Here is a 56,430-nt window from a genome sequence, read left to right as displayed (position 1 = left end):
AACTCGGCCTCGACGTCTCCCGCGAGTTCCCCACCAAGCTGACCACCGACGACGTGGCTGCCAGCGATGTGGTCATCACCATGGGATGCGGAGACGCCTGCCCGGTGTTTCCGGGCAAGCGCTACCTCGACTGGCAGCTCGACGACCCGGCGGGAAGAACCGCCGAGCAGATCCGCCCCATCCGCGACGACATCGAGGCCCGCGTGCGGCGGCTGTTGGCCGAACTCGTGTGAGGGACCGGAGCCACGCCCGGTCACCGGTCGCGGAGTCACTCCGGTGGTGTGCTCCCCGGAGACGGTGGTTTTCGGAGACGGTGGTTTTCGGAGACGGTGGTTTTCGGAGGACGGTCAGCCGACGGCGTTTCGGGGCGGGACCACCAGCGAGTAGATCACCAGCACGCACAACCCGATCGACACCAGTTCCCAGAACGGGAAGGCGGCGAGGAAGGCCAGGTGAGCGATCGCGGCCAGTCCGGCGAGAGCGACACCGGTGATCCGGGCCCACATCTGACCGGCCAGACAACCTGCCCCTGCCGCCACCTGCAGCACGCCGAACGCGAGCCAGATCCAGCCCCAGGCGCCGAAGCCGAAGATCAGCAGGTCACCACCGGCGACAACGTAGTACTCGGGTTGCAGCAGCGCTGTGAGACCGGCGATGACGTTGAAGACGCCGACCAGCGCGAGCATCCACCCCCCGAAAGCCAACCATCCGGACATCCCGGAGGTCGGCTGGGCAGCCGTCATCGCCCAGCTGCCCCGGCTCTCGGGCGCTCTGCGTTCGGTGCCTTCCCCGGCACCGGGTGTGGATTGCGGTCCTGTCTGCGGAGTAGACATCGGAACGCCTCCCTACGGGATGGGATGTAACGCTTACCAGCGTCCTCCGGTTCGCACACTCGCGCAGCGCATCGGCGTGCTCGCCGTTCTGGGTGGGCATCCGTGTCGTGAACCGGTGGATCTCCGTGGTCCGTCCCGGGTGTGTATCGCCGGGCGAGAGGCGCAAGGTGGTCTTGACCATTATTCCGTCGAGCCTTAAATTACAGCGTAATTTAAGTCATTCTGCGCTGGGAGTGCCGGCCACACCCACGAAGGAGTCGGGACATGCCATCGCCCACCGGTTCGTCGTCCGGTGGTTTTCCGTGCACCCGTCCTTCTCGACTCGCGCAGTTAATTCAAAAATTGAATTAAAGGGATAGCGGAGAGGGCGACATGACCATTACCGAGCTGGAGTCCCGTGTCGAGACCGTGATCGCCTGTCTGGACCTGCCGAGCAAAGTAGCCCTGTTGACCGGATCGGACTCGTCCGGCCTGGCGCGGAACACGTCGATCGGGTTGTCCCCACTGTGCTTCTCGGACGGCACGAACGAGCCGGGCGGGCGGGAACACAACGACGGCGGAACCACTTCGCTGCTGCCCAACGCCACACTGCTCGCCCAGCACTGGGACAGCACGGTAGCGGGTGAGGCCGGGGCACTGCTGGCCGAGGAGGCCATCTCCCGAGGCGTGCACGTGCTGCTGGGCCCTTCGGTCAACCTGCACCGAACCCCGCTGGGAGGCCGCGTATTCGACTGCTTCAGCGAGGACCCGCTGCTGACCGGGGCGTTGGCGACCGAGTACGTGCGAGCCCTGCAGCGCAGGGGAGTCGCTGCTTGCCCGAAGCGCTTCCTGGCCAACGAGTCCGAATTCGAACGCACCACTGTGGATTCCGTGGTCGACGAGAAGACTCTGCGGGAGGTGTATCTGCTGCCGTTCGAGATGCTCGTGCACGACGCATCCCCCTGGAGCGTGCTGACCTCCCCGAACAGAATCAACGGGATCAACGCCACCGAACACCTCCAGCTCATCGAGCGACTGCTCAAGAGGGAGTGGCACTACGACGGTGCGGTCGTATCGGACCCGTCCGCCGCGAGATCGAGCGCTGCCGGTACCAACCCGGGACCGGACCTGGTCATGCCGGGTCCGGCCGGGCCGTGGGGTGCGGGCCTGCTCGCGGCGGTGCGTACCGGCGAGGTGGCCGAGTCCACCATCGACGAACACCTCCGGCGGGTACTGCGACTGGCCGAACGAACCGGCGCTCTCGACGGTGAGCCCGATCTCTTCGGGACTGTCCGTTCCGGAACGCGGCCCCGCCACCGACATCCTGCCGCCGACGCTCCGGCACGCCGTCGTCGGCTGCGCGCGCTGGCCGCGGGCGGTATGACGGTGTTGACCAATCCGGCCGGTGTGCTGCCGCTCTCCGGCACGGAGTCCCTGGCCGTCATCGGACGGCACGCCGTGGACACCGTGGCGCGGGGAGGTGGGGCGGCCCGGCTGCGTTCGCCGCACGTGGTCTCCATCGCCGACGGTCTCGTCGCGGCTTTCGGACACGACCGGGTCTCGGTGGTCGACGGTGTCGACGTGCGCAGTGGCCCGTCGGTTCGGCCGGAGTCGACGCGTGGCCCCGCGACGGGGGGTATCCCCGGGCAGGCGGTGCGGCAGGCTCACGCGACCACCGGTGAGATCAACGAACGGGTGGCCCGAGCAGCGGGAGAGGTCGACGTGGCCGTGGTGGTCGTGGGGTTGACCACGGAGCAGGAGACCGAGGGCAAGGACAAGTCCACCCTCGCGCTACCGGGACAGCAGGACGCCATGGTCGCCGCGGTGGCCGCCGCGGCCCGGCGCACCGTCGTCGTGGTCAACGCGGCCACCCCGGTGCTGATGCCGTGGCTGGATCTGGTGGACGCGGTGCTGTGGGTCGGACTACCCGGCCAAGAGGCCGGAGCGGCGGTGGCGGCGGCACTCACCAACGAGATCGAGCCCGCCGGGAGGCTGGTCACCACGTTCCCCGCACGCGACGGCGACGGTCTCGCCTGGTCCACCTGTCCCGTCAACGGGACACTGGTCTACGAGGAGGGCACCGCTGTCGGCTATCGGGGTTGGCATCGACACGCCGACACGGAGCCGCTGTTCTGGTTCGGCCACGGTCTCGGCTACACCACCTGGCACTACGAGTCCCCCGCACTGGTCAGGGATCTCAACGCGGTGCGCAGTGTCACGGTCGACGTCGCGAACACCGGTCCGCGGGCAGGCACGGAGACCGTCCAGGTCTATCTGTTGCCGGCGGCGAAAACCGAACCGGTGCGGCTGATCGGCTGGACCAGGGTTCACCTCGAGACCGGACGGCGGGCCCGTGTCCGGGTGCCTTGCGACCTCCGGGCGCAGCGGGTGCGCGACGTTTCGTCCGGAAGCTGGCGTTTCCTGCGCGGCGGGCGAATCATGATCGGGCGAGGCCTCGGTGACGTGCGCACCACACTGTGGTGGGGCCCGGAATCGGACTGACAGCGAGCGGCCGGACGGGGACCGGAGTCGAGCACACTACTAGGCTCGCCTCGAATCGCCGGTCGGCGACCGCCGGTATCGGAAGGAGCGACATGGGGGATCGGTACGGGCGGACGGTGCGCGATCTGCGGCGTGGCAACCGTGCCGCGGTGCTACGTCGACTGTACTTCGGCGGACCACTGAGTAGGCACCAGCTGGGGCCCGCCACCGGCCTCAGCCCCGGCTCGGTGAGCAATGTGGTCGGTGAGCTGGTGGCCGACGGTCTGCTGGAGGAGGCGGGCTCGGTCGAGTCCGACGGAGGACGCCCCCGTACGCTGCTGCGTGTCTCGCCCGAGAGCGGGCGCGTGGTGGGCATCGACATCGGGGAGACGCGGGTCCGGGTGGAACTGTTCGACGTTGCCCTGACCGAGATCGCCCGCGCCGAAAAACCCCTCGACGTCGGCAGACGCGACCCAGACCACGTGATCGCGCGGCTGGCCGAGGCGTTCGACCGGGTGATGATCGATGGATGCGCCTCCCCCGAGTGGTTGCTCGGCGTGGGAGTCGGGGTGCCCGGCATCGTGACCTCGGACGAGGTTCACGGGGCCCTGGTGCACGGGCAGACCATCGGCTGGGTCGGGGTCGCCGTCGAGCGGTTGGTCCGCTCCGCCGCTCACCTGCCCGAACACGTGCCGGTCCTGGTCGACAACGGTGCCGAGACCCTGGGACAGGCCGAGATGTGGTTCGGCCACGGTCGCGGTGAGCGGGACGTGGCGGTGGTGCTGCTCGGCTCCGGCGTAGGCGTCTCGGTGTTCGCGGGCGGAAGCTCGGCGGGCATCGGCGAGTGGGGGCACAGCACGCTGCGCGTGCGTGGACGGCGCTGCCGGTGCGGTGGGCACGGCTGTCTGGAGGCCTACACCGGTGCCGAGGCGATGGTGCGTCGCTGGCGGCGCACCGGAGGAGAGATCAGCCCCGAGGCGGACGGTGAGCACGCTTTCGGTGCCTTGCTGGCCGCCGCCTCCCGCGAGGGGAACACGATCTCCGACGTCGCGGCGTCCACCGTGGTCTCGGAGGCCGTGGAGTATCTCGGGGCCGGTATCGCGAGCCTGGTGAACCTCTTCCTGCCCACCCGAGTGCTCATCGGTGGCTGGGCGGGGCTGCTGCTCGGCCGACACCGGCTGGAGCTGGTGCAGGACAGCGTCGCCCGGTACGCGCTGCGCTACCCCGCCGGCCGAGTCTCGGTGGCCGAAGGCAGACTCGGTCCCGACGCGGTCACCGTCGGTGCCGCCACGTTGCCGGTCGCGCGTTTCCTCGACGAGGGCGGGCGCTGCACCGAGACCGCTCGCGCGGCGCACGGTGGGTGAGCGGAGACCGCACACGGAGCCCACCCCGAAGCTCGAACTGGGCCGTGCGCTGACCTTTTCGTTCTGCGGCCCTTCCCGAAAGGTGTGACACTCGACGGATGGTGGAGCATTCCGGGCACGCCGAGCGCCCCACCTCCGGGGGAGAGTCCCCCGAAGAGGAATCTGTTCGGCAATCGGGCTGGAGGTCCGTGCGAGGCGAGAACCTCGTGAACGAACACACGCACGATTTCGAGGCCGCCGCCCCCGGAACCGAACGTTCGCACGAGATCACCTTCACCCGGGGGCCGGAGTGCGGCTCGCGGCCTCCCGCGACGAGCGCCGCGTGCCGGGAGGACACCCCGCTGGCCGGGTTGCGGGTCGTGGTCGCCGACCACGACATCGGGTTGCGGCGACGCACGGCCGAACTGCTGCGCGAGTACGGTGCGCTGGAGGTCGTCGAGACCGAAGAGCGCGAGAGGTTCCGCACCGTGCTGCGAACCCGTCCGCGTGCCGACCGCGGCTGGCACGTCGCGCTGTGGGACGGGGAGCTGGAACCGGAACCGGGTGGGCTCGCCGAGTTCCTGAACTCCTGCGGGCGCGAGTTCCCCGGCACGGCGTTCGTGCTCACCACCGACGAGGTGGCGGCCACAGCGGCGGTGGCGGCGCCGCGCGGACGCACCTCCGAGCTGGTCACCCGCCAAGCCGCCGGCTCCGAACTGGCCGAGACCGTGCTGCGCGCCTTCCGGGCTCGTCGGCAGGATCTCGAGGAGAACCGGGCGGACCGTGAGGCGAACGGGGCGGACCGGAAGCCGTTCCGGATGCTGGTGGTCGGCGCCCACCCCGACGACGCCGAGATCGGCGCGGGCGGAACCATCCACCGCCGCGTCCAGGCGGGGTGGGAAGTCACCGTGCTGATTATGTCGCACGGCACGCTCGGCGGTGATCCGGACGAGCGCCTCGGCGAGGCCCATGCCGCGGTCAACTCACTGGGCGCGGCTCTGCTCCTGGAACACCTGCCCGACGGCCGCATCCTCGACGACGTCGAGACGGTGCGTCGGATCGAACGAGTAGTGCAGCGGGTCCGGCCCGACGTGGTGCTGGTCCATTCCGAGAACGACACCCACCCGGACCATCGCGCCGTCCACCGGGCCACCGCCTCCGCCGCGCGTGGCGTGGAGCGGTTCGCCTGCTACCAGTCGCCCTCCGCCACGGTGGACTTCGCGCCGAACCGGTTCGCCGGGCTGCGTGATACGGATCTGGAAGCCAAACTCGCCTCCCTCCACACCCACGGTTCGCGGGACGAAGCACGGGTCCACTCGCAGGAGGACCTGCTGCGAGTCACCGCGCGCTACTGGAGTCGTTTCACCCGGGATTACTACGCCGAACCGTTGGAGCTGCTCGTCAGCGGTACCCCTGGTACGGGAGTCCTCGAACGGTGAGACAGCCGGTTCCGGTGTGCTCCGGATCCGCACCTACGTGAAACGCGGCCCCAGCGGGTGTGAGACTCAGCGGGGGTGAGACTCAGCGGGGGTGAGACTCAGCGGGCGGAGTCGCTCCGTAACGAGCACACTGGATACGTCAGGAGCTCGTCGGGAGATAGGGGAACTCCGCTGAAGGGGCTGCTTTCGCTGCTGGCGGTGGCTTTGTTGGTGTGGTGGATCAAGGAATCACCCGCCGAAGCCGCCTCGGCGGTTCGACAGGGTCTGGTAATGCTGCGACAGGCGGCCGAGTCGGTGAAGACCTTCCTCGAGGCGCTGCCGTCGCTGTCCTCGTTGACTTCCTCGTAGCCGGAGGGCCCGGCCCGGTGATCGCCGCGACGCGCCCGGAGGCGGGAGACCGGGAGCGCCCGGTGGAAGTCGGTATCTCAGTCCGGGTAGAGCGCCTCGGCGATCAGGGCGAGGCGGTTGGACAGCACGAACTCGCGCAGCGGTGCGGGGCGCAGATCGAGCGTGGCCAGCGTTTCGGCGCGCATGTCGAACCGCTCCGCGCGGTACTCGCCGCGGGTCGGGTCGTCGAATTCCGGGCCGTGCCGGGTGGATTCGTCCATCGAGGTCAGTCGTGCCACGAAGAAGTGCTGCACGGTGATGCCGCCGGAGCGGGCGGCGCTGCTCAGGAACACGCTTTTCGCGCCGCTTGCCGTGGCGCCCATCTCCTCGGCGATCTCGCGGTGCATGGCAGCCTCCAGCGACTCGTCGTCGTGTTCCAGCCCGCCGCCGGGAGTGGTCCAGTAGGGCGCCATGCCCGGTTTCGTGCGGCGCAGCAGCACCAGGCGTTCCTCGTCGTCGATCAGGATGGCCCGTGCGGACCGGCGCTGGATTCGAACCGCCGGTTGGTGGGTGCGCTGTTGGGTCATGCCGAACAAGCCTACGTGCGGTGCCGTGCCTCGTAGAGCGCGCCGGGCCCGCTCGTCACGCTTCACACCGTGATTACGCCTCGTGTCGTTCCATCCGGTGTCGAAACGCGCGAAGCGGCGAACTGCTTTCGTATTCACGTCGCTGTTCGGCCGCCGCGACGCCGCGCTCCGACTGATCTCGGCGGTAACGGGAAGATGTTCGCATGATCACGAAGCGGTGACTTCGTGAGGTGGATCTCCTGTGAAGCGGCCGATCGCTCGTTTTTACTCTTCCGAACATCCCAATTCGGCGTGCGCAAAGTGAGCATTGTTCGTATTCCTGTTCGACTCGATGCTGTGTGCTGGTTTGTCTTGATCCGCCCGTCATTGGCGAGGCGGAGTAGCACGTTGGAGGTAATCGAGTGCGCACGTCCCACAAGGGACGCCTGTTCAGATCACTGGGGGTAACTCTCCTGGTGTTCGCGGTACTGGGGTCTCCGTTGAGCCAGTCGATCGGCGCCACCACCCGCGCCGCCACGGCCGAGCCGGTCGCCACAACGAGGCCAGCGGCTGTGCACGGCGCAAATCTGTTGGTGGATCAGATCGCCCCCGGTTCGGCACCAATGGTTTCCTCACCGTTGTATCAGGCGGACAACAGTTGGCACGGAGGCACGGATGTGCGCGGTGAATTCATATTTGGCGCGGCCGGAGTCGCCGATGTCGACCACTATTTCTACGGATTTCAGGATCCGCCCTCGACAAGAGTGGACGCTAATACAGCAGGAGGAGAAGTCACCGTCACGCTGACTCCCCCACCGACGGTGCGGTGACCTTGTACGTGCAAAGCGCCGACGCGGCCGGAAACCGTAGCCCGGTTGCTACGCACCACTTCTACGTTCGCTCGGGTGACGGGCCGACGTCGCACTGGCGGCTCGACGGCGATATCACCGACGAAGTCCAGCTCGGTGGTCGCGACGGCACTACGCACGATGAAGTCTCGTGGCAGCCTGGTGCTTTGGGCAAGGCGGTGAAGCTGGATGGTTCGGCGGAGCACGTAACCGCACCCAACGCGCTCCCCACCAACGCGAGTTTCGCGGTCGCGGCGTGGCTGAAACCCGCGGCGGTCGACGGCACCGCGCACACGGCGGTCTCCCAGGGCGGTGAAGTGGTCAGCGGTTTTCGACTACAGGTCACCGCCGATGGAAACTGGTGCTTTCGGATGGCCGGCTCGGATGTGGCAGGTGGCGGAAGCGAGCAGGCTTCCGCTCTCTCGGACTCGACCGTTGCCACACGGCAGTGGACGCACGTGGTCGGTGTGCACGACGAGAGGGCGAAAGAAATCAAGCTCTACGTCAATGGCTCGCTGGTTTCGACCCGACCTTATAACGGTGGTGTCGATACCGATGGTGAATTGGCGATCGGACGTGCCAAGAATGACGGTACCGACTCACAGCATTGGGCAGGCACGATCGACGAGGTGAGGGTCTACGATCGCGTTCTTACCGAGGCCGAGATCCGTTCCCGGGTCGAATCGGACGACGTACGCACCGGACACTGGAGGTTCGAAACGAAGGATAATACCACAAGCGTTCCGAACACGGTTCCCGGTGGTCAGCCTGCCACTGTGCACGGCGGTGCTGACTACACCGACGGAGCAGTGGGGACCGCCTTGCGATTGGACGGCACCGACGATCACGTGGTCGCCGCGGAGCAGGTGGCACGCACTGATCTATCGTACTCCGTTTCCACCTGGGTACGGCTGGATGAGAGAACACCTGAGCCCATAGCTTTGGCCAGCCAGAATAGTTCGAGCGAAGCGGTATTCCAACTAGGTTACTCGGGGCGGACCGGGACAGCTGGGATTGGACGCTGCATGGTTCGGACGACGAAACCGGTTTCCGGACTGTCACAGTCTCCTCCGAACGGGCGCCCAGACTCGGGGTGTGGGCCCATCTGATCGGAGTCCACGACGTGCACAGTGGCGAGATCAAGTTGTACATAAACGGTTCCTCCGCTGGCACCACAGCGTACACAGCTACCTCGAATACTGTTGGCGAAACTGCGATCGGACGCGGATTACCAGAGGGTGAGCAGACGGGCTTCTGGCAGGGCGCCGTCGACGATGTGAGCCTCTACAGTCGGAAGCTTTTCGCGGGAGAGCCAGAGCTCATCGCGGCGCTCGATCCGGATCTGGCCCACAAGTTGCGACTGAATGAGTCCGAAGGGGAAACTGCGTTCGATTCGATCAGTGGGCGAAGTGCTGCTTTACGAGGCGAGGCGAACTTTGCACCAGGGCGTGTCGGTAATTCGATCTCGCTGGACGGTGACGATGACTACGCTTCGACTTCGGCGGTGGATCTGCGTACCGACGAGAGTTTCACGATTTCGGCCTGGGTGTATCTCTCCAGCCAAGAGGCGGGCAGATCTACCGCGGTGAGTCCGGACGGAGCTAACACCAGCAAGTTTCGGTTGGGGTACTTTCGGGACACCAATAGACCACTCGGTGCGTGGTTCTTCGCGATGCCCGAGTCGGACACCGAATCGGCTCGGGTGACGGCTGCCGCCGAGTCTGCTCGATCACCCGAAATCGAAACCTGGACTCACTTGACCGGGGTGTACAACGCCGCGGAAGGGAGGATATGGCTCTACGTCGACGGCAACCGGATAGATGACGGAACAGTGAGCAACACTTGGCAGGCAACTGGTGGTCTGCAGCTCGGCCGCGCCAAGAAGTTCGGAGCGTACGAGCAGGAGTGGACGGGAAAGGTGGATGACGTCCGACTCTACTCCGCCAAGCTGCCAGATGATCGCATTAGTTCGCTGTACGATTCCTATGGGGCGAATTGATTTCTGATCCCGGGTGCTGAAACCACAAAGCATCGACGTCCGGGGATCGCTTTCCGGCTCCAATTCCGATTCGGCGTCCCGCCGGACGTTCGTTGCTCTCTTGTGTCCGCGCTTCGTATACGGGGCACTTTCGCGTTCCAATGATTCCGGTCATTGCTGAACGCTCCGATTCGCGGTGTTCGGCAGAGACTTGTGTTAGTGCCTATTATGCTTGTCCAATGCATGATCGATGAGTCATTTCGTGGTGTGAGGTACGATAGAATCAACTTCAGCCATCAGTGCGAAATGGCAGGAGTTCTATGCAGTGGGCGGCGAGTGATGACATTGATCTTACCATTGTTAGGGAGGCTGTTCGCGGTCAGGTTCTGAAGTCTGTTCGTTACGCGGTGCTGCGTGGTGCGGACCGGCCGGACGGTCATTGGGCTGAACGCGCGCATGAAGTGGACATGGACGTTGAGTTGGTCCTGGGAAGCGGCAGTGTGGTGATGCTCTCGTGGGTGATAAATGGTCTTGAAGAAAGGTTGGCGATCGAGATCAAGGACACCGCAGCGGTCGGCCGCGACTTGTCGGGAGATCCTGTCGACGTCAGTGACCTCCCGGATTGGGATCCGTTTCTCGGATCGGTGATCACCGATATCGTTGCCGCCTGGCATGTACCCAACGAGGGGTCTTCAGCGATGCCCTGGTCGTTTCGGTTCGAGTTCGACGTGGGATCGAGTGTGGTCGTAGCGTTGGGTGAGGCAGCGGGGAGGGGGTTCAGCTACTTACCCGATGAGCTTGTCGTAATCTTCGACGGTGACCTCGCGGATGCCTACGTGAATCCGGGGAGCCGCCACTCGCAGGAATGAGGACCGCACCGACCACTGGCTGTGTCAGGCGACGTTGCTGCGCAGCCCACAGTTGGCTGTTTCTCGAAGCATGGTGGCAGCGCGACTGTGCGGTCGTGCTGTCCGACAGGGAGGGGCAGGGTTGATCACAGTAGAATTCGGTTGCTTCATGGTATGTTCCGCAGGAAAATCGGGCTGTCGATTGACGTAGTCGAGTCCGAATGCTGAACCATTGGAATGATCATGATCGAGTGCTACGAGATTCACCCCCGTACGAAGCCGCCGGATATTGTTGATGTGCTGAATGTGCTTCCGGACAACGATTTGGATTGGAGGCTGCTTGAACTGGAGGGGCCGGGTGGCCCTTTTCAGGGGAAGTATATCGATGAGATCGCTGATTCGGCACTGAATCTTTCTTCCGGTCTCGGACTCCCGTGGTGTGACGTGTGGGAGCTGTCCGCCACTATGGTGCAGGCCGTCGATATGTTGCTGGTAGCTGTCGAACCCCGTGATTCTTCGAGGCTCGATTCGAAAATAGCGTCCGGTCGATACGATGAGTGCCAGTTCATGGCCGAGGTCTTCGACAGTGGTTTCTTGCGGATCGGGGTAAATCAATGTCGTGATGACCGCTCGAAGGTTGTCGCGAATTTTATCAATCTTGGTGTTTGACGAAGTGTCAGTTTTTGGTTCTTCTACGGACTTGTACGCAAAATTTTGGGATTGGATCGGTGTTGTAGGTGCTGTCACGTCGGGATAGGGTTCTCGTGTCGTTATTTCGAGTGTCCGAAATGATTCGATCAAATGGAAGGTACAGGGAGGGGACCTATCCCTGTCCCTGCTGCGGTTACCTGGTGCATGATTCCCCTCCGGGATCGTACGACATCTGCCAAGTATGCTTCTGGGAGGACGATCCGGTCCAACTCCGTTGGCCGTGGTACAGCGGCGGAGCGAACAGTGAATCTCTTGTCGAGGCGCAGAGTGAGTACCGCACGGATATTCGTGTCGGTCGCTCGCGTCTCTCCAAGTGGTTCGCGAAGAAGGGGCCTTCGAAGGAATCGGGGTTTCGTCCTATTGATCCGGAGATCGACAACTTCGATTCCTCGGACGACATGAATGATGAATGGCCGGAAGATAATACGCTTCTTTACTGGTGGCGCTCGAGCTTTTGGAAAAGTAGGTGAGTGCTCTTGACGCTCCCGCATGGGACCGGCTAGCCGGTAAGATAAGCAGGCTGGGGAACTGGGAGTTCGAGGGGTGCTCTGGTTAGCTCTCCGTCGCTTGTAGCACTGATCGTCAGCACGGACGAAAGTCGAGTCGATAGGATATTCGAGGGAACTCGACTGACAGTAACCTTCCTCTGGATAACGAGTTCGATCTGGTTAACCACGTGAAGATCGTCGTTCCGCTGGAGCAGGACGAGGACGGCTATCCACCCATCGCCGCGGAGTCACTGTGGGCGGTGCCGGTGCGGGAGGGCGAGGGGTACTCGGTCGAGAACATACCGTTCTTCGCGCCGCGGCTCAGTCTCGAGGACATCGTCAAGACCGCTACCGACGCCGAGGGAAACCTCGTCTTCGACCGAGTGGTCAGCGGTAGCGGTCACTCCACAGTGCGTGTCATCGTCTTCGACGATGCCGTAATTCCGGAGTTCAAGTCACGCATCCGCAGCTTCGGATGTGTCTACGAGGTGGGTCACAAGGACACGTTCCTGGCGATAGATGTTCCCCCGCAAGTTTCCGACCGCGATGTGATCGATTATACAACGCAGAAGTTTCACGAGGGCGTTCGCGATCTGCAGGAGTCGAGCATTCAGCACGACTGAGCCAGTGCGGAATCCTTCGTTCGGCGACCTCCTCGAAAATCGTTTGCCGGTTGTTCCGGAGCTGTGGTCGTGTTCGTGTCATGGTTTATTTTCACGAGAACGACGTGGTGACGCAGCTGCTCTTCGACGTCGACGCCGACTCACTGGTCGACGCGCTCGACAGGTCGACCAGGGTGGCCGAAACAGTGGGATTCCCGGCGCTTCGAGTAGAGTTGAATGATCCGTACAATCCCGAACGCGGTCCGAGATACGCCTCCCGCGCGTACTCCGCCGTGGCTCCGGACCCAGGACACACGCAGCAGGAAGCGTTGCTCGCGTCCGCCTACCCCGTGCTCGAAACGTACGACTTCGCTGCCGACCGCTACCACATGGACGACGAGGACGGCGTACAGTCCGCGCTGCTCTTCACCGAACACCGTTTTCTGCCCAGCCAGGGAGTAACGATCATCTCGATGTCGGGAGGTTTCGGTGTGCGAGCCGTCGAGGAGTTCCATGCCGCCGACCTCCCGCGCTGCGTTCCCAGCCCGGAGGAAGCAGAACGCGTTCACACGACCTTCGAACATTCCGGAGACGATCCCGAACAGGCGATGGTCCGCCTGCACCTGTGGCTTCCTGCGGGGGACCTGAGCACCGCCATCGGCCTGGTCCGGGAGCCGGTCCGCCGTCACGACGTGGCATTCGTCGAGCTGCTGCCCGCGGGCAAACGACCGGAAGACGGTTATCACGCGGCACTGCTGTACCCCGCGCCGGAAGTCGCGAACGACGATCGGCCGCATACCCTGCGCACCGCTGCTACAGCCGCAGCCCGACACCTTGGGCTTCATGTGGAAGAAGTGAGTGTCGAGCAGTGCGGCGGTGAGTCGATCGCTTCCGTCGCACGCCCCTTGGCCGATAGCCATCTCGCGGAACCGCGAGCGGTGGTGGCTGTCCACGTTCGCCTCGGTGGTGATCCGCTAGCGCTCGCGGGACAGGACGAGCAGGACGAGGAAGATGACGAGCCGGACGTCGAACTTGACCCGACCTCCCGGAGCGAGAAGGAAAGTGCCGAGTTCCACCAAGCACTGCAAGAGCTCTTCGAATGGGATCGGGTCTGGATCGTCGCCGACGCCGAGGTGCGCTGTACGGACGGTGCCACCGCCGAGGGCGTGCTCTGGCGATGCGCCGATGAAGACCTCTCGCGGGTTTCCGAGGAGGATATTCAGGGCCACCCCGAAGGATCCAGTGTCCTCGCCAACGGGAACCACAGCGCTCGGTTGTCGATACGCACCTTCGAGGACGACCCCGACGGTGTGCTGGAGAACCTGCTTACCGTGCTCCCCACCGGCACGTGGCAGAGCGAAACCCGTCCCTGGCGAACGGAACGGAACAAGGAAGTGGTGCTTCGTTGGTCACCACGTCGCGACGAACGTACGGCCGTCATCGCCCAGCTGCGGGTGCGTGTCAGCCGCGGCGTGCCGTCCCATCTCCTGTGAGAGCCGGTTTCCCAACGGCCGCGACCGGAAAAACCGCCGACGCTACCGCGTCGCCACACCATCCAGCAGCACCTTCCGGAACTCCGCCACCAGCGGGCGCAGGTCGATGTGGTGCCAGGCCGCCCACAGCCGTACCGAGGAGTCGCACCAGGGCAGCTCCCGCAGCACCACGTTCGGGGGAGTGCCGCGCAGCGCACTGCGCTGCAGCAGCGCCATGCCCAGCCCGGAGCCCACCAGCCCCAACGCCGCCAACGGCTCGGGCGCCACCGTGCGGATGTTCGGGGTGAACCCGTCCGTGGCGCACGAGGTGAGGAACTCCCGGAACTCCTCGCCGACGTCCTTGCGGCCGATGGCGATCCAGGGCTGATTGTCCAGATCGGATGGTTCGACGACCTCGCGGCTCGCCAACGGATGATCGGCGGGCAACGCGAGCACCAACGGATCCGCCAGCACCAGCTCGGACTCCAGCACGGGATCGTCCTCGTCCGGCGGTGCGTCCACCAGCGCGATGTCCAGGCTCCGCCTCCGCAGCGCCTCCAGTTGTTCGGCTCCGGTCTGGTTGTACAGCGAGACGTGCACTTCCGGCCGGTCCCGACGCAACGAACGCAGCGCACCGGGCAGCACGTCGGCGTGGATGGCGTGTTCCACGTACCCCAGGCACAACCCGCCCGTCTCGCCCCGTCCGAGTCGCTGCCCGAGTGATTCGACGCGTTCGGCGTGCCGCAGCAGCGCCCGCGCCTCGGTCAGGAACACCTCGCCGTCCGGGGTCAGCCGGACGCGTTGTTTGCTGCGTTCGAACAGCACCAGCCCCAGTCGCTTCTCCAGATCGGCGATCCGGCGGCTCAGCGGGGACTGCGAAATGCGCAGCCGCTCGGCCGCCCGTCCCACGTGCTCCGTCTCGGCCACGGCCACGAAGTACTCCAGCTGACGTAGCTCCACCATGTCAGACCCTCACCGCATAAACATTCGCCAATTGAGTCTTAGACAGCTGTAACAGTCGAGCCTAGCGTCGTTGGGGAGGGGCCGGAAACCGGCCCGCACCACGCACGATGAGGAGTACACGTGAGCATCCGATCGTTGTTGTCCGGTCAGACCCTCGGTTTCGGCGCGGCCCCGGTGGGCAACATGTTCCGTCCGGTACCGGAGGAGGACGCGGCCGCCACGATCCAAGCCGCCTGGGACAACGGCATCCGCTACTACGACACCGCCCCGATCTACGGGGCCGGACTGTCCGAGATCCGGCTCGGCGAGGTGCTGTCGCGGTACGAGCGCTCCGAGTACGTGCTCAGCACCAAGGTCGGCCGCGTGATCGAGCACGAGACGGAGCAGCCAGCCGACCCGGACGAGCAGGGCGGCATCTTCGCACACGGACGCCCCAACAAGGTTCGCAACGACTACGGCTACGACGGCACCATGCGCTCGATCGAGCAGAGCCTGCGACGGTTGGGCACCGACCACATCGACATCGCCTGGGTGCACGACATCTCCCCGGACTTCCACGGCGACGACTGGATCGACGCATTCGCGGCCTCCCGCACCGGCGCGTTCCGCGCGTTGACCAGCCTGCGCGAGCAGGGCGTCGTCGGTGCCTGGGGGATCGGGGTCAACACCGTGGAGCCCTGCGAGCTGACCCTGGGACTGGACGAGCACACCCCGGACGCCTTCCTGCTGGCGGGCCGCTACACCCTGTTCGATCACTCCTACGCGCTGCAGCGCCTGCTGCCGCGCTGCGCCGAACGCGACGTGGAGCTGGTGGTGGGCGGCCCGTTCAACTCGGGCGTGCTGGCCGGTGGGAAGCACTTCGAATACCAGGAGGCCTCGCAGCGGGTGCTCGACGACGTCGACCGGCTGCGAAAGATCGCGGAGCGGCACGGCACCGACATCCGGGCCGCGGCCCTGCGGTTCCCGCTGGCGCACTCCGCCGTGGCGGCGACGATCCCGGGCATGTCGCGTCCGGAGCGCGTGAGCCAGAACCTGGAGCTCTCGCGCACCCCGGTCCCGACCGAGTTCTGGCAGCAGCTGCGTGCCGAGGAGCTGGTCGACCCAGCCGCGCCGCTGCCGGACAACGTCTGATCCACCCAGCGTCCGATCCCCACCCAGGTTTCCACTTCCCGTAACCGGTCACGGTGGGGAACGTGGCGCGGGGCCCGCTCACTGCGGGCGGGCACCGCGCCACGTATTACCGCCGTCTCCCGAGGGCGGTACTCAGGCCCCCGAACGGTGCCGGGCCTCCCGCAGCACCTCCACCAGGCTGTTCGCGACGCCCCGTCGTGTCAGCAGCGGCCCCTCGTTCTTTCCGTCGGTCTCGTCGACGTGCATCACCCGTACGGCGGTCCCGTTGCGTTCGATCACTCTGGTCAGTCCGGTTTCCTCGAACGTCTCGTCGGTGGCGAGCAGTACTCTGGCGACCGCCTTCGGATGCGGTGCCGCCGCGCGCAGCGCCGTTCCGGCGGCACCGCTCGCCGCGACCAGTTGCAACCTTGTGCCCGCGTCGAGCTGTCGTTCCAGCAGGGCACGCACCTGTAGTAGATCATCGTCTACTGTGGATAACGAAAACCAGTGCAGCGGCACGGTCTTGGCGAGGCCGGACCACGGGCCGGGCGGGCACCCCGCGCCACGTCCCTCCGGGTCGAGTACCAACACCGCTGTCGTCGTCGGATTCGAGTCCGCCGAATCGGCACTGTCCATGCGGACCTCCTTTCCGCTGTGGCCCGGATACCCGGAACAGCGAGGTTTCATGCCGGGCGGCGCCGTCCCACGACTGTCCCACCTGGGCAGGCGTACCGAAAGTGCCGAGAGCCCGACCAGCACCAGGTTTTTCGAATCAGTGCGAGTCCCTGCCCAGCAACCACGCCTGCCTGCGCCGGTTCGCTTCGAAGCATTTCCTGCCGAGTCGGCTCGTGTGCCGGCCCACCGGGGTGTGCACGCGCTCTCGGGCGTGGCTCGGCTCCGTGTCACGGGCGGGGCTGGTTGTCCTGGCCTGCTCGTGACGTCGCTGCTCGTTCATCGCGGTGACCTCCTGTTTGCCCTCGTGCCTGCTTGGAGCGCACGGGTAGTTTATATAGACAGGTCTGTCTAGTCAATTGGGGTGCCAACTTGCCTTCACTCGGGTCCTACCCGGGGAGCCGTGCGCGTACCGCTCCGCACGTTTCGGTGCGTGGCCCGGCCGACTACCGTGAAGTGCGATCACAACGCGGTGAGGAGGAAGTCGTGTCCTCGATTCCCGACAGTGAAGTTTCCGGTGGCGAAGTTCCCGAGAACGGGGTTTCCGATGCCGGGATCGCTCATCCGATCTCGCTGGGCAGTGCGGAGTTCACCGCCGATCCGCCCGCGCACTTCGCGTGGCTGCGTGCCAACGCACCGGTCTACCGGGGAAGAGTTGCCTCCTGGGTGGACCAGGACGTGTGGTTGCTGTCTCGCTACGAGGACTGCAAGGCGCTGCTTACCGACGAGCGGTTCCCGCGTTCTCCGGAGGGCGGTTCGGCCATGACCGAGGAGATGCCCGAGCATCTGCGGCTGTTCACCAGCGCCTCACTGCTCTACACCGACGACCCCGAGCACCGCCGACTGCGTAAACTGGTCGCCAAACCGTTCACCCTCAGGGCCATCGAGCGGCTCGGCGAGCGCGTCGGGGAACTGGCCGATGAACTGCTGGACGAGCTGGAGGCTCGCGGCCGGGCAGAGTTGCGGCGGGAGTTCGCGTTGCCGCTACCGATGACGATCATCAGCGAGATGGTCGGGGTGCCCGCCTCGCAGCGGAAGCGGTTCCACCACGGCATCGAGGCGTTGTTCGGCGGGCCCGCCGAGAACGGCCAACAGGCCTGGGAGGATGAGGTCAAGGCGCTGGTGGACCTGGTCCGTGAGCTGATCGAACAGCGGCGGAACTCGCCGGGCGAGGACATCCTCACCGGTCTGATCCAGGCCGAGGAGGATGGTGACCGGCTGGAGGGGGAAGAGCTGACGGCGATGGTCTTCACCCTGGTCACCGCGGGTTACGAGACCACCTACAACCTGATCACCAACGCCGTGGTCACTCTGCTGGACCACCCCGAGCAGCTCGCCCGGCTGCGGGACGATCCCGGCTTGCTGCCCGGAGCGATCGAGGAGATCCTGCGCTACGCCGGTCCGGTGCAAGGCACCGAGGCACTCACCGCCGCCGAGGACGTCACCTGGCACGGTCGCACCATCCCCGCCGGTTCACTCGTGCTGCCGTTGCTGGGATCGGCCAACCGGGATCCGGACGCCTTCGAGGACCCCGAGGCGTTCGACGTCAGCCGGGAGCCGAACCGTCATCTGGGCTTCGGGCACGGTGCGCATTTCTGCCTCGGTGCCAACCTGGCTCGGTTGGAGACCCGGATCGCGCTGGAGAAACTGCTGCGGCGCAATCCCGGGCTCGCACTGGACGTCGAGCGCGACGAGCTCGTGGTCGAACAGGTGCCGCTGTTCGTCCGGTACCGCGAGCTGCCCGTTCGGCTCGGGCACTGAAAGCCACGCGGCTCGGCACACGCCCCGTTCGGCTGTCCCGTGTCACCCGAGCGTACCGCCAGGACTCACCCTGTGGTGTGCTGTGACCGACGGGAACCGAACTTCCGAAAGGTGGCCGTGAACACGCCATGTCAGGGTCCAGCAACGAAACCAGGCGCTGGCCGAGCCGGGTGTACGGCGAAGGGTCCGAACCGGATGCCCGCTTCTCGCTGGCGAACGAGCGGACCTTTCTGGCGTGGTTGCGCACCGCCATGGCGCTGATGGCCGCCGGTGTCGGTATCGAGACGGTCAACGCCGCCACTTCGCGGTCCCAGAATCCACTGGTCACCTGGTTGGCGCTGTTGTTGCTGGCTGGCGGGGTGCTCATCAGCGCCACCTCGTTCACCAGGTGGGCGGCCACCGAGCGGGCGCTGCGAACCGGCAGGCCGTTGCCCGCGCCCAGGATGGGTGCCGTGCTCGGTTACGGCCTCGCCGCCGTGGGAGTGGGAATCGCCGTGCTGCTCGTGGTCGTGGGGATCTGAGGTGCCCGACCACGACAGGGGCGACGACGGAGCCCGCGCACCGGTCGATCCCGGGTTGCAGATCGAGCGCACCACGTTGGCCTGGTTGCGCACCGGACTGTCCTTCGCGGTCGGTTCGCTGGTGCTGACCAGGCTCATCGCCCACACCAGGCCGCTGGTCGCCCTCGGCTGCGTGCTGGCGCTGCTGCCGGTCGCGGTGCTGGTGGGGGTGTTGGCGGTGCGCCGCTACCGTGCCGACAGCGCCCTGCCGCAACATCGGCAACCGTTGACGGGCGGTGCGTTGCCCGCGGGCGTCGCGCTGCTGGCCGTGCTGGTCGGAGCGGTGGGGATGGTTTACACCGTGCTGTTGTGAGTCGGGGTGTGCCGCTCGTCCGGCCAGGGTCGAGTGGCGGAACCTCTCGCACGGCTCTCGCTGCGGGTCCGGCGACATCGGGTAGCGGCCTACACAACGTCTCCGGCGTCCTCGCGAGAGCCGCACGGGAGAACCCGCGGCGGCGCCGACTGCGAGCGGGGTAGGAGTTCGGCTTCGCGTCGGAGCTGCGTGGCGATTTCGCGGGTGTGTTCTGAGGGTGGGTGGCGCCGTCCGGGCGGGGGCCGGTATTCCGAATCGGACCGTACGAGCTCGGTCAGGGGTGGGCGTTGTGGTCCAGATCGGCCAGCACCGCTTCGGCGGCGCGTCTGCCCGAGACGAGCGCACCCTGGATCGAGCTGGTGTCGCGGTGATCACCGCACACGTACAGCCCGGCGTGCAGCCGCACCCGGCGTCGGAACGGATGTGGTGCGGGCATGGCCGGCAGTGCTCGTGGCAGCGGATACGTGGCCAACCATTCCCATTCCCGGGTGCCGCTGCCGAACAGGCGGGCCAGATGCTCCCGGATCTCCGGTTCCACCCCGCGAGGGTCGGGGACCGCTCCGAGAACCGAGGTACTGATCAGGCTGCTCCCGTCGGGCGTGTAGGACGGTGCCACGTCGCTGAGGACAGTGGTGTTGAGCACCGCCCGTCGTGCGTCGGTGACGATCGTGCCGCCGCCTACCGGACTGTGCCGGGCGCGGTGGTAGAAGGTCGTCACGGCGTTCCACGCGGGAACCCGCAGCCCGGGAAGCAGCTCGCCGGCGGTGCTCGCGTCGGTGGCCACTACCACGGCGCGACCACTCACCGTCGCGCCGTCGCGCAGCCGGACCTTCCCGGGATCGACCTCGGCGACCGGCTGGTCGTACCGGATGCTCGCCGGTGGCAGTCGCGCGGCCAGCTGTCGCGGCAGCGCGGCCATCCCGGTGCGGGGCAGCACCGGCGCGGCACGGGCGAAGCAGCGCCATACGTGGTGGAAGAACCGCGAGGAGGTGGCCAGCTCGTCCTCCAGGAAAATTCCGGAGAGGAACGGCCGGAACAGCTCCTCGACCGTTCGCGTCGACAGCCCCCGGCGTGCCAGATCCACCCGGGTGGAGCGTTCCGGTGCGGCGGTGATGTGCCTGCCCGGCAGCAACGCGTCGCGGGCGGTGAACAGGCCGAGCACCATTCCGTCCCCAACGGACAGTCCACTCCGCACGAGCTCACCGATACCGGCCGGATCCGTGCGCGGATCGGCCAGCCGTACCACGCGGCCGTCGCGTCGCACGTGTCGTATTCCCCGGCTGAACCGCTGCGGCTCAAGGGCGCGCACGTCGACGCGGTTCCGCACTTCGGGATAGGCGGGTGCCAGCACCTGGAACCCTCGATCCAACCGAAAACCGTCCACCTCGTCGGTGCGAACCCGTCCGCCGGGCTCGTCGGCGGCTTCCAGCATCAGCACTTCCACGCCGCGCGAGACCAGCTGCTCGGCGGCGCTCAACCCGGCGAGGCCGGCGCCCACGACGATCACTTCCGATGTCACGCGGCGAACCTAGTAACCGCGCTCTCACCGCGCCACTCGGCGAGCGGTTGTCATCCGCTCGAGGGAGTAAGCTCGCGATGGAGGGATGTACCGCCGAAACGCCGGTCGTGCGGGGCGGGGTCCGCCGGAGCGATCGAGTAGCCTCGTGCGACGTGACCGCCCCCGCCATTCTCTGGTTCCGCCGTGACCTGCGGCTCTACGACCACGCGGCCCTGTTGACCGCCGGGCGCAGATCCGAATCCGTGCTGGCGGTGTTCGTGTTCGACGACAACCTGCTGCGTCCGGCCGGGGCCACTCGACGGGACTTCCTCTACGGGTGTCTGCGTGAGCTGGACGAGCGCCTCGGGCACAGGTTGCTGCTCAGGCACGGCGAGCCCGCCGACGTACTGCCGGAACTGGCTGAGCGTATCGGTGCGGCAAGCGTGCACGTCTCCGCCGACACCAACCCTTATGGCAGTCGCCGCGACGAGCGCGTACGTGAGGCGTTGCGGGAGCGGGGAATCGACTGGGAGGTCACGGGGTCGCCCTACGCGGTGACACCGGGACGGATCACCAAGGCCGATGGCAACCCGTACAAGGTGTTCGCCCCGTTCCGGCGCGCCTGGTCCGAACACGGCTGGCCACCACCCGCCGAGACCGGTGTGGACACCGCGGACTGGATGAGCCCCGCGGGGTTGGACGGACTCTCCGTTCCCGAGGGCGAGCAGGAAGCCGCTCCCGATCCGCCACCGCCGGGCGAGACGAACGCGCTGCGTCGCTGGCACGAGTTCGTCGAATCGGGCCTGCCGGAGTACGACCAGCAGCGCGACCGACCGGACATCGCCGGGACCAGCAGAATGTCGGCCTACCTCCACTTGGGGTGCGTGCACCCGCGCACGATGCTGCGCGATCTGTCCCAACTGGACCACGCCGGAGCAGGGAGCTACCGCAACGAACTGGCCTTCCGCGAGTTCTACGCCGACGTGCTGTGGAACTGGCCGGACAGCGCCCGGTACAACTTCGACACCCGCTTCGACCGGATGCCGCTGGACACCGGCAGCGAGGCGAACACGCTGTTCGACATCTGGTGCGCGGGACGGACCGGCTTCCCGATCGTGGACGCGGGGATGCGTCAACTGCTGCAGGAGGGGTGGATGCACAACCGCGTGCGGATGATCGTGGCCAGTTTCCTGGTCAAGGATCTGCATCTGCCCTGGTGGTGGGGAGCGCGCCATTTCATGCTGCACCTGGCCGACGGTGATCTGGCATCCAACCAGCACGGCTGGCAGTGGGCCGCGGGCAGCGGCACCGACGCCGCGCCCTACTTCCGCATCTTCAACCCGACCACTCAGGGTGAGAGGTTCGACCCATCGGGGGAGTACGTGCGCCGGTACGTCTCGGAACTGCGTGGCGTCAGCGGGAAACGGGTGCACCAGCCGTGGAAGCTCGACGGCGCGCAGGCGCCGGACTACCCCGCGCCGGTGATCGAGCACTCGCACGAGCGGCAGGAGGCGCTGGCCCGTTACGGCCGTATCAAGAACTCGTAGCGGCATGTTCCTTCCACTGCCGTGAGCTCTTCCGCCGGTCCGCCGTGAGCGCCCGGCTCTCCGGTGATAGGCGCGTCATCCCCGCGCGGTGTGTTCCCGCTGGGAGGGGCGCTCCTGCCTGGACGGCGCGGTCATCACCCAGCGGATGCCCGCCGTGACGGTCTGCCCGCTCAGTCGCACCAGCGTCGCCTCGGTCACCGGCAGGTACGGCAGTCGCAACGGCAGCCGCGCCCAGCGGGGCAGCAGTGCCACCGCGGCCGCCGCCAGTCCCGCGTAAGGAGCACGGGCCGCCAGCGGCAGTGGTGGTTCCAGCAGCAGGAAACGGGCGGTGGAGCGCGCCTCCGGGGTTCCCGCCAGCTCGGGACGGTACTGGCGGATCTGCTCGTCCAGTTCGGCCTCGCTTTCCGGCGGATCGGTCACGCCGAGCTCACGTGCGACGCGGGCGGTGTCGGCGACGTAACCGTCGCGGCCCTTGGCATCCAGAGGCCGTTCGCCGTAGCGCTGGTGCGCCCGCAGGAAACTGTCGATCTCGGCGATGTGCACCCAGCGCAGCAGCCGCGGATCGGTGGCCGTGTAGGCACGCCCGTCCGGGGTGGTGCCCGAGACGTGCTGGTGCACCGCACGGATCCGGCGGACGGTCTCCTCAGCGTCCTCGGCGGTGCCGAACGTGGTGACCGCCAGGAAGTAGCTGGTTCGTTGCAGCCGTCCCCACGGATCACCGCGGTAGCCGGAGTGCGCGTTGACCCCGGCCATCGCCAGCGGGTGCAGCGACTGCAGCAGCAGCGCCCGCAACCCGCCGACGAACATCGAGGCGTCCGCGTGCACCCGGCGGATCGGCCGGTCCTCCTCGAACCAGCGCGGTCCCGGGGCGGAGTGGATGCGTTCCCGACGTTCCGGTCCCTCCGAACCCGCCACGTGTTCGAATACGCTCGCTCCCAACCGGGAGCGCAGCCACGATACGGTCATACCGCCATCGTGCTCGCCTCCGTGCCGCGCGCGCCACGGTGCGAGGCGCTCACAGTTCCAGTGGGATCCGGTTACCCGCCGCCCCGAGCATCGCGGCGACCGCGTCGGCGATGTCCGGGGTGTGATCGCGATTCTCGGCGTGCGCCACGCGCAGATTGACCGAGTGACGTTCCGCGTCGTGCCACTCGGGCCAACCCCGCCGCGCCAGGTCCTCCAGGGTGGCGAAGTCGGGCAGCGCCTCGGTGGTGCTGTCGAGCAGCCATCGCAGGTACTCGCGCTGCTGGGTGAGTACGGACTCGTCGCGGGTGCTCACCGGGCCGTGTCCGGGGACCAGCGTGTCCGCCTCGAAACCCTCCAGCCAGTCCAGGGCCTCGAGCCAGCCACCGATGCTGCCGTGCAGCGCCAGGGGAGTCACCCCGTTGAACAGCAGATCGCCGGTGAACAGCACACCGTCGTCGGGGTGGTGGATCACCAGGTCCCCGTCGGTGTGCGCCCGGGTGGGTACAGGGTGGATCTCGGCGTGGGTGTCGCCCAGCTCGATAGTGGTTGGCCCCGTTACCGGGGTGATGTGGTCCGGCGGGTCGATCGAACCCCAGTCGGCGTACTCGAACAACTCCGGATAGGTGTGTGGCCCTTCGTGGATCTCCTCGACCGCGGAGTTCGCCGCGTGGACCACACCGCCTTGTTCGACCACCCGGCGCGCTCCGTGCGAATGGTCGCCGTGGGCGTGGGTGAGCACGGCGGTCAACGCCGTTCCCGGATCGGGACCTCGCGCCGCTTCCAGCAGGGCACGACTTCGGCTCTCGGTGGCGCAGGTGTCGACGAGCAGGGTCCGGCGCTCGCCGGTGATCCAGCCCGCGTTGTTGTGGAACCAACCGCCCGGCAGCTGCAGGTAGGCGGTGCTGTGCTTACCGGTACGAGTGATCGCGGTGGCCGTCACTGCGTGGGGTCCCCTTCCGGAAACGAAGATCACGGATGTCGTTGGGCCATGCTATGCCGCACGACTGCCACGCGGCGCATGCCACTGTCCGAGCTCGACGGATTCGGCGTGTCGTTCCCGCCTGCTTCCGTCCTCGGACGACGATGTCGGGCCGGTGCCGTGCCACGGGATGCCGTTCTTACCCAGTAATGCATTTGAAATTTCAGTGCTGAACGAAATGAACCGTTCACGCCGTCGAAAACCGGTCGGTGCCGATCGACGACTTCACGCCACGCGGCACTCGAAACCGCCGGTAGCATGACGGCCATGCGTCACCCCGTGACACCGGACGGGCGTTATTTCGTGGCGCGTGGCAGGCTGTGGCGTCGCACGAATCCGGAGCTCGATCCGGACCGCCGGGACGAACTCGTGCGCGAGCTGATGGCAGCTCGTAGGAGAAAGCAGAGCGCGATGCGGCGGGAGGACGCCGCGGCGCGAGAGGCCGCGCGGACCGAGGTCGACGCGGCGAAGCGTGCCCTCGGGGAGCGCGGTCCGGTGTGGTGGACCGACGGAGCCCCGGATCTCACCGGGCGCGCGGTCGGCAACACGCCCTATGCGGACTGGTTCGCGGGTCTGGGGGAGCACCACGATTCCTCCGGAGAGTGAGCTCGGACCATGGTGGCTCGCCACGTACACGGTGCGGAATGTCCCGGTCCTCAGCGCGAGTAACGGCAGGCCGGGCAGCGGATGTGCTCCTGCCGGTCCGCTCCGGATCTCCGGGCGACTCGTCACACGATCATCTCGCCCGGCCGGGTGACCAGCCGGGTGAACAGTAGTCTCTACGGGGGATTCCGGTGCCGTCACATCCCGGTTTTGTCACTCGAACGAGTAAAATTCTTCTTTTCCGATGAGAGGGACGAAGGACCCAGTTAAGTGAAAATTGTTCTTGTAATGGCTCTCCCCTTCGAAAAAGGTCCTAAAGTCCCTACTTTCAGGTGTGGTTGGCGCGCACAGCGGCGCGTTACCGTGGCCGGTGTCCCCTCGGGCTCGCGCACCAGCGCCGAGGCCGTTCGAAACAACAACCCGTTGTGAATTCCGTGGTTCGGCCGCCGTTGCCACGATTCGGCCCACCCGAACGATCGGCCGAATCCGCCGAGCTCGCGGTCTTGTCTCCGTAATAATCCCGGAAGGGATACGACGATGAGCAGTTCGACTACACCCCCCGGAAACGGGCACTATGCCGACGTTTCCGCACAACCGGTCTCACCGACCGGACGCTACGTCCTGGTGCTCAGCGACGAGACGTTCGCCCGCGAGGCCGACCAGGTCGAAACGCTGCGTTCGGTGGCAGGCGCGGCCAACGTGGCCAGCACCTCCGACTACGAATGGCGTGCGCTGGACGTGGGGCAGGCCTCGTCGGCCGATGCCACGGTCTTCGCCGACCTCGGTATCGGCACTGTGACGGCCGATCCGGACAGCGCGGCCTCGATCATGGCCGCCGCTGCCGACGACCCTCGCGTGACGGCCGTCGAGCCCGAACAGTTCATGTACGCCCTGAGCGGACCGGAGGGCACCCGAACCGAACCGTCCACGGTCCGGACGCCGATGGCCGACACCGGCTGGTCCGCCGTTCGGGCCGCCCCCGTCGAATTCAACGACACCTCCGAGGCGACCTGGGGGCTACAGGCCACCGGAGTGCTCGACTCCGCCGCGACCGGCCAGGGAATCCGGGTGGCCGTGCTGGACACGGGGCTTGACCTCGGTCATCCGGACTTCGCCGAGCGCGAGATATCGGCACGTTCCTTCGTGACCGATGAACCAGCCCAGGACGGCAACGGTCACGGCACACACTGCGTGGGCACCTCCTGCGGGCCGGAGAACCCACCGGAACCACCCGGCAGCCGCCGCTACGGTGTGGCGACCCGAGCCGAGATCCTGGTGGGCAAAGTGCTCGGTGACGGGGGGTCCGGTACCGACACCAACATCCTCGCCGCGATCAACTGGGCCATCGGCAACGACTGCCGGGTGATCTCCATGTCGCTCGGTGCCGATACCCGTGCCGTCTCGCGGCGTTACGAGACCGTGGGGCAGCGGGCACTGAATCGTGGTTCGCTGATCGTGGCGGCCGCGGGCAACAATGCCGACCGCGATTCCGGGAATCCCGGTTTCGTGGGTGTTCCGGCCAACAGCCCGTCGATCATGGCGGTCGCCGCGTTGGACTCCAGACTCGGCATCGCCGACTTCTCGGCACGCAGCAACCCGGTCGACGGTGGCCAGATCGACATCGCGGCACCGGGGGTGGACGTGTACTCCACCTGGCCCATGGAGCGCCGGTATCGCACGATCTCCGGTACGAGCATGGCCACCCCGCACGTCTCGGGCATCGCCGCGCTGTGGGCGCAGCGTACCGACGCGGCAGGGGAGGCACTGTGGTCCACTCTGATCCGTGGTGCTCAACGGCTCGAACTTCCCGGCGTCGACGTCGGAGCCGGAATCGCCAAGGCACCCTCGTGAAGCGCGGACGGAGACCATGGCCGAGGAAGTGGTGGTCACCGTGCGCGATGAGTGGCTCGACCACATCGACACCGTGGTGCGGCGCTTGCGCCGAATCGGGATGCGCGTGGACCGGGTGCTCGAACTCGTGGGGATGATCACCGGCTTGCTGGAGAGCGAGCACTTCGATGCCGCCCGCGCTGTTCCGGGCGTGGCCGCGGTGGAGCGTGGCGAGACCCTGCGAATCCCACCCGGTGAGAACCAGTAGGAGTCCCTTCACCCCGGCTCGCCGGGGTGAAGGGACTCCTCTCGGGACAACGTTTCGGCGAGTGCTGTTCCAGCGACTCCCCGAGGCTTCACTGCCCTCGGCGTTGTCCCGGGTACCACCAGTCCGACGGCGGATTCGGCTCCGCGTCACCCCGCCCGGCTTCACCGTTCGGTGAGGTTCCCAGGCGGGGCGCGGTGGTGCCCGGCATCCGCTCGGCGATGATCCGGTTGATCTCGGTGGCGGGCACCAGCCCCTCCATTCGCCCCTGGTCCAGCACCAGGATGGAATTCCGGGGGTCGTCGTAACGGGCGAGCACACTGGTCACCGACTCCCCACGACTCGCGGTGGTGAACCGGGAAAGCGGGTCGGCCAGTTCGCGCAGTGTGCTCCGGTTTCGCTCGGTGACCGGCACCTCGTGCAGCCCGCGAGGGCTGAGCACTCCTCGCAGCGTGCCGTCACGATCCACCACCGCGAACACCGAACCGTCGCTGCCGAGCGGCGAGTCCAGCACGTCACGGGCCGACAGGTCCGACCACAGCGGGGTCGCGCCGATCGTGACGAGCTCACCTATCCGGGTGTCGCCCAACGCCATGCCCAGCTTTGCCTGCTGGCGTTCGGCAGCGGCGGCCTGCAGCACGAAAAGGCCGACCAGCATCGCCCAGATTCCCTCGATGCCGCGTGTGACCACACTTACGAAGCCGCCCGCGATGAGCAGGAACCCCAGGCCCGCACCCGTGCGGGTTGCCCACAGGGCGGCTTTGAAGCGTTGCCCGGTACGGGCCCAGATCACCGCGCGCAGGATTCGACCGCCGTCCAGCGGAGCGGCCGGAAGCAGGTTGAACACCATGATCGCGAGATTCAACATCCCCAGGTAGGCAGCCACGATGATCGCCAGCTGGCCGGCCTGCAGGAGGACCAGCGCCCATGTCGCCAGCGCGAACACTCCCGCCACCGCGCCGCTCACCAGAGGTCCGACCCCGGAGATGAACAGCTCCGCCCTGGGGGTGGGTGCCTCACCGCGTAACCGGGCGACCCCGCCGAGCAGCCACAGGGTGACCCGGTCGACGCTCAGACCGTGGCGTACGGCCACGAGCGCGTGAGCCAGTTCGTGCAGCAGCACCGAGACGATCAGCAGCAGCGCGGCCGCGGTGCTCGCGATCCAGTAGAAAACCGTGGCGTGCCCGGGCAGGGTGGTGGGCAGCCAGTAGGCACCCAGCATGAAGACGATCAGACCGATGATGCCCGCCACGCTCCAGTGCAGCTGCAGGCGAATCCCGGCCACCCGGCCCAGCGGAATCGTTCCCGTCATCACCGTTCACCGCCCTTCGGCGGGGTGTTGCCGACCGTGGGCTACGAGGTGTGCCCACTGTGCGGTCATCCCGGGCTCCAGCGTAGTCGTTCTCCGGGGCGGCTAGCGAACAACCGTGCGTGCCCGAGCTTCCGGGAACGCCGGGTCGCCCCGGTATCCTCCGGACCTCGTGGTGTCGCGAGTACCGTCGATTTCGCGACCGGTGGAGGGAAGAGCTGCTGATGAGTACCGGCACGGCGACACGAGGATCACGGCCGCGTGGTTCCGCGCGCGAGCGGCTGCTGGAGGCCGCCTCCGAACTGTTCTACCGGCACGGTATCCGTGCCGTGGGTATCGACACGGTCATCGAGCGTGCCGGGGTCGCCAAGATGAGTCTGTACAACCACTTCAGCTCCAAGGACGAGCTGGTGGCCGCCTATCTCGAACGTCGGGAGCAGCGCTGGGGCGCGTTCTTCGACAGCGAGCTGCAACGGATCGGCGGCACGGTCGCGGACCGGGTGCTGGCGGCGTTCGACATTCTGGCGAGCTGGCTCGAACGGGAGTGTCCCCGTGGATGTGCGTTCGGCAACGCCGAGGCCGAGCTCGCCGATCCGACGCATCCCGCGCAGGAGGTGATCGAGGCGGACAAGGCGCGGCTGCGCGAATGGCTGACCGAACTGGTCGCCGCCTCCGGTTCGGCCGATCCGGAGCTGGTCGCCGAGCAGCTCTTCCTGTTGTGGGAGGGGGTGCTGGTCACCTCGGGCACCGGGCGGGTCCGTGACCCGGTCGCCGCGGCTAAACAGGCCGCCGCTCGGTTGCTGGGGTGATCCCTACATACCCCTCGGGGGTGGTTCGTCGTGCTCCGTCCGGCGGGGCAGTGGTTCGTACGGGTGGGGTTACGGGTAGGGGGTATTCTGGGGGTGGTTTGTCCGTGTCGGTGAGGGAGGTCGAATGCGCGGGTATGCCCAGGACAAAGAGGAGTACCTCAAGCGGCTGCGGCGCGTTGAGGGCCAGGTGCGCGGTCTGGCACGCATGGTCGAGAACGACGAGTACTGCATCGACGTGCTGACCCAGGTCTCGGCGGTGACCAAGGGGTTGCAGGCGGTGTCGCTGGGGCTGCTGGACGAGCATCTCAAGCACTGCGTGGCCGAGGCCGTCTCCGAGGGCGGTGAGGACGCCGAGGCCAAGATCCAGGAGGCCAGCGACGCCATCGCTCGTCTCGTCCGTTCCTGAATCGGTCCTTTTCAGGCGCTCTGCCCGGCGGAGCGCGGGGGCGGGTTCGTTCCCGGGTGAGTTCTGGGGTTCGTGCTCGTCCTCGGTAGCCCGGCGGCGGGAGCGCGCGTTCAACTCGTTGACACGGTACCCCCGTAGGGTATAAAGCTGGGTTCGGTACACGACATCGAACGCGGGCGGTTACGACTCGCCCCGGCGAACTCCGCCGCGATGCCGCGGAACGCTCCCGGGAGTATCGAGAGGGGAACCAACGATGACCACCGGCCCGCCGCAGGAGACGCTCCCATCGGAGCAGGCGATCGACACCGAACTGTCGGTCGGCGGAATGACCTGCGCCTCCTGCGCCTCCCGGATCGAGCGCAAGCTCAACAAACTCGACGGGGTCAGTGCCACCGTCAACTACGCCACCGAGAAGGTCAGGGTGAGTCACTCACCCGATGCCGCTACCGAGCGGCTCGTCGGCACCATCGAGGCGGCGGGCTACAGCGCCACCCCCACCGCCTCCCACGGTTCCGGCAGCCCCGCCGGCTCCGAGCGAACGGCGGCGGGGAGCGATGACACCGCGAAAACCGCCGGGGGCGAGGGGAACGGGGAGCTGCTGCTCCGACAGCGGTTGATCGTCTCGGCGCTGCTCTCGGTCCCCGTCATCGCCATGGCCATGGTTCCCGTACTGCAGTTCACCTACTGGCAGTGGATCTCGTTGACCCTGGCCGCTCCGGTGCTGGTGTGGGGTGCGTTGCCGTTCCACCGCGCCACCTGGACGAACCTGCGCCACGGCGCCGTCACGATGGACACCCTGATATCGCTGGGTACCTCGGCCGCCTTCGGTTGGTCGCTGTACGCCCTGCTGTTCGGCGGTGCCGGGGTACCCGGCATGACCCACTCCTTCGAGCTCTCGGTGCGACACGTCGACGGGGGAAGCTCGATCTATCTCGAAGTCGCCGCCGGAGTGACCACCTTCATCCTGGCGGGCAGGTACTTCGAGGCCCGCTCCAAGCGGCGGTCCGGAGCGGCGCTACGTGCGCTGCTGCGACTCGGCGCCAAAGAAGTCGCGGTGCTGCGCGAGGGCAGGGAGTCGCTCGTCGCGGTTGAACAGCTGCGCGTCGGCGACCTGTTCGTGGTGCGCCCCGGCGAGAAGATCGCCACCGACGGAGTGGTGACCGAGGGCAGCTCGGCCGTGGACACGAGCATGCTCACCGGCGAATCCGTGCCCGTCGAGGTCGAGCCCGGCGAGACCGTGGTCGGGGCCACGGTCAACGCGGGCGGCCGGTTGGTCGTGCGCGCCACGCGGATCGGCTCCGACACCCAGCTGGCCCGGATGGCCAAGCTGGTCGAGGACGCCCAAGCGGGCAAGACGGGGGTGCAGCGTCTCGCCGACCGCGTCTCGGCGGTGTTCGTACCGATCGTGATCGTCCTCGCGCTCGGTACGCTGCTGTACTGGCTGGTCACCGGTGGGGGAGTCACCACAGCCTTCACCGCGGCCGTCGCCGTGCTGATCATCGCCTGTCCCTGTGCCCTGGGGCTGGCCACCCCCACGGCACTGCTGGTCGGTACCGGCAGAGGAGCTCAGCTGGGGATCCTGATCAAGGGGCCCGAGGTGCTGGAATCCACTCGTCGCGTGGACACCGTCGTGCTGGACAAGACCGGGACGATCACCACGGGCGAGATGGAGCTGCTTTCGGTTCACACCACCGAGGACGGCTCGGACTCCGAGGCGTTGACGTTGGCCGGAGCACTGGAGAGCGGTTCGGAGCACCCCATCGCTCGAGCCATCGCTCGTGGTGCCGCTGAGCGGGTGGGTACGCTGCCCTCGATCGAGGAATTCGGAAACGTCGAGGGACTCGGGGTACGTGGAACCGTCGACGGCCACACCGTGCTCGTGGGGCGTGCGCGGCTGCTCGAGCAATGGGGCGTTACGTTGCCCGAGTCGCTCCTCGAAGCCGCACGGACGGCCGAACAGGACGGCTCGACCGCGGTGGTGGTGGCCCGCGACGGCGAGGCCCGCGCCGTGCTGGTCGTCGCCGACACCGTCAAACCAACCAGCGCACGAGCTGTGCGGGGCATGCGCGAACTGGGACTCACTCCGGTGCTGTTGACCGGCGACAACGACACGGTCGCTCGCTCCATCGCTGCTCGCGTCGGTATCGAGCAGGTCTGGTCCGAGGTGATGCCCGAGGACAAGGTCGAGGTCATCGGGCGTATCCAGGACCGGGGCGGCGTGGTCGCCATGGTCGGTGACGGAGTCAACGACGCCGCGGCGCTCGTACGTGCCGACCTGGGACTGGCGATGGGCACCGGTACCGACGTGGCGATCGAGGCCAGTGATCTCACGCTGGTGCGCGGCGATCCGCGCGCGGCGGTGGACGCGCTCCGGCTGTCCAGGCGCACGCTGCGGACCATCAAGGGCAATCTGTGCTGGGCGTTCGGTTACAACGTGGCCGCGTTGCCGCTGGCGGCGGCGGGACTGCTCAACCCCATGATCGCGGGAGCGGCCATGGCGTTCAGCTCGGTGTTCGTCGTCGGCAACAGTCTTCGACTGCGCGGTTTCCGCGGGGTCGAAGACCTGGACTCCGCGAGCACCCCGTTCGGGGCCGGCGGCGACCCCGTGCGTGCGGAAACCACTCCGGCCGCTCGGTAGAAATCCGACCGGCGAAACTCACTCGCCGGTTCCGGACGAAGCCGCCACCGGTCCCACCGAGTCGTCGACCCTGCCGAACAGCGCCTCCGAGCGCAGTGCGGCATAACCGGGTTTGATCACCTCGTTGATCAGCGCGAGCCGCTGGTTGAACGGCAGGAACGCCGACTTCATCGCGTTGACCGTGAACCACTGCAGATCGTCCAGTGTGTAGCCGAAGGTGTCGATGAGTTCGCGGAACTCTCCGCTCATGCTCGTCTGACTCATCAGCCTGTTGTCGGTGTTGACCGTCACGCGGAAGTGTAGTCCCCGCAACAGGGCGATGGGGTGTTCCGGCAGGGAGTTCACCGTCCCGGTGTGTACGTTCGAGCGCGGGCACATCTCGAGCGGAATCCGCCGGTCCCGCACGAAGGAGGCGAGTCGCCCCAGGTGGGCTGTTCCGTGCTCGTCGAACGTGATGTCGTCGAGGATCCGAACTCCGTGACCCAGGCGCGCCGCGCCGCAGTACTGGATCGCTTCCCAGATGGAGGGAAGTCCGAAACCCTCGCCCGCGTGAATGGTGAAGTGGAAGTTCTCGCGACGCAGGTATTCGAACGCCTCCAACGACTGGGTGGGGGGATGGCCGGCTTCCGGGCCCGCGATGTCGAACCCGACCACGCCCTCGTCGCGGTAACGCACCGCCAGCCTGGCGATCTCGGAGGAACGGGAGGCCTGCCGCATCGCGCACAGCAGCAGCCCGATCCTGATTCGCCTGCCGTGCCGCGCCGCACGGTTCGCCCCCTCGGCGAATCCGGCCAGGACGGCCTCGACCACCTGGTCCAACTCCAGGCCGCCCTGGGTGCTCAATTCGGGAGCATAACGAATCTCGGCGTATACCACCCCGTCGGCGGCGAGATCTTCGGCGCACTCCGCCGCGACTCGGTGCAGTGCCTCCGAAGTCTGCAGCACCCCGACCGTGTGGGCGAAACGTTCCAGGTATTCCTCCAGTGAACCGGCCTCGGCCGCCGCCGCGAACCAGCTCTCCAACTCGTCGGGATCCGTGCTCGGCAGTTGCTCGTAGCCATTCCGCACGGCGAGTTCGGCGACCGTCCGCGGACGCAGGCCGCCATCCAGGTGATCGTGCAGCAGTACCTTCGGTGCCTGCACGAGCTGTTCGTCGGTGGGGCCGGTGGTCATCCCTCGCATCAGCGCTCCTTCTGGATTGCGAGATGTTGTCAGACAAGTTTGATTGGTCGAGTGTTTACACCGCATGTTGCTTTCGTGTCAAACTTTGCTCACAATCGGCGTTTCGCTTGATTGTTCGATTGCTCTCCCGGCTCAGCTCGGCTCGCTCGATTGACCGGAGTGACCCTTCGGAACTAACTTGTCTGACAAAGTTCCGAATGAGGTGAAGTGTGCCGGGCAGTCGTGGATCACAGCGCAGACCGTCGGTGGAGCTCTACGAGCGGATCGTGGATGCCATCCGCCAAGGACGCTACCCACCCGGCTCGGCACTGCCGTCTGAACCCGAACTCGCCGGTGAGCTGGGGGTGAGTCGTCCGGCGCTGCGGGAGGCGCTGATCCTGCTGCAGGAGGACGGGGTGATCACGGTTCGTCGGGGGGTCGGGCGTACGGTCAGCACCGGAACCCCGCATCGGGGTTTCGAACGCCTGAGCTCCGTGGAGAAGTTGTTGGGAGTCGGTACGACAGGTGTTCGTGCACTGGTCCGCTCCACCGAGGAACCGACCGACCTGGTGCTACAACATCTGCCGGTACCCGCGGCCAGTGAGATCCGGTTCTGGGAGAGCATCGTCGACGTCGACGGTTCCCCTGCCTGCCTGGTCCAGGAATGGGTTCTGCCGGACGAGCTCCTCGTCGAGCTGGATCCTGAACTGCCGGAAGCGTTGCGTGCCGCCTCGGAGCAGTCGAGGACCATGCTGGACGTGTTGACCTCGCGCTCTCCCGGGCTTTCGCTGCGTGGTTCGAGCGGGATCACCGCGACAGTGCTGGGAGGGCAACGCGGTGCTGCCTTCCAGCGTCCGGCCGACACGCCGGTGGTGTTGATCACCCAGGTGGTCCGCGAGGACAGCACCCCGCTGATGGTCGGCAAGTACATGCTGCCCAGCGGGGCTCCCGCTGTGGCGTTGTCGCAGAGCAGATAAGCAGTACACGCGGCATCCCGCCCCTCGGTGGGAGCGGAACGAACGTACGGCGGCATGGTGTGGCCTCCCGCGGCATTCCTTTCGCCGGTGGCACGCCCTGCGGCACCCGAGCGATGCGGGGGGACTCGTCCGCCGATTCGGTACGTGGCTACGCCGAATCGGCGGTTCCGGAGACCACTGAAAAGACGCTGTAGCTCAGGTTGTGTTGACCGTCACGCCGCCTCGTCCTAAGTTGTCCGAACAGTGTTCGGCTTTTCGAACAGTCGGTTTCGGGATGATCGACTACCGCGTTCGGGTGGCTCACCTTGCCCGGTCGAGTGGATCAGTGTGTCTCGGGCGGTCAAGTGAACGCGTGATTCCTAGGGTGCCGAGCACGGACAACCTTTGAGGAGCCCATGTTCACCAAACGAATTCCGCTTCGAACAGCGGGTGTGATCGCCGCTGTGCTGATGAGTCTCGGAATTGTCGCTCCCGCTGCCACCGCGGCGGACTACCCGATGCCCGGCGTCGTGACCGGTGATATCGCCGCGCACGATCCATCCATGGTGCGTACGGATTCCGGCTACCGATTGTTTTCCACCGGCGGTGGGATACAGCAGCGCCTTTCCAGCGACAGAATCGATTTCGAACGTACCGGTTCGGCGTTCACCGGTCTCCCGTCCTGGATTTACGACTACAATTCCCAGGGCGACATCTGGGCCCCGGACGTCTCCCACCACAACGGCAGGTACTGGCTGTACTACTCCGCCTCGTCGTTCGGATCCAACCACTCGGCGATCGGTCTGGCCACCAGCACGACCGCGGCGCCCGGTGACTGGCAGGACCAGGGCATCGTCTACAGCACGACCACCAGTGACAACCACAACGCCATCGACCCGAACCTGTTCGTCGACAGTTCCGGAAAGTGGTGGTTGACCTTCGGCTCCTTCTGGAGCGGGATCCGCATGATCAGACTCGACCCCGCCACCGGAAAGCAGCACGGCGCCGACCAAACGCTCTACCACCTCGCCAGCGGGCCCGCCTCGGATGCTGTCGAGGCTCCGGAGATCGTCGAGCGCGGTGGCTACTTCTACCTGATCGTTTCGTTCGGCCAGTGCTGTCAGGGTACCGACAGTACGTACCGGGTCATGGTCGGACGTTCCACCTCGCCCACCGGGCCCTATGTGGACCGATCCGGCACCCCCATGCTGCAGGGCGGGGGTACGCAAATACTCGGAAGTCACGACAACATCATCGGGCCCGGTGGACAGAGTGTGATGCACGACAGTGACGGCAGCCTGCTCGTCTACCACTACTACGACGCCAACGACTCCGGCGCGCACAAGCTGGGAATCAACCTGCTCGGCTGGGATTCCCAGGGGTGGCCCTACGTGAGGTGAGTTCTCGGTTCCGTTCGCGACGAAGCGGCCGGTCGGACCTCGCCCGAGGTTCGACCGGCCGCTGTGTTCGACTCGTGGTCACTCCTGATCGCGATCGGAGTCGTTTCGTCGGGTCTCCTCCTCGGAGACGCCCGTCGTGGTGCCCCCGCCCGGCTCACCGGTCGAGCCCGTCCTCCTCCGTCTGGTCGTGCTTTCCCGGAGACCTACCAAAGGGCTCGGCTCCTCGACTCGGGTTAACACGCGGCGTTCCTGGTTGAGTGCCCTGCTCAGCCCCACGCACATCAGCAGCAGCACGATGCAGAACGGCAGTCCGGCCACGATCGAGGCGGTCTGCAACGCACTCAGCGCGTCCGCCCCGCTGACAGCTCCCGCCGTCAGCAACACCGCGGCGATCACACCCTCCAGCACGGCCCAGAACAGCCGCTGCTGCCATCTCGGACGCGGGTCACCACCGTTGGTGAGGATGTCGACCACCAGCGACCCGGAGTCCGAGGAGGTGGCGAAGAACAGCACAACCACGATGATCGCCAGTACCGAGGCGAGTATGCTGACTACCTCGACCACCGGTAGCTGGTTGAACAGCACGAACATCGCGGTTTCCGAACTCGCCTCGCCGATGGGGTTGTCCGGGTTGGCGCGCAGCCGCTGCAGCGCCGCGTCACCGAACACGGTCAACCACACCATCGAGGCCCCGACCGGCGCGAACAGGGCGCCTGCGATGAACTGCCGAATCGTGCGGCCGAACGAGATCCTGGCCAAAAACATCCCCACGAAGGGGGACCAGGAGATCCACCAGCCCCAGTAGAACAGGGTCCAGTCGGCCTGCCACTCCCGTGCCTGCGCGTTGCCCGGGTAGGTCTCGAAGCTCGTCAACGGCAGGTTCTGCAGGTAGGTGCCGATGTTGTTCGCCAGTGCGTTGACGATGTCGCGCGAGGAGGCCACCACGAACACGAACACCATCAGGGCGAACGCCAGCCACAGGTTGATCAGCGACAGGTTGCGAATACCCTTGTCGATGCCGAGCATCACCGACACGACCGCGATCGCCGTGATGGACAGGATCAGGATCACCTGCAACGTGGCCGTGTTCGGAATGCCGAACAGGGTTTCCAAACCGGCGCCCACCTGCTGACCACCGATTCCGAGCGAGGTGGCCAGGCCGAACAGCGTGCCGAACACGGCCAGGATGTCGATCAGGTGGCCCACCCAGCCGTAGATGCGGTCGCCGAGCAGCGGATAGAACGCCGCGGCAGGGCGCAGTGGCATTCCTTTGCGGAACGCGAAGTACCCCAGCGACAGCCCCAGCACGATGTAGATCGCCCAGGGATGCAGTCCCCAGTGGAAGAAAGTGAGGTTCATCGCCTCGGCGACGTCGGCCTCGGTGCCCCCGGGGCCGGTGGGCGGGTCGAGGTAGTGCGAAACCGGCTCGCTGACCGCGAAGTAGACCAGTCCGATCCCCATGCCTGCCGTGAACAGCATGGCGAACCAGGGCAACCTGCCGTACTCCGGTGTGGAGTCCGGCGGGCCGAGTCGTATGCTGCCGAACCTGCTCAGCATGATCACTATGACGAAGATGAGGAACAGCGTGGCCGAGAGGATGTAGAGCCAACCGAAGTTGGTCGTGATGAAGCTGTTGACGTTGCTCGCTACCGTGTCGACGTTCGCCGGAGCCAGCACCCCCCACAACACGAATGCCACGGCCACGATCCCCGAGATGATGAAGACCGGGGGATTCGTATGTGTTCTGATGTAATCTCGAATCACTGTGGATCACCATCCCCGAGCGCTGCGGGGCGTCCGCGGTGGGGACACCGGGACGCTTGGGGCCCGGGCACTATCGTCCTCTATCGGACCGTTCCATGCAGAGCAGACGTGTGCGCGTCGACCCGTCGCCCGACGTGGCGTACTGAATCGATCCCGTTTCCGGAGCTCCGGGCGTCCGTGGGTGGCGATGGTCTCTCGGGCGAGAGTCACACGCCCGCAGCGGGTTAGCTTTGGGGAGAGTCGTTCGTACCAGGAGGTCGTGGTGTCGGAACCCGCAGCCCGCGCTGAGCTCGAGATGGCGGTTGCGCCCGAGCTCGTCTACCGGATGCTCACCGATCTCGAGGTTCTCGCCGAAGTCTCCGAGGAGCTCGAGTCCTGTACCTGGCTGGACGAAACATCCCCACATCCGGGGGTTCGTTTTCGCGGCTTCAATCGGAACGGGGATAAAACCTGGTCGACGGTCGCTACTGTGCGTGCAGCCGAAAGTGGGCAATGCTTCGCATTCGATGTCGACGACGGCGACACCCCGGTATCGCACTGGCGTTTCGAGCTCAGCCCCACCGACGCGGGCTGTCTTGTGGTGGAAAGTGCCTGGGATCGGCGGCCAGCCTGGTACACCCCGGTCAGTGCCGAGACCACCGGTGAGACCTACAGGCAAAAGGCCAATCAGCGCAACATCGAGCGCACGCTGCACGCGCTGCGAGCGGCCGTCGAGCGTGGTTGAGCCGTTCGGTCCGGACGGACGCCGTTTCGAGTCGTGTGCGAGCTCGGTGCGCGCTTCGGCGTGCGTTTCCGAGGCGGCTCCGGGTGTTTTTCGTGTCCTGGCGGCGGGGTCGCCGATCTCTTCCGGGGAAGTCCCGCCAGGTTTTCGAAACATGTCGTTCCGAGGCATTCCGAAGAATTAGTGGCCCTGTGTGGACGGATACACGTCTTTCACACTCTAGTGGTAACCCGATCGGTATTAGTGCCGACCACCGCTAGGAGTGTTTCCGGCGGTTGCGTACGATCTTGCTCGCGACCACCTCACCGCGCCGGAGTTGTGCCGGGCCAGTCCATTGTGGACCGCGAGTCGCCGGGCAGGGACCAACTCCGGCGATGGCGGTGTCGTCTCCGTGGCTGCCATGACGCATGGTGCTCCGCACGTTCGTTCACGAGGGACGCATGACAACACAACACCCAAAGATCTCGCCCCACCACCGTTGGAATGTCGCGTCGGTGGTGCGATCGGCGGGCGCCGCCGGTTTGACCGCCCTGGCGGTAGCAGGTGCGGCGGCCATCGCGCGCCAGCGACAGCGGATAATGGAACTCGTTCGGGAGCGTGAGCAGCATCTCGCCGAGCTCGAACATCTGAGGACGAAACGGTTGCCCGCGCTGGCCGAATCCCTCAACGGGATGTCGAGCGCACCGGTGCCGGGACCGTTGCGCCAGGAGGACGGCACGTTCGCCTCCGACTCCCTCGCCGAGCTCGTCGATGTGATCGAGCGGATCGTGCGCGCCACTCGCGAGCACACCGAACACTCCTCACGGCGCACCCTGACCGGTGTGCTGGACACCGTGCGCGGCCTGGCTTCCGAACAGCACATGGCGGTGTCGGACATGCAGCATCGGCACGACGACGCCGACGTGCTCGCCGATCTCTACACCATCGACCACGCCGGATCCCAGCTCAGTAGGCGGCTTCGGGGATTCGCCGTGCTGTTCGGGGCGTGGATCGGACAACAACGTTCGGCAACGAGTCTGCAGGACATCCTCCGAGGCGCCCAGTCGCAGATCAGGGACTACCAGCGCATCTCCGTGAGTGCCTACAGTCCCAGCACACAGGGCGATTCCGTCGGCGATCTCGGCGTTATCACTCGTGTGGTGGAACCGCTGGTCCTGTTGGTGGCGGAGCTGTTGGACAACGCCGCACGCTATTCCCCGCCGTACGCCCAGGTCGCGGTCGGAGTGCAGCACGCCCACAACGGCGTCGCCATCACGATCGACGACGCGGGAGTCGGCATGCCGTTGGAGGAACGGCGTCGCGCCGAACGGCTGCTGTCGAAACAGGAGATCGCCCTGGACGAGATCGGTGATCCGCCCCGCGTGGGCTTCGCCGTGGTCGGGCTGCTTGCCGTCCGTTACGGACTGACCGTCTCCGTGGACGCTCCACCACTCTACGGCGGAATGCGGGCAGTGGTGTTCGTGCCCAACGAGTTGCTGACCCACATCGAAGCCGCCGACGAGAGCGAGGTCCGGCGGGAGACGGCCACCGGATCGACGAGCGACGAGGAACAGTCCACTCCCAGCGCCCGGCAGCGTACTTCGGGGGGCCTGCCCAAACGTAGCCGCAGAACACGGGAAACCACCGCGGCACAACCCGACTCGGCACCGCCCGCTGATTCCGACAGTGCCGCGGGGCTGGCTGCCTGGCAGCAGGCCAGTGAGTCCAGTGGTGCCGTGTCCGTTGGTGAGAACGAGAATGAGGACCCCCACGCATGAGTACGAACACCGTCCGGCGCCCGGAACTTCGTTGGATGCTCGACGACGTGCTGCTGCCGGAGGTACGCAGCGCCGTGGTCTTAGCCAGAGACGGATTGGTGATCACGGCCACGGGAGACATCGGTGAGGCCGACGCCGATCGGTTCGCGGCGTGTCTGGCCTCGCTGCGCGGTTCGTCCGCCGCCGCCACCGAGTTCTGCGGCGCGCAACCCACGTGGAACCAGACGCTCATCGAGTTCGACACGGGCTACATCTTTCTCATCGCCGCTGGTCCCCATGCCTACATGGGCGTGTCGACCACCAAGAAGGTCGACATGGGGCCCGCGACCCAGCGGTTCCACGCGGTGGTGCAGAAATTGGGGTCCGAGTTGGGGACCCTGCCCCGGTCCGGGGACAGTGACCGATCATGAGTCCGCCTCGCAGGCGGGATCGGGAGTCGCTGGTACGTCCCTACCTGATCACGGGGGGACGTGCTCACCCAACCAGGAACACTCTCGACCTCACCACGCTCATCCAGGCCACACGGCATGCCGATCCCGGGCTGCTCTCGCCGGAGCAGCGTCGGACCCTGCGGCTGTGCTCCGGCGGATCGTTGTCGATCGCCGAGATCGCAGCCCATCTCGAACTACCGGCCAGCGTCACCAGGGTGATAGTGGCGGATCTGGTGGATCAGGGGCATCTGGCCACGCTGTCCACCGAGTGGCAGCAGCACGGGCCGGACCGCGAACTACTGCAGGAGGTGCTTGATGGGCTCAGAGCCCTCCGGTGAGGTGTATCTGCCGGACAGCGTCCGTACCGCCGTCAAGGTTCTGGTCGTGGGGCCGTTCGCGGTCGGCAAGAGCACCTTCGTCGACACGTTGTCCGAGATCGAGCCGTTGCACACCGAGGAGACGATGACCCGTGACGGTGCGGTCGTCGACGATCTGCACGGGATCACGGACAAGACCACCACCACGGTGGCGCTCGACTTCGGCCGTCGCACGCTCAGCGACAGGGTGGTGCTGTACATGTTCGGCACGCCGGGCCAGCAGCGTTTCCTGTCGATGTGGGAGGACCTCGCCCACGGGGCGTTGGGTGCGCTGGTGCTTGCCGACGTGGCACGCCTCGAGGAGTCCTTCGACGTGATCAGCGTGCTGGAGGAGCGGGGACTGCCCTACGGAGTGGCGATCAACGATTTCAACAGTGTCGCCATTCCCTCCCACGAGGAATTACGCGAGGCGTTCGACCTGTTGCCCGAGATTCCACTGGTCACCTGTGACGCTCGTGATCGCTCCGGCACCGCGCGAGCGATGATCTCCCTGGTTGAGCACGTGCTCGCCTCGCCCTTTGAACACGCCCAGGAGTCCGCATGAGCGAATCCGATCCCGAGAGGACAGCCCCGCTGTCCGGTTGTCCGATGCACGCCGATCCCACGCCGATTCACGATCACACGTTCGCCGCCGACCCCGACGCCGTCTATGCGGAGCTGCGCGAGCAGGGGCCGATCGCCTCGGTCGAACTCGCCCCGGGAGTCCCCGCCACGCTCGTGCTCGATCACGAGACCGCCCTTTCCGTGCTGCGTGACCCCGCGACTTTCCCGAAGGACTCTCGCGCCTGGCAGCGTGAGGCGCCCGCCGACAGCCCGGTCGTGGCGATGATGATGTACCGGGACAACGTGCTGTTCCAGGACGGCCCGGCTCACGACCGGTTGCGGGAGGCGATCACCGACAGCCTGAGCCGGGTCGACTCCGTGACGCTGCGTCGGTACGTGACCGAGAGCGCCGAGAGCCTCATCCGGGACTTCGCCCCCAACGGAAAGGCGGAGCTGCTCACCGAGTACGCCCGAGTGCTGCCGTTGCTGGTGCTCAACAGGCTCTTCGGCAGTCCGGCGGAACTGACCACCCGCATGGTCGACGCGATGACCGCACTCTGGGACGGGGTCGACACCGAACGGGCCAACCGGGACCTCGGTCAGTGCATCGCGGAACTGATCGCACTGCGTCGCGAACACCCCTCGTTCGACATAACCAGCTGGTTGCTCGCTCATGAGGCCGATCTCGACGACGAGGAGATGGTGCAGCAGCTCGTGGTGTTCATGGGGGCCGGTGCCGAACCGGTGCAGAACCTGATCACGAACGCGCTGCGGTTGTGGCTGGCCGACGACCGGTTCGCGGGCGATCTTTCCGGAGGACGGCTACCGGTGGAGGACGCCATCGACGAAGTGCTCTGGAAACAACCGCCGCTGGCCAACTACGCCATTACCTATCCGACACGCGACGTCGAGTTGGCAGGCAGGTTGCTTCCCGCGAACCAGCCCGTGGTGATCGGTATAGCCGCGGCCAACACCGATCCCGCACTGCAGTCCACCCGCCGCGACGGCAACCGGGCGCACCTGGCCTGGAGCGCAGGGCCGCACACCTGCCCGGCAAGAGGCACGGCTCGTTTGATCGCCTCTGTTGCGATCGAGACCATTTTGGATACGTTGCCAGATATGGATTTGGCTGTGCCCGCCGACGAGTTGGAGTGGCGACCCGGACCGTTCCACCGTGCTCTGACCGCGCTGCCGGTGCACTTCCCGCCTGTCCAGGAGCCCGACAGTCGTGACGAGACACCTGGAGAAAGCGGCCGATGGAGCAATCGTCCTGCCCACACGTCCTGGATCCCACCGGAAACGACGTCCACACCGAAGCTCGCCGACTCCGTAACCAAGGCCCCGCGGCGCGCGTTGAATTACCTGGGGGAGTGGTTGCTTGGTCGGTGACCAGTAACCGGCGATTACGGGAGTTACTCGCGGACAACCGTGTTTCCAAGGATCCGCGACAACACTGGCCGAGCTGGATCAACGGCGACATTCCCGGTGACTGGGCGCTGGCGAGCTGGGTCGCGGTACGCAACATGTTCACCGCGCACGGGCAGGAACACCGCAGACTCCGTTCGCTGGTGTCCAAGGCGTTCACCCCGCGTCGGGTCGCCGCGATGCGCCCCTTCGTCGAAACGAAGACCAACGAGCTGCTCGACGAGCTGGCCGCCCTGCCCCCGCGGGGCGGTGTCGATCTCCGCGAACGGTTCGCCTATCCACTGCCCATCTCCGTGATCTGCCACCTGTTCGGCGTCCCCGACGATGTCCGCCCCGGTCTGCGCCGCATCGTCGACGGGGTTTTCGACACCTCGGCCACCCCCGAGCAGGTGCAGGCCACTCAATACGAACTCTATACACTGCTCAACGATCTGGTGGCGACCAAACGCGCCGATCCCGCCGACGATCTGACCAGTGTGCTGTTGCAGGCCAGGGACGAGAACGAGGCCCGGCTCGACGAGCGTGAGCTGGTCGACACGCTGATCCTGCTGATCGGAGCAGGCCACGAGACCACCGTGAATCTGCTCGACCACGCGATAACCGCCTTGCTCCGCCATCCCGAGCAGTTGGCCATGGTCCGGGAAGGCTCCGTTTCCTGGGAGCGGGTCGTCACCGAAACACTGCGGTGGCAGGCGCCGCTGGCCAATGTTCCGCTGCGCTACGCCGTCGAGGACATCGAGTTCGACGATGTCGTCATTCGAGCCGGTGAGCCCATCCTGGCCGGTTACGCCGCGGCCGGACGTGATCCGGAGCGCTACGAGCGTCCCGACGAGTTCGACATCACTCGTTCGGACAACGAGGATCATCTGGCGTTCGGACACGGCGCGCACTACTGCCTCGGCGCGCCACTCGCGCGGATGGAGGCCGAGGTCGCTCTGCCCGCCCTGTTCGAGCGTTTTCCGGGAATGCGACTCGCGGTCGCCGGGTCCGAACTCCGACCGGCCGGAGGCTTCATCGCCAACGGGCACGCCGTCCTTCCGGTGATGCTGGACGGACTTCCCCAACCGCGTGGCGCGGCCTCGCTCGCGTGAGTCCCGCCGTGTTCGTCCTGTGGTGGCGGACTGCCCGTCGGTAGTGCCGCACCGTTGGACGAGCACGGCCGGTACGATGTCCGATTCGGACACGACGAGGTCGCTCACCGAACGGCCTCGTCGTGCCGCGACATCGGGCGAGTGATCGACAGCTCCTCCGGAAGGGACGGATGGTTTGTTCGCACGGCGGAAACTGGTGAGCTGGAGTGCGGGGTTGGCCGCCTCGGTCGGGTTGGCGCGTTCCGCCCGGGCCGAGTCCGGTGGGGGAGGTCGCCGACCGGGATTCGACCCGGGCGACATGAGGTTGGTGAACCTCTCGCACGTCAACGATCCGGAAACGACCAGTATTTATCCGGGGGATCCGGAATTCACCCTGAGCACCGTGGCCACGCTCGAACAGGACGGGTTCTACCTGCAGTACGTGCAGGAGGGTGAGCACACCGGTACGCATTTCGGGGCACCCTGTCATTTCAACGCGGGGGAACCCGGTGCCGACGAGTTGGACCCCGAGGATCTGCTGCTTCCGGCGGTCAAGATCGATGTTCGTCGCGAGGCCGAACGCGATCCCGACTACGCGGTCACGGTGGAGGACCTGTGGCGGTTCGAACGGCAGCACGGTCCGATTCCGCGAAACGCCGCTGTGGTGTTGTGGACCGGCTGGCAGGAAAAATGGGGAACCCCGGCCTTCCGCAACCTCGATGAACAGGGCCGGATGCACCACCCCGGGTTCTCCCCCGAGGCGGTGAGTTGGCTGCTGGAAACCGGTCGACTCGGCTATCGCGGGGCTCTCGGTACCGACACCTTCAGTCCCGATGTCGGAACGGACCACCAGTACCAGGTGTCGCTGATGCTGTATCGGCGGCACCGCATCAGTCTGGAGGTCCTGGCGAATCTGGAACGTCTTCCCACCACCGGCGGATGGGTGTTGGCGGGCGGGCCCGCTCATCGCAACGGTTCGGGGGCCACGGCCACGGTGTTCGGGTTGTTGCCGAAACACTGATCCGGCGGAGGCACTGATCTCCGGCAGGGGAGACGGCGGTTCTCCGACCGTCTCCCCGAAGTGCCCATCGGCCGCATTCGCGGTATTCGCTCTCGCCGCGCACGTAACTACTCGTGCCCGCTCCATGGGGCCGACCGGGGTAAGTCCCTGCTCACGGAAGCGCAGAGATCAGTTGTGCAGTGACGCTCCATCATCCGGGACAGTGGGGTCGTCCGGAACGGCGGGGTCGTTCTGAGCCGCGGGCTCGTCGGGAACGGAGTGGGAGCTCTCCGGCGGATCGTGGTGAACCATCGTGTCAGCACGGTTCACCTCCTCTTCCTCTGGTCTCTCGCCGGCCGGCTCCTCGGCGAGGGAAGTCCTGCGAGGTAGTGTTTCGCCGATCCGCTGTTTGCGCCGTTGTTTCGTGGTGTACATCGCCGCGTCGGCGTGATGCAGCAGTGTCTGGGCCGAGATCTCCTCGTCGACCGGGCAGTGCACGATCCCGAGACTGCCGCCTATCGTGTGGCTTCGCCCCTCGACGGTGAAGGGGCGTTGCAGGGCCGCCAGCACCCTTCCCCCGACCAGTTCGGACTCCTGTCTGCGTTCCGTGTCGACCAGCACGGCGAATTCGTCCCCGCCGAGACGGGCCACGGTGTCGGCTGCTCGGACGCATTCGCGGAGTCTGTCGGCCACGGCGCGCAACAGCGCGTCCCCCGCGGAGTGCCCGAAGGTGTCGTTGACCGCCTTGAAGCCGTCGAGATCCAAATACAGCAGTCCGAACGGGTAATGCGTCCGGCTGTTGCGCGTGATGCTGTCGTGCAGCCTCTCGTAGAGCAGTGTGCGGTTCGCCAGGCCGGTCAGCGGGTCGTGCGAGGCCTGGTGAGCCAGATCCTGCTGGGTGTTCCGCACCTTTTCCAACAGCTTGGCGTTGTCGATGAGAGTTACCAGTTGTCGTAGGACGACCAACACGAACAGCAGGAAAACTCCGACCACTTCGAGGTCGTCCGTTCCCGCTCCCAGCACGGTTTTCGCGGTCGTGTAGCAGGCCGCCACCATCAACGGCAGATACGGCAGCATGAGATGCGCCCAGTCGACGGTCCGCTCCCGCCATTCGTGCCCGGACGCGGTCTCGTGCTCGTCGGGGACGATCGCGGCCAGCGCGATCAGTGCCGGTCCCGTCACGAATCCCGTATCGAACAGTGGGTTCATGTTGGCCGCCCCGCTGCTGACCAGGTAGGCGAAAATGCTGTCGGAGACCGACAGGGCGATCAGGCCCGAACCCAGCAGCAACAGCCGCAGGCTGTTGCGGGCCCGCCTGAAGGAGGCGAGCAGTACGACGATCACCACGAGTACGAGATCGGTAACCGGATACGCCACCGCCACCACGAATCCCAACGCGGTCGGCGCTCCCGTACGTACCACGGCGCCCAGCGCGGTTGCCCAGGTCAACAGGAACAGCGAGCCGGTGACGATCAGACCGTCCAGCACGAGGACGGCGCGGGTGCGAGCCGCCGCTCGGGCGGAACGGGCCGTGATTCCCCTGACAGGTCGCCCGTCCTCGGCGAACACCAACAGGGCGGGCAACGCGAACACCGGCAGGGTCAGAAAACCGACATCGGCCAGTGAGGGCGACGGCAGCGGCGTGTCGGCGAAGGTGCGGAACCAGGCCCATACCGCCATTCCCGCGGTCCAGCCCGCGGTGCCGAGCCCCAGCAGCACCCGCCAGTGCCGCTGCCCGCCGTGGTTGTGCCGAGCTCGCCACCAGCACGCGAGCGTCGCTCCACTGCCACTGATCAGTTGTGCCGCGTCGTCGACGATCAGCGCCGATTCCGCGGTGAGCACTCCGGATCCCAGAACGGCGATCACAGCCACCACGTAGCAACACACCAGTGCCGACACCAGCGGAAAATATCTGGTCATCAATCCTCCGCCTGCGGCGAACGGGTCCGGAGATCGCGGCCGGCACATTTTACGCCTCGTCGCGATCATGAGAATACCTGTGACCGGATCAATTCGCGCCCGTCACGCTGGATGGAATATTCCAATGGGGTGGAATCCTCGCCTTCGGGTTCGTTCACCGGGAGGCCGCGGAATCGTTACAAGCCGAGATTCCGGGCGGAATCGCCTTTCCTCATGCTCCTCGGGAGCGCTACCGTCTCCCCTTCGGGAGTGAGGGACAGCACGCCCGGGGGCTCGGTGAGCGAGTCCGATGAACATCTTTCGGACAGGGGTGGCCGAAGCACTAGTATCCGGCGGGCCGTCTCGACAGTGCTAGGAGCGTTCATGGCCGTGCCCGCCGATCGAGCACCAGGCTTCGCAGGCCCCGGGACCGGGTGGTCGGCGCCCGATCCGATGGCCAGCGTGACCACGGCGCACCGCATCGCGAGGAACCTCAGGGAAGGCCTGAGCGGGACCGGGGTAAAAGCGGCAGCCCGGGATCTTCGACGACTGCTTCGTGCCCGGGCAGTGGTGCTGACCGGGCTCTCCGGCGAGTGGGTGCAGGCAGGAACTCCGAACGATCCGCGAGGCGCGGCGAACTTGATCGACAAAGTACTGCATACCGAGACACGGCACGGTCGACCGCCGCTGACCGCCGTTCCGCTCCATTCGAGTGCGGAGCTGGTTGGGGTTCTGCTGGTCAGCGGTCGCGTGTCGGTGTCCGCGGTGAGCCGGGCCGGAGACTGGATCGAGGACTCGTTGGAACGCGGCAGGTTGGAAAGCACCGCCCAGCAGGCAGCGCGTTCCGAGCTGCGTGCGTTGCGTTCGGAGATCTCCCCGCACTTCGTCTACAACGCGTTGACCGTGATCGGCTCGCTCATCCGCTCCGATCCGGATCGTTGCCGGGAGCTCGTGCTCGATTTCGCCGATTTCATCCGCTACGGGCTCGCGCGGAACCGTGAGTACGCCACCGTTTCCGACGAGTTCCACGCCATCGAGACCTACCTCGCGCTGCAGCGTGCGGTGCTCGGCAGTCGACTGCGGGTACAGATCCGTGTGGCCCCCGACGTGTTGGCCGTGTCCGTGCCCTACCTGGTACTACAACCCTTGGTGGAGAACGCGGTGCGCCACGGGATCCAACCGGCTTTCGTCGGGGAAGCCGACGGGAGTGGCCTCGTGCAGGTCTCCGGTGAGGCGGCCGGAAGTGATCTGGTGATCAGTGTGGAGGACGACGGAGTGGGAATGGATCCGGCCGACGCGGAGGAGATACTGGCCGGTCGTGGGTCCGAGAACAGCGTCGGGCTGGCCAACGTGGATCGTAGGCTGCGATCCATCTACGGTGCCTGGTACGGGCTGGTCGTCGAGACCGCGCGAGGAGCGGGCACGAAGGTGATTTTCCGGGTGCCGATGTTTCAACCCGGAGTGGTGCCGCGATGACACGAGAACTTCGAGTGCTGGCTGTCGACGACGTTCGCCCCGCACTGGACGAACTCCGCGAGATGCTGCGGGCCGCTCCCGAGGTCGCCGAGGTGACAGGAGCCGATGAAGCGCTGGCGGCACTGAAACTGATACAGAGCGACCGGTTCGACGTGGCGTTCCTGGACATATCGATGCCCGGTCTCGACGGCATCGAACTCGCCTCGCTGCTGACCAGGCTGAGTTCACCGCCGGTGATCGTGTTCGTCACGGCTTACGACGGGCACGCCGTGACGGCGTACGACATCGGTGCTGTCGACTACCTGCTCAAACCGGTACGTGCCGAACGGCTGGCAGCGGCACTGACCAAGGTGAGCAGGGTGATGTCCTCCTCCGGTGATGCCGCTGGCTCGGAGCAGGGCGTGCAGGAGACCGACGCGATGCCCGCTCTGCCGGTGGAAACCGCCGGTCGTACCAAGTACGTGCGCCGTGGTGACGTGCGTTTCGTGTCCGCCGACGGTGACTACGTCCGCCTGCACACCCCTTCGGGGGAGCACGTGGTGCGGATGCCCATCTCACGGCTGGCGGAGTACTGGTGCTCGGCCGGTTTCCAACGGGTGCACCGCAGCTTCCTGGTCGCGCTACGGGCGGTGCTGGAACTGCGTAGCGATTCCGCGGGTGGGCTCGTGGCACACACCGAGATCGGTGACGTCCCGGTCAGTAGACGGCACTCGCGTGAACTGCGCGAGAAACTGCTGCACCAGGCCCAACGAGTCGAGCTGGACAGTGCGTCCCGGGGAGGCCGATGAGCGAGAGTAAACGGGTTCCGGTCATGAGCCCCCAGACCCGGATGGCTCGTGTCCGACGGGTCTCGCGGACCAGCTGGAGCACGCCGCCGCTGGGGCCCGCCGAACTCGAACGGGCCGCCCGGCTCTACCGTGCCCAGCGGTTCCACGGGGCGATCACGCTGGCAGGGCTGGTCCTGCTCGTGTTCGGTCTCCCCCTGGTGCAGGTCTGTCTGCCGGTGGTCTCCACGCTGCGCGTGGCCGGGATTCCGGCTTCCTGGTTGATCCCGGTACTCGTTCCCTTCCCGGCGATGGTGCTGCTGGCGTGGCGGCAGCTGCGGCGCGCCGAGCGGCTGGAGCGGTACCGATGACAGTGGCGGTACTGGCGGTCGCCCCGGTGGTGCTGCTCACCCTGTTCGTCGGAGTGCGCGGTGTCGCCGCGATGCGAACAACCTCGGACTTTCTGGTCGCCTCCAGACAGGTCTCGCCCCTGCTGAATTCGGCCGCCGTCTCCGGTGAGTACCTCTCGGCCGCGTCGTTTCTGGGGATCGCGGGCATGATGGTCAAGGACGGCCCCGGCGCCCTCTGGTATCCCGTCGGATTCACCGCCGGTTACGTGGCGATGCTGGTGCTGGTCGCGGCCCCCATGCGGCGTTCGGGGGCGTTGACGGTCCCCGACTTCGCCGAGGCCCGGTTGTCCTCCACCGCGCTGCGCAAGTTGACGGCCGTGGTGGTGCTGCTGATAGCGGTGCTGTACCTGGTGCCGCAGTTCCGCACGGCGGGACTGGTGCTCAGTGCGGTCAGTGCCACACCGTACTGGGTCGGAGTGGTCGTCGCCGGGGTCGTCATCAGCGTCACCCTGGCGCTCGGCGGTATGCGGGCGGCCACCTACGTGCAGGCGGTGCAGTTCTGCCTGAAGCTGTTGTTGTTCGCCGTGCCCGCCGTCTGGTTGACGGTGCACGCCGGAGCCGAGGTACGGCAACAGGCGTTGCGGCCCGTGGAGTTCGAACACTTCGAGGAACGTACCCGGGTGGAGTTCCGCATCGGGGTCACCTTCCGGATCACCGAGCCGACACGAATTCACCCTCCGGGCGGTGATACCCGTGTGCTGCACCCGGGCACACACCAGGTCCGGGCGGGCCGAACTCTCGTCTTCCCGGCGGGAGAGCCCGTGCCACACGTCGGTTCCGGGGGACGTCCGGGAGGAGAGCGATGGCGATTTCCGTTGCTGGACGTCGCCGATGCCGGACATCCGCTGTTCGGCACCTGGGCGGTACTGATCGCCACCATGTTCGGCACCATGGGGCTCCCGCACGTGGTGGTTCGGTTCCACACCACCCCGGACGGGGCGGCCGCGCGTCGTACCGCTGCTCTGACGGTGGGGCTGCTGAGCGTGTTCTACCTGTTTCCCGGCGTTTACGGGGCTCTGGGTAGGGTGCTGCTGCCACAGCTCTACCTGTCCGGGGGGACGGACACGGTGGTGGTGGCTTTGCCCGCGCGAGTGGACACCGGTTGGGCGGGCACGCTGTTCACCGTGCTGTTGACCGGTGGTGCGTTCGCGGCGTTTCTGGCCACCTCGCTGGGATTGTTGCTGGTTCTCGCGGGAGCCGTCTCGCACGACCTCGCGCCCGGAGGTCTGGGGCGACTGCGCGGTACCGCTCTGCTCGCCGCCGCGGTGGTCATCCTGCTGGCGCTGTTCGCGGCTCCGCTGGAGACCAATATTCTGGTCACCTGGGCGTTCACGCTCGCGGCGGCGACCTTCTGCCCACTGCTGGTGCTGGGGATCTGGTGGTGGCGGCTCACGGCAGCGGGCGCTGTCAGCGGCGTGCTGGTCGGGCTGCTCGGTTCCTCGGCCGGAATCGTGGTGACGCTGTTCGGTCCGGAGCTGAGTGGCTGGTGGGCGATTCTGCTGGCTCAACCGGCGCCGTGGGCGGTTCCGCTCGCCTTCGGCACGATGGTGCTGGTGTCACTGCGAAGCGACTCCTCCCCGCGGTCCAGGTCGGCCATGCTGCGGCTGCATCTGGACCAACGGGCGACGCCGGACTCCGGACGGTGAGGACCGGCGCCGGATTTCGCATCGTGGGTGTCGTGTTCTCGGGAAGCGGCTCGTTCGTCTCGTTCACGGCGCCGCTCATCCACCGCTCGTCGCACGGTTCGCCCGTTCGTCCCATGCGTCTCCCCAACACGGCGTGCTCTTCCTACTGTGCCTTGAGTCACTCTTTCGTGTGAGGAGGTCGCTCGTGACAACCGACGAGTCCGAGTCTCGTGACCCGACGGTCGAACAGTGGAAGGAGGCCCACGCCAGCGCGGACTTCGTGGCTCTGCGCCGCAGGTTGCGCGGTTTCGTCTTTCCCGTGGCCGTGCTGTTTCTGAGTTGGTACCTGCTGTACGTGTTGCTCGCCGACTACGCCCACGGGTTCATGTCGATCAAGCTCGTCGGCAACATCAACGTTGGTCTGGTGCTGGGACTGCTGCAGTTCGTGTCCACCTTCGCGATCACCGGAATCTACGTGCGGTTCGCGAACCGAAGGCTCGATCCGGTGGCGGGCAGGATCCGTGAGGAGATCGAAGGGGGGTCGGAATGACCCAGTTGGCGCAGAGCGGTGGGCTGCAGGGCAGCAATCCCGTCATCAACATCAGCATATTCGTCGCTTTCGTCGTCGTTACCCTGGTCGTGGTGTTACGTGCCAGTCGCACCACCAAAACCGCCTCGGACTACTATGCGGCCGGGCGAGCGTTCTCCGGTCCGCAGAACGGGATAGCCATCTCCGGCGACTACCTCTCCGCGGCGTCCTTCCTGGGAATCGTCGGTGCCATCGCGCTGTACGGCTACGACGGCTTCCTGTACTCGATCGGCTTCCTCGTGGCGTGGCTCGTCGCGCTGCTGCTGGTCGCCGAACTGCTGCGCAACACCGGCAAGTTCACCATGGGTGACGTGCTCGCTTTCCGGATGCGCCAACGTCCGGTGCGGGCGGCCGCCGCGACCTCGACCCTGGCAGTGAGCTTTTTCTACCTGCTGGCCCAGATGGCCGGGGCCGGAGTGCTGGTGTCACTGCTGCTGGGAATCAGCAACCCGGTCGGCGTCAGCCTGGTGATCGCCGTCGTCGGTGTCATCATGATCGTTTACGTGCTCGTCGGCGGCATGAAGGGGACGACCTGGGTACAGATCATCAAGGCGGGCCTGCTGATAGCCGGTGCCGCCGCGATGACCCTCTGGGTGCTCGCCAAGTACGGCTTCGACTTCTCGGCTCTGCTGCAGGGAGCGGTGGACAAGGCCGGTGCCGACGGGCAACGGTTGCTCGAACCGGGGGCCAAGTACGGCACCTCCGAGATCAGCAAGTTGGACTTCCTGTCGCTGGGACTGGCACTGGTGCTCGGTACGGCGGGTCTGCCGCACGTACTGATGCGGTTCTACACTGTTCCGACCTCACGGGAAGCCCGTCGTTCCGTGGTTTGGGCCATCTTCCTGATCGGGCTGTTCTACCTGTTCTCTCTGGTGCTCGGCTACGGCGCGGCCGCGATGGTCGGACCGGAGACGATCAGCCAGGCGCCGGGGGCCTCCAACTCCGCGGCACCGCTGTTGGCCCAGGCGTTGGGTGGTTCGGTCCTGCTGGGCTTCATCTCCGCCGTCGCCTTCGCGACCATCCTCGCGGTGGTGGCCGGACTGACGATCACGGCGTCCGCGTCCTTCGCGCACGACATCTACGCCAACGTCATCAAGAAGGGCGAGGTCTCCGACAAGCAGGCGGAGGTCCGCGTCGCACGGATCACCGCCGTGGTGATCGGTGCCGTGGCCATCGTTGGCGGCATCCTCGCCCGCAACCAGAACGTGGCGTTCCTGGTGGCTCTGGCGTTCGCGGTCGCCGCCTCGGCGAACCTGCCGACGATTCTCTACTCGCTGTTCTGGAAGCGGTTCAACACTACCGGAGCGTTGTGCAGCATCTACGGTGGTCTGAGCATCGCGATACTGCTCATCGTGTTCTCACCCGCGGTGTCCGGCAGTGAGACCGCCATGCTCAGCGGCGTGGACTTCCAGTGGTTCCCGCTGGAGAACCCCGGTCTGGTCTCCATTCCGGCCTCGTTCTTCCTCGGTTGGCTCGGCACCGTGCTTTCCGGCGAGCACGACGAGGCTAAGTACGCCGAGATGGAGGTACGTTCCCTGACCGGTGCCGGAGCGGAAAAGGCCTCCTCGCACTGAGCGAAGTCTTCCGGCGGGGTCGTCCGAGGTGGCGCTCGGGCGACCCCGCCGGAAAACCGTGTTCAGGCCGGTGGCTGTGCTCCCGGCGGCAGTCCTTCCGGCGGCGGAGTCGCTTCCGGGTGGATGCCCAGTACGATCGAGGCGCTGATCGTCGGCCGGAGGAATCCGGCCGGTACCCGTCCGATGTCCAGCCGCGTCATCGGTCCCTCGTCCCCCGAGTTGTACAACAGGTCCTCGGCGTTGGTGGTCCGGGGAATTGTGTTGTGTGAGTACGGTTCGGTGCGGGCGAGACGTTCGTTGAATTCCCGCGGAAAGTAAAGCTGGCCGGTGTGTGAAGTATCCCCGCCTCGCCAGCTGCCGTCCTCGCGGTGTCCGCCGGTGATCGTCTTGATGTGGATGTGCGTGGTCCGCCCCCGATACCAACCGGGCACGATGCTGCGGAAGTTCGCGAAACCGCGTCGATCGGTAAGCTGCACACCACGCAGCCACGTGGTTCGGTCGGTCGGCTCGGCGTGCCCGGTTTCGTCCAGCGGCGGGATCTCGCCGTCGTCGTACTCGGTGTAGGAGGAATAGACCCCGAGCGCGTCGCAGTGCCAGATGTCGACCGCGATCTCCGGCAACGGTTCACAGCGGGCGGCGTCCACCACGATGATGTTCAGCAGCAGGTCGATGCCGCGTTTGTGCTCGGTTATGTTCCTTCGGAGAATCCGGTAGTCCAGATAGTAGGGACCTTCCATCTGTTCCGGTGCCAGCACGCAGGCCGGATGGAACCGCCCGCCGGACATGATGTCCTCGGCGGATCCGGCCGCGTTCGCCCGCGTCCGCGCGGTTCCCGCCGTAAACGTGCCGATTCCCAGCCCGCCGAAAGCGGCGAGAGCGGTGCGTCGTGTCGTGCCGGAATTCCGCTGGTCCGCTTCGTGCCCGTCATCGGAGTGTCGTTCCGTCATGGTGGGCAAGGTAAGCGAGGGTGATCGTGCTCCGTGGCGGAGTGGACCACAAATTCGTGTTTTCCGGGGCGGTTCTGCCCTTCAAGGATGGAACCACGTGAGCGTGGCCGCACTGCGACGTTGTTGCGACCAGCGGTGCAGCTCCGCCGCGAACACGGTGAGCGGTGACCGTCCGTCGGAGCCGATGGACGGGATGATCGGCGTGAAGTAACGTTCCACCAGCCGCAGCCACAGTTCTTTGTCCGGCGTGAAGTGCAGATGCAGTCCGGAGTGTTGTTCCTGCCAGCGACGGATCGCCTCGATCTTGCGAGTTCCGTGACCGTGACAGATCAGGTGGATGTCGAGATTGTCGAATTTTCGGTTCTCCAGGTTGCGAAGGAACCGCACCAGATTCCCCGAATCGTCGTTCCCGGCGGAACGGGAGAGGCGGTTCGCCAGCTCCGTACGTAGCACCACGTCGTGGTCACCGGCAGCGGGTGGGAAAACCCTCCCCGCACCGTTGTCGGGATCATGACTCTCGTCGAAGGCCATGACCATGATCGACTCCGGGGGAGCGAGGTAGAGGGCCTTCCAGGGAGCCTTATTGGTCGCTTCGTTCGTTCGACCGGTGTGTGCGGTGCTGATGCCGAGTCGGTACAGAATCCGCATCACTGAGGAGGGGGACACTCCGGCCCGGCTGGACAGTGCGCGCTTGGTCCACCTGACTCCGTTCGGCGGCGGTTCGGTCAGCACCGCTTTCACGATCGTCTGTACCTGTTCCTCCGAGATCGACCGTGGCGCCCCCGAACGGGGCCGATCCTGCAACGCCGTGAGCCTTCCCTGCCGGAAGCGTCGGCGCCATTTGCCGACCACCTGCGCGGAAACTCCGATTTCGCGGGCGACGGTCGCGTCGGCCAGGCCGCGTGCGCACTCCAGCACGATACGACAGCGCAGCGCGACCGCTTGGGAGGTGGACGGCAGTCTCGTCCAACGAACCAGCCATTCCCGTTCCGCTTCCGAGAGCGACAGCGCATCCTGGGAACCGGAGGTGTCCATCACCGGCGATGCTAGGCGAAGCCTCCGCTCTCGGAAACGGTTCCGCGGCTTCCGTACCCGAAGATCGCAACCGCGACGCCTTCCCCCGGCGGTGACGGAGGAAGTGCCGCGGCTGTCATGCACTCAGGGCCACAGCCGTTCGGTCGCCAGTTCCGCACCGCGTGCCAGCGTTTCCAGTTTCGCCCAGGCCAGTTGCGGGTGAACCCGGCCACCCAACCCACAGTCCGTAGCGGCCACGACTCGCTCGCGCCCCACGCACTCCGCGAACCGCACGATGCGGTCGGCTACCAGTTCCGGGTGCTCGACCACGTTGGTCGCGTGGCTGACCACACCGGGCATGATCAGTTTGTCATCTGGCAGAGTGACGTCCTGCCAAACCTTCCACTCGTGCTCGTGCCGGACGTTGCCCGCCTCGAACGAGTAGGCTCGCACATCGATCGAGAGCAGGATGTCGACGAGATCGCGCATCGGCAGATCAGTGGTGTGCGGGCCGTGCCAGCTGCCCCAGCACAGGTGGAACCGGATACGATCCTTCGGCAGATCACGGATCGCATGGTTGAGTGCCTCCACGCGCCGCATGGTGAACCGCTTGTAGTCCGCCACGGACGGCTCCGGGTTGATCTGGTCCCAGTTCTCCGCGATGGCGGGATCGTCGAGCTGCAGGATGAGACCGGCGTCGATGATCGCCTTGTACTCCTCGCGCATCGCCTCCGCGCACGCGTAGAGAAACTCCTCCTGACTGTCGTAGTACTCGTTGTCGATTCGGGAACAGCTCGCCGGTGCGATCGCTGTCATGAATCCTTCCTCCAGGCCGTTGGCCGCCAGCGCACGTTTGAACCTCGCGATGTCGGCGTTGATCGCCTGGTGGCCGACGTAGCTCAGCGGCCCCCGGCACACGGGGAAGTTCATCGGACTGGTGGAGACCTCCACACCCGAAGTCGGGTCCGCGTAGGCTTCGGCGAACCTGACACGGTCCCGTCGATTCCCGAAACTGGTCAGGGCCACTTCTTCGGTGGCTTTTGCTCCCTCGTGGCTCGTTTCGAACAGCGAGGCGTCGGCGAGTTCCAGACCACCGAGCCGTTGGAACGAGTACGACCACCAAGCCCCGTAGTCCACCCGTTGACTCACCGATTTGCCGAACTCCCCGTCTCCGACCAGGTCGATCCCGGCACCGCGTTGCCGCTCCACCAGGTCGGTGACGGCCTGGTTCGCCCCGCTGTGAAACTGTTGCTCATCGATATCGCCCTCGGCGCGGGAGCGGTTGAGCTCGATGAGTTCGTCCGGACGCGGCAGGCTTCCGGCCTGGGTGGTAAGGATTCGGTCTGTACTCGAACGCATGGCTGCGGTCCTCCACTCTGGGCT

55 protein-coding genes (1 of these 55 running past the window's edge) are annotated in these 56,430 nt (G+C 66.3%); 40 read left to right on the top strand and 15 right to left on the bottom strand.

Features of this window, described 5'->3' with window-relative positions:
- A protein-coding gene (locus ACOQFL_RS09370; protein ID WP_435543844.1) for an arsenate reductase/protein-tyrosine-phosphatase family protein crosses the window boundary here: on the top strand, positions 1–233 show its 3' portion. The gene continues 109 nt to the left of window position 1, outside the view; the window shows 233 of its 342 coding nt (coding positions 110–342); its start codon lies beyond the left edge, outside the window; its stop codon occupies positions 231–233.
- Between the two features lie 114 nt (positions 234–347).
- On the opposite strand, the gene ACOQFL_RS09365 is transcribed toward ACOQFL_RS09370, so the two are convergent.
- Positions 348–833, bottom strand: coding sequence for a DUF7144 family membrane protein (locus ACOQFL_RS09365; RefSeq protein ID WP_435543706.1), 486 nt, complete (start codon positions 831–833; stop codon positions 348–350).
- A 372-nt stretch (positions 834–1,205) separates the two neighbouring features.
- On the opposite strand from ACOQFL_RS09365, the gene ACOQFL_RS09360 reads away from it, so the two are divergent.
- From ACOQFL_RS09360 to ACOQFL_RS09345, 4 genes are all read left to right on the top strand, one after another.
- A complete protein-coding gene (locus ACOQFL_RS09360; protein ID WP_435543705.1) occupies positions 1,206–3,314 on the top strand; it encodes a glycoside hydrolase family 3 protein in 2,109 nt (702 codons plus the stop codon).
- Positions 3,315–3,406: 92 nt separating this feature from the next.
- Entirely contained in the window at positions 3,407–4,657 is a 1,251-nt protein-coding gene (locus ACOQFL_RS09355) for an ROK family transcriptional regulator (protein WP_435543704.1), read from the top strand.
- 206 nt (positions 4,658–4,863) lie between these two features.
- A complete protein-coding gene (locus tag ACOQFL_RS09350; protein ID WP_435543703.1) occupies positions 4,864–6,075 on the top strand; it encodes a PIG-L deacetylase family protein in 1,212 nt (403 codons plus the stop codon).
- A gap of 198 nt (positions 6,076–6,273) precedes the next feature.
- Positions 6,274–6,423: a hypothetical protein gene (locus tag ACOQFL_RS09345; protein ID WP_435543702.1), complete on the top strand. Its 150-nt coding sequence runs from the start codon at positions 6,274–6,276 to the stop codon at positions 6,421–6,423.
- Positions 6,424–6,500: 77 nt separating this feature from the next.
- Here ACOQFL_RS09345 and ACOQFL_RS09340 read toward each other — a convergent pair whose 3' ends face one another.
- A complete protein-coding gene (locus ACOQFL_RS09340; RefSeq protein WP_435543701.1) occupies positions 6,501–6,989 on the bottom strand; it encodes an NUDIX domain-containing protein in 489 nt (162 codons plus the stop codon).
- A 401-nt stretch (positions 6,990–7,390) separates the two neighbouring features.
- On the opposite strand from ACOQFL_RS09340, the gene ACOQFL_RS09335 reads away from it, so the two are divergent.
- From ACOQFL_RS09335 to ACOQFL_RS09300, 8 genes are all read left to right on the top strand, one after another.
- Positions 7,391–7,798, top strand: a complete 408-nt coding sequence (locus ACOQFL_RS09335; protein WP_435543700.1) for a hypothetical protein — start codon at positions 7,391–7,393, stop codon at positions 7,796–7,798.
- Complete coding sequence (locus ACOQFL_RS09330; protein WP_435543699.1) at positions 7,795–8,925, top strand: LamG domain-containing protein; 1,131 nt, start codon at positions 7,795–7,797, stop codon at positions 8,923–8,925. The genes ACOQFL_RS09335 and ACOQFL_RS09330 overlap by 4 nt, the downstream gene beginning before the upstream one ends.
- Entirely contained in the window at positions 8,838–9,815 is a 978-nt protein-coding gene (locus ACOQFL_RS09325; protein WP_435543843.1) for a LamG domain-containing protein, read from the top strand. The genes ACOQFL_RS09330 and ACOQFL_RS09325 overlap by 88 nt, the downstream gene beginning before the upstream one ends.
- Before the next feature lie 446 nt (positions 9,816–10,261).
- Positions 10,262–10,663, top strand: a complete 402-nt coding sequence (locus tag ACOQFL_RS09320; protein ID WP_435543698.1) for a hypothetical protein — start codon at positions 10,262–10,264, stop codon at positions 10,661–10,663.
- A 216-nt stretch (positions 10,664–10,879) separates the two neighbouring features.
- The gene (locus tag ACOQFL_RS09315) at positions 10,880–11,311 is read left to right on the top strand and encodes a hypothetical protein (protein WP_435543697.1); all 432 of its coding nucleotides are present in this window, start codon (positions 10,880–10,882) and stop codon (positions 11,309–11,311) included.
- A gap of 119 nt (positions 11,312–11,430) precedes the next feature.
- The gene (locus ACOQFL_RS09310; protein ID WP_435543842.1) at positions 11,431–11,823 is read left to right on the top strand and encodes a CPCC family cysteine-rich protein; all 393 of its coding nucleotides are present in this window, start codon (positions 11,431–11,433) and stop codon (positions 11,821–11,823) included.
- A 206-nt stretch (positions 11,824–12,029) separates the two neighbouring features.
- Entirely contained in the window at positions 12,030–12,464 is a 435-nt protein-coding gene (locus ACOQFL_RS09305; RefSeq protein WP_435543696.1) for a DUF4265 domain-containing protein, read from the top strand.
- 80 nt (positions 12,465–12,544) lie between these two features.
- Entirely contained in the window at positions 12,545–13,936 is a 1,392-nt protein-coding gene (locus tag ACOQFL_RS09300) for a hypothetical protein (protein ID WP_435543695.1), read from the top strand.
- Positions 13,937–13,978: 42 nt separating this feature from the next.
- On the opposite strand, the gene ACOQFL_RS09295 is transcribed toward ACOQFL_RS09300, so the two are convergent.
- Positions 13,979–14,878 (bottom strand): LysR family transcriptional regulator, encoded by a 900-nt coding sequence (locus tag ACOQFL_RS09295; RefSeq protein WP_435543694.1) that lies wholly within the window; start codon positions 14,876–14,878, stop codon positions 13,979–13,981.
- A 120-nt stretch (positions 14,879–14,998) separates the two neighbouring features.
- Between ACOQFL_RS09295 and ACOQFL_RS09290 the strand changes: the two genes are divergently transcribed.
- Positions 14,999–16,009, top strand: coding sequence for an aldo/keto reductase (locus ACOQFL_RS09290; RefSeq protein ID WP_435543693.1), 1,011 nt, complete (start codon positions 14,999–15,001; stop codon positions 16,007–16,009).
- 132 nt (positions 16,010–16,141) lie between these two features.
- On the opposite strand, the gene ACOQFL_RS09285 is transcribed toward ACOQFL_RS09290, so the two are convergent.
- Both ACOQFL_RS09285 and ACOQFL_RS09280 read right to left on the bottom strand, forming a co-directional pair.
- A complete protein-coding gene (locus ACOQFL_RS09285) occupies positions 16,142–16,624 on the bottom strand; it encodes a hypothetical protein (protein ID WP_435543692.1) in 483 nt (160 codons plus the stop codon).
- A 136-nt stretch (positions 16,625–16,760) separates the two neighbouring features.
- Positions 16,761–16,943 (bottom strand): hypothetical protein, encoded by a 183-nt coding sequence (locus ACOQFL_RS09280; protein WP_435543691.1) that lies wholly within the window; start codon positions 16,941–16,943, stop codon positions 16,761–16,763.
- Positions 16,944–17,146: 203 nt separating this feature from the next.
- On the opposite strand from ACOQFL_RS09280, the gene ACOQFL_RS09275 reads away from it, so the two are divergent.
- The 3 genes from ACOQFL_RS09275 (at position 17,147) to ACOQFL_RS09265 (ending at position 19,294) form a co-directional block, all read left to right on the top strand.
- Complete coding sequence (locus ACOQFL_RS09275; RefSeq protein WP_435543690.1) at positions 17,147–18,421, top strand: cytochrome P450 family protein; 1,275 nt, start codon at positions 17,147–17,149, stop codon at positions 18,419–18,421.
- Between the two features lie 128 nt (positions 18,422–18,549).
- Complete coding sequence (locus ACOQFL_RS09270; protein ID WP_435543689.1) at positions 18,550–18,942, top strand: YidH family protein; 393 nt, start codon at positions 18,550–18,552, stop codon at positions 18,940–18,942.
- Between the two features lies 1 nt (position 18,943).
- A complete protein-coding gene (locus ACOQFL_RS09265; RefSeq protein WP_435543688.1) occupies positions 18,944–19,294 on the top strand; it encodes a DUF202 domain-containing protein in 351 nt (116 codons plus the stop codon).
- Positions 19,295–19,568: 274 nt separating this feature from the next.
- Here the strand turns inward: ACOQFL_RS09265 and ACOQFL_RS09260 are convergent, their stop codons facing one another.
- On the bottom strand, positions 19,569–20,813 hold the full coding sequence (locus tag ACOQFL_RS09260; RefSeq protein WP_435543687.1) for an NAD(P)/FAD-dependent oxidoreductase: 1,245 nt from the start codon (positions 20,811–20,813) through the stop codon (positions 19,569–19,571).
- 152 nt (positions 20,814–20,965) lie between these two features.
- On the opposite strand from ACOQFL_RS09260, the gene ACOQFL_RS09255 reads away from it, so the two are divergent.
- Entirely contained in the window at positions 20,966–22,339 is a 1,374-nt protein-coding gene (locus ACOQFL_RS09255; RefSeq protein WP_435543686.1) for a cryptochrome/photolyase family protein, read from the top strand.
- Between the two features lie 75 nt (positions 22,340–22,414).
- On the opposite strand, the gene ACOQFL_RS09250 is transcribed toward ACOQFL_RS09255, so the two are convergent.
- Together ACOQFL_RS09250 and ACOQFL_RS09245 are read right to left on the bottom strand one after the other, a co-directional pair.
- Complete coding sequence (locus ACOQFL_RS09250) at positions 22,415–23,305, bottom strand: oxygenase MpaB family protein (RefSeq protein WP_435543685.1); 891 nt, start codon at positions 23,303–23,305, stop codon at positions 22,415–22,417.
- A gap of 49 nt (positions 23,306–23,354) precedes the next feature.
- A complete protein-coding gene (locus tag ACOQFL_RS09245) occupies positions 23,355–24,245 on the bottom strand; it encodes an MBL fold metallo-hydrolase (RefSeq protein WP_435543684.1) in 891 nt (296 codons plus the stop codon).
- A 306-nt stretch (positions 24,246–24,551) separates the two neighbouring features.
- On the opposite strand from ACOQFL_RS09245, the gene ACOQFL_RS09240 reads away from it, so the two are divergent.
- The 3 genes from ACOQFL_RS09240 (at position 24,552) to ACOQFL_RS09230 (ending at position 26,985) form a co-directional block, all read left to right on the top strand.
- Positions 24,552–24,890 carry a hypothetical protein gene (locus tag ACOQFL_RS09240; protein ID WP_435543683.1) on the top strand — a complete coding sequence of 113 codons (339 nt, stop codon included), beginning with the start codon at positions 24,552–24,554 and terminating at the stop codon, positions 24,888–24,890.
- Between the two features lie 534 nt (positions 24,891–25,424).
- Positions 25,425–26,738: a S8 family serine peptidase gene (locus tag ACOQFL_RS09235; protein WP_435543682.1), complete on the top strand. Its 1,314-nt coding sequence runs from the start codon at positions 25,425–25,427 to the stop codon at positions 26,736–26,738.
- 16 nt (positions 26,739–26,754) lie between these two features.
- Positions 26,755–26,985, top strand: coding sequence for a hypothetical protein (locus tag ACOQFL_RS09230; protein ID WP_435543681.1), 231 nt, complete (start codon positions 26,755–26,757; stop codon positions 26,983–26,985).
- Positions 26,986–27,073: 88 nt separating this feature from the next.
- On the opposite strand, the gene ACOQFL_RS09225 is transcribed toward ACOQFL_RS09230, so the two are convergent.
- The gene (locus ACOQFL_RS09225; protein WP_435543680.1) at positions 27,074–28,294 is read right to left on the bottom strand and encodes a site-2 protease family protein; all 1,221 of its coding nucleotides are present in this window, start codon (positions 28,292–28,294) and stop codon (positions 27,074–27,076) included.
- Between the two features lie 221 nt (positions 28,295–28,515).
- Between ACOQFL_RS09225 and ACOQFL_RS09220 the strand changes: the two genes are divergently transcribed.
- The 3 genes from ACOQFL_RS09220 (at position 28,516) to ACOQFL_RS09210 (ending at position 32,144) form a co-directional block, all read left to right on the top strand.
- Positions 28,516–29,100: a TetR/AcrR family transcriptional regulator gene (locus ACOQFL_RS09220; RefSeq protein ID WP_435543679.1), complete on the top strand. Its 585-nt coding sequence runs from the start codon at positions 28,516–28,518 to the stop codon at positions 29,098–29,100.
- 124 nt (positions 29,101–29,224) lie between these two features.
- Positions 29,225–29,506 (top strand): metal-sensitive transcriptional regulator, encoded by a 282-nt coding sequence (locus tag ACOQFL_RS09215; RefSeq protein ID WP_092626884.1) that lies wholly within the window; start codon positions 29,225–29,227, stop codon positions 29,504–29,506.
- Between the two features lie 253 nt (positions 29,507–29,759).
- Positions 29,760–32,144, top strand: coding sequence for a heavy metal translocating P-type ATPase (locus ACOQFL_RS09210; protein WP_435543678.1), 2,385 nt, complete (start codon positions 29,760–29,762; stop codon positions 32,142–32,144).
- A gap of 18 nt (positions 32,145–32,162) precedes the next feature.
- Here the strand turns inward: ACOQFL_RS09210 and ACOQFL_RS09205 are convergent, their stop codons facing one another.
- The gene (locus tag ACOQFL_RS09205; protein ID WP_435543841.1) at positions 32,163–33,317 is read right to left on the bottom strand and encodes an adenosine deaminase; all 1,155 of its coding nucleotides are present in this window, start codon (positions 33,315–33,317) and stop codon (positions 32,163–32,165) included.
- Positions 33,318–33,535: 218 nt separating this feature from the next.
- Here ACOQFL_RS09205 and ACOQFL_RS09200 point away from each other — a divergent pair, with 218 nt between their 5' ends.
- Both ACOQFL_RS09200 and ACOQFL_RS09195 read left to right on the top strand, forming a co-directional pair.
- Positions 33,536–34,282 carry a GntR family transcriptional regulator gene (locus tag ACOQFL_RS09200; protein WP_435543677.1) on the top strand — a complete coding sequence of 249 codons (747 nt, stop codon included), beginning with the start codon at positions 33,536–33,538 and terminating at the stop codon, positions 34,280–34,282.
- A 395-nt stretch (positions 34,283–34,677) separates the two neighbouring features.
- Positions 34,678–35,661 carry an arabinan endo-1,5-alpha-L-arabinosidase gene (locus ACOQFL_RS09195; RefSeq protein ID WP_435543676.1) on the top strand — a complete coding sequence of 328 codons (984 nt, stop codon included), beginning with the start codon at positions 34,678–34,680 and terminating at the stop codon, positions 35,659–35,661.
- Between the two features lie 78 nt (positions 35,662–35,739).
- Here the strand turns inward: ACOQFL_RS09195 and ACOQFL_RS09190 are convergent, their stop codons facing one another.
- Positions 35,740–37,425 carry a BCCT family transporter gene (locus ACOQFL_RS09190; RefSeq protein WP_435543675.1) on the bottom strand — a complete coding sequence of 562 codons (1,686 nt, stop codon included), beginning with the start codon at positions 37,423–37,425 and terminating at the stop codon, positions 35,740–35,742.
- Between the two features lie 259 nt (positions 37,426–37,684).
- Between ACOQFL_RS09190 and ACOQFL_RS09185 the strand changes: the two genes are divergently transcribed.
- The 8 genes from ACOQFL_RS09185 to ACOQFL_RS09150 all read left to right on the top strand — a co-directional run bounded on the left by ACOQFL_RS09185 (position 37,685) and on the right by ACOQFL_RS09150 (position 44,770).
- Entirely contained in the window at positions 37,685–38,149 is a 465-nt protein-coding gene (locus ACOQFL_RS09185; RefSeq protein WP_435543674.1) for an SRPBCC family protein, read from the top strand.
- Positions 38,150–38,640: 491 nt separating this feature from the next.
- The gene (locus ACOQFL_RS09180; RefSeq protein ID WP_435543673.1) at positions 38,641–39,903 is read left to right on the top strand and encodes an ATP-binding protein; all 1,263 of its coding nucleotides are present in this window, start codon (positions 38,641–38,643) and stop codon (positions 39,901–39,903) included.
- Entirely contained in the window at positions 39,900–40,313 is a 414-nt protein-coding gene (locus ACOQFL_RS09175) for a roadblock/LC7 domain-containing protein (protein ID WP_092930072.1), read from the top strand. Before ACOQFL_RS09180 ends, ACOQFL_RS09175 begins: the two co-directional genes overlap by 4 nt.
- On the top strand, positions 40,310–40,672 hold the full coding sequence (locus tag ACOQFL_RS09170) for a DUF742 domain-containing protein (RefSeq protein ID WP_435543672.1): 363 nt from the start codon (positions 40,310–40,312) through the stop codon (positions 40,670–40,672). Before ACOQFL_RS09175 ends, ACOQFL_RS09170 begins: the two co-directional genes overlap by 4 nt.
- On the top strand, positions 40,650–41,255 hold the full coding sequence (locus tag ACOQFL_RS09165) for a GTP-binding protein (protein ID WP_435543671.1): 606 nt from the start codon (positions 40,650–40,652) through the stop codon (positions 41,253–41,255). The genes ACOQFL_RS09170 and ACOQFL_RS09165 overlap by 23 nt, the downstream gene beginning before the upstream one ends.
- Positions 41,252–42,643, top strand: coding sequence for a cytochrome P450 (locus tag ACOQFL_RS09160; protein ID WP_435543670.1), 1,392 nt, complete (start codon positions 41,252–41,254; stop codon positions 42,641–42,643). Before ACOQFL_RS09165 ends, ACOQFL_RS09160 begins: the two co-directional genes overlap by 4 nt.
- Positions 42,640–43,770 carry a cytochrome P450 family protein gene (locus ACOQFL_RS09155; RefSeq protein ID WP_435543669.1) on the top strand — a complete coding sequence of 377 codons (1,131 nt, stop codon included), beginning with the start codon at positions 42,640–42,642 and terminating at the stop codon, positions 43,768–43,770. The genes ACOQFL_RS09160 and ACOQFL_RS09155 overlap by 4 nt, the downstream gene beginning before the upstream one ends.
- 196 nt (positions 43,771–43,966) lie before the next feature.
- Positions 43,967–44,770, top strand: a complete 804-nt coding sequence (locus tag ACOQFL_RS09150) for a cyclase family protein (protein WP_435543668.1) — start codon at positions 43,967–43,969, stop codon at positions 44,768–44,770.
- Between the two features lie 168 nt (positions 44,771–44,938).
- On the opposite strand, the gene ACOQFL_RS09145 is transcribed toward ACOQFL_RS09150, so the two are convergent.
- Positions 44,939–46,669 (bottom strand): diguanylate cyclase domain-containing protein, encoded by a 1,731-nt coding sequence (locus ACOQFL_RS09145; protein WP_435543667.1) that lies wholly within the window; start codon positions 46,667–46,669, stop codon positions 44,939–44,941.
- Between the two features lie 363 nt (positions 46,670–47,032).
- On the opposite strand from ACOQFL_RS09145, the gene ACOQFL_RS09140 reads away from it, so the two are divergent.
- The 6 genes from ACOQFL_RS09140 to ACOQFL_RS09115 all read left to right on the top strand — a co-directional run bounded on the left by ACOQFL_RS09140 (position 47,033) and on the right by ACOQFL_RS09115 (position 53,086).
- On the top strand, positions 47,033–48,124 hold the full coding sequence (locus ACOQFL_RS09140; protein WP_435543666.1) for a sensor histidine kinase: 1,092 nt from the start codon (positions 47,033–47,035) through the stop codon (positions 48,122–48,124).
- Complete coding sequence (locus ACOQFL_RS09135; RefSeq protein ID WP_435543665.1) at positions 48,121–48,912, top strand: LytR/AlgR family response regulator transcription factor; 792 nt, start codon at positions 48,121–48,123, stop codon at positions 48,910–48,912. The genes ACOQFL_RS09140 and ACOQFL_RS09135 overlap by 4 nt, the downstream gene beginning before the upstream one ends.
- The gene (locus tag ACOQFL_RS09130; RefSeq protein ID WP_435543664.1) at positions 48,909–49,259 is read left to right on the top strand and encodes a hypothetical protein; all 351 of its coding nucleotides are present in this window, start codon (positions 48,909–48,911) and stop codon (positions 49,257–49,259) included. The genes ACOQFL_RS09135 and ACOQFL_RS09130 overlap by 4 nt, the downstream gene beginning before the upstream one ends.
- Positions 49,256–50,944 carry a sodium/solute symporter gene (locus tag ACOQFL_RS09125; RefSeq protein ID WP_435543663.1) on the top strand — a complete coding sequence of 563 codons (1,689 nt, stop codon included), beginning with the start codon at positions 49,256–49,258 and terminating at the stop codon, positions 50,942–50,944. The genes ACOQFL_RS09130 and ACOQFL_RS09125 overlap by 4 nt, the downstream gene beginning before the upstream one ends.
- A 184-nt stretch (positions 50,945–51,128) precedes the next feature.
- Positions 51,129–51,473, top strand: coding sequence for a DUF485 domain-containing protein (locus tag ACOQFL_RS09120; RefSeq protein ID WP_435543662.1), 345 nt, complete (start codon positions 51,129–51,131; stop codon positions 51,471–51,473).
- The gene (locus ACOQFL_RS09115) at positions 51,470–53,086 is read left to right on the top strand and encodes a monocarboxylic acid transporter (RefSeq protein WP_435543661.1); all 1,617 of its coding nucleotides are present in this window, start codon (positions 51,470–51,472) and stop codon (positions 53,084–53,086) included. Before ACOQFL_RS09120 ends, ACOQFL_RS09115 begins: the two co-directional genes overlap by 4 nt.
- Before the next feature lie 62 nt (positions 53,087–53,148).
- Here the strand turns inward: ACOQFL_RS09115 and ACOQFL_RS09110 are convergent, their stop codons facing one another.
- From ACOQFL_RS09110 to ACOQFL_RS09100, 3 genes are all read right to left on the bottom strand, one after another.
- Positions 53,149–54,033 (bottom strand): intradiol ring-cleavage dioxygenase, encoded by an 885-nt coding sequence (locus tag ACOQFL_RS09110; RefSeq protein ID WP_435543660.1) that lies wholly within the window; start codon positions 54,031–54,033, stop codon positions 53,149–53,151.
- An 81-nt stretch (positions 54,034–54,114) separates the two neighbouring features.
- Positions 54,115–55,068 carry a helix-turn-helix domain-containing protein gene (locus ACOQFL_RS09105; RefSeq protein ID WP_435543659.1) on the bottom strand — a complete coding sequence of 318 codons (954 nt, stop codon included), beginning with the start codon at positions 55,066–55,068 and terminating at the stop codon, positions 54,115–54,117.
- A 123-nt stretch (positions 55,069–55,191) separates the two neighbouring features.
- Positions 55,192–56,406: a cobalamin-independent methionine synthase II family protein gene (locus ACOQFL_RS09100; RefSeq protein WP_435543658.1), complete on the bottom strand. Its 1,215-nt coding sequence runs from the start codon at positions 56,404–56,406 to the stop codon at positions 55,192–55,194.
- Positions 56,407–56,430 lie beyond the last annotated feature (24 nt).

The organism is Actinopolyspora sabaoui (genome assembly GCF_051225635.1).
Classification (GTDB): domain Bacteria; phylum Actinomycetota; class Actinomycetes; order Mycobacteriales; family Pseudonocardiaceae; genus Actinopolyspora.
Note: the sequence above shows the minus strand (reverse complement) of the source record. Positions and strands in the feature narration are given on the sequence as shown.

Bases quoted from the DNA above. Each gene is read 5' to 3' on its own strand.
- ACOQFL_RS09365 (WP_435543706.1), bottom strand. From the start codon at position 833: ATGTCTACTCCGCAGACAGGACCGCAATCCACACCCGGTGCCGGGGAA.
- ACOQFL_RS09360 (WP_435543705.1), top strand. From the start codon at position 1,206: ATGACCATTACCGAGCTGGAGTCCCGTGTCGAGACCGTGATCGCCTGT.
- ACOQFL_RS09355 (WP_435543704.1), top strand. From the start codon at position 3,407: ATGGGGGATCGGTACGGGCGGACGGTGCGCGATCTGCGGCGTGGCAAC.
- ACOQFL_RS09340 (WP_435543701.1), bottom strand. From the start codon at position 6,989: ATGACCCAACAGCGCACCCACCAACCGGCGGTTCGAATCCAGCGCCGG.
- ACOQFL_RS09320 (WP_435543698.1), top strand. From the start codon at position 10,262: ATGGACGTTGAGTTGGTCCTGGGAAGCGGCAGTGTGGTGATGCTCTCG.
- ACOQFL_RS09315 (WP_435543697.1), top strand. From the start codon at position 10,880: ATGATCATGATCGAGTGCTACGAGATTCACCCCCGTACGAAGCCGCCG.
- ACOQFL_RS09310 (WP_435543842.1), top strand. From the start codon at position 11,431: ATGATTCGATCAAATGGAAGGTACAGGGAGGGGACCTATCCCTGTCCC.
- ACOQFL_RS09300 (WP_435543695.1), top strand. From the start codon at position 12,545: ATGGTTTATTTTCACGAGAACGACGTGGTGACGCAGCTGCTCTTCGAC.
- ACOQFL_RS09295 (WP_435543694.1), bottom strand. From the start codon at position 14,878: ATGGTGGAGCTACGTCAGCTGGAGTACTTCGTGGCCGTGGCCGAGACG.
- ACOQFL_RS09285 (WP_435543692.1), bottom strand. From the start codon at position 16,624: ATGGACAGTGCCGATTCGGCGGACTCGAATCCGACGACGACAGCGGTG.
- ACOQFL_RS09280 (WP_435543691.1), bottom strand. From the start codon at position 16,943: ATGAACGAGCAGCGACGTCACGAGCAGGCCAGGACAACCAGCCCCGCC.
- ACOQFL_RS09270 (WP_435543689.1), top strand. From the start codon at position 18,550: ATGTCAGGGTCCAGCAACGAAACCAGGCGCTGGCCGAGCCGGGTGTAC.
- ACOQFL_RS09250 (WP_435543685.1), bottom strand. From the start codon at position 23,305: ATGACCGTATCGTGGCTGCGCTCCCGGTTGGGAGCGAGCGTATTCGAA.
- ACOQFL_RS09240 (WP_435543683.1), top strand. From the start codon at position 24,552: ATGCGTCACCCCGTGACACCGGACGGGCGTTATTTCGTGGCGCGTGGC.
- ACOQFL_RS09235 (WP_435543682.1), top strand. From the start codon at position 25,425: ATGAGCAGTTCGACTACACCCCCCGGAAACGGGCACTATGCCGACGTT.
- ACOQFL_RS09230 (WP_435543681.1), top strand. From the start codon at position 26,755: ATGGCCGAGGAAGTGGTGGTCACCGTGCGCGATGAGTGGCTCGACCAC.
- ACOQFL_RS09225 (WP_435543680.1), bottom strand. From the start codon at position 28,294: ATGACGGGAACGATTCCGCTGGGCCGGGTGGCCGGGATTCGCCTGCAG.
- ACOQFL_RS09220 (WP_435543679.1), top strand. From the start codon at position 28,516: ATGAGTACCGGCACGGCGACACGAGGATCACGGCCGCGTGGTTCCGCG.
- ACOQFL_RS09215 (WP_092626884.1), top strand. From the start codon at position 29,225: ATGCGCGGGTATGCCCAGGACAAAGAGGAGTACCTCAAGCGGCTGCGG.
- ACOQFL_RS09210 (WP_435543678.1), top strand. From the start codon at position 29,760: ATGACCACCGGCCCGCCGCAGGAGACGCTCCCATCGGAGCAGGCGATC.
- ACOQFL_RS09205 (WP_435543841.1), bottom strand. From the start codon at position 33,317: ATGACCACCGGCCCCACCGACGAACAGCTCGTGCAGGCACCGAAGGTA.
- ACOQFL_RS09195 (WP_435543676.1), top strand. From the start codon at position 34,678: ATGTTCACCAAACGAATTCCGCTTCGAACAGCGGGTGTGATCGCCGCT.
- ACOQFL_RS09175 (WP_092930072.1), top strand. From the start codon at position 39,900: ATGAGTACGAACACCGTCCGGCGCCCGGAACTTCGTTGGATGCTCGAC.
- ACOQFL_RS09170 (WP_435543672.1), top strand. From the start codon at position 40,310: ATGAGTCCGCCTCGCAGGCGGGATCGGGAGTCGCTGGTACGTCCCTAC.
- ACOQFL_RS09165 (WP_435543671.1), top strand. From the start codon at position 40,650: ATGGGCTCAGAGCCCTCCGGTGAGGTGTATCTGCCGGACAGCGTCCGT.
- ACOQFL_RS09160 (WP_435543670.1), top strand. From the start codon at position 41,252: ATGAGCGAATCCGATCCCGAGAGGACAGCCCCGCTGTCCGGTTGTCCG.
- ACOQFL_RS09145 (WP_435543667.1), bottom strand. From the start codon at position 46,669: ATGACCAGATATTTTCCGCTGGTGTCGGCACTGGTGTGTTGCTACGTG.
- ACOQFL_RS09140 (WP_435543666.1), top strand. From the start codon at position 47,033: ATGGCCGTGCCCGCCGATCGAGCACCAGGCTTCGCAGGCCCCGGGACC.
- ACOQFL_RS09135 (WP_435543665.1), top strand. From the start codon at position 48,121: ATGACACGAGAACTTCGAGTGCTGGCTGTCGACGACGTTCGCCCCGCA.
- ACOQFL_RS09130 (WP_435543664.1), top strand. From the start codon at position 48,909: ATGAGCGAGAGTAAACGGGTTCCGGTCATGAGCCCCCAGACCCGGATG.
- ACOQFL_RS09125 (WP_435543663.1), top strand. From the start codon at position 49,256: ATGACAGTGGCGGTACTGGCGGTCGCCCCGGTGGTGCTGCTCACCCTG.
- ACOQFL_RS09115 (WP_435543661.1), top strand. From the start codon at position 51,470: ATGACCCAGTTGGCGCAGAGCGGTGGGCTGCAGGGCAGCAATCCCGTC.
- ACOQFL_RS09110 (WP_435543660.1), bottom strand. From the start codon at position 54,033: ATGACGGAACGACACTCCGATGACGGGCACGAAGCGGACCAGCGGAAT.
- ACOQFL_RS09105 (WP_435543659.1), bottom strand. From the start codon at position 55,068: ATGGACACCTCCGGTTCCCAGGATGCGCTGTCGCTCTCGGAAGCGGAA.
- ACOQFL_RS09100 (WP_435543658.1), bottom strand. From the start codon at position 56,406: ATGCGTTCGAGTACAGACCGAATCCTTACCACCCAGGCCGGAAGCCTG.